General features: G+C 71.5%; 49 protein-coding genes (2 of these 49 cut by a window edge). 19 read left to right on the top strand and 30 right to left on the bottom strand.

Annotation, left to right across the window (positions count from 1 at the left end; all coding sequences use genetic code 11):
* On the top strand, nucleotides 1-729 hold the 3' portion of the coding sequence (locus tag OIU81_RS33145) for an acyltransferase (RefSeq protein ID WP_329153768.1). It extends 597 nt beyond the left edge of the window; only the last 729 of its 1326 coding nucleotides appear in the window; its start codon lies off the left edge, out of view; its stop codon occupies nucleotides 727-729.
* Nucleotides 730-969: 240 nt separating this feature from the next.
* Here the strand turns inward: OIU81_RS33145 and OIU81_RS33140 are convergent, their stop codons facing one another.
* The 3 genes from OIU81_RS33140 to OIU81_RS33130 are packed head-to-tail and all read right to left on the bottom strand — an operon-like array spanning nucleotide 970 to nucleotide 3608.
* Nucleotides 970-1674: a hypothetical protein gene (locus tag OIU81_RS33140; protein ID WP_329153767.1), complete on the bottom strand. Its 705-nt coding sequence runs from the start codon at nucleotides 1672-1674 to the stop codon at nucleotides 970-972.
* Between the two features lie 54 nt (nucleotides 1675-1728).
* Nucleotides 1729-2100: a hypothetical protein gene (locus OIU81_RS33135; protein WP_329153766.1), complete on the bottom strand. Its 372-nt coding sequence runs from the start codon at nucleotides 2098-2100 to the stop codon at nucleotides 1729-1731.
* Between the two features lie 26 nt (nucleotides 2101-2126).
* The gene (locus OIU81_RS33130; protein ID WP_329153764.1) at nucleotides 2127-3608 is read right to left on the bottom strand and encodes a zinc ribbon domain-containing protein; all 1482 of its coding nucleotides are present in this window, start codon (nucleotides 3606-3608) and stop codon (nucleotides 2127-2129) included.
* 425 nt (nucleotides 3609-4033) lie between these two features.
* Between OIU81_RS33130 and OIU81_RS33125 the strand changes: the two genes are divergently transcribed.
* Nucleotides 4034-4828, top strand: a complete 795-nt coding sequence (locus tag OIU81_RS33125) for a carbon-nitrogen hydrolase family protein (protein WP_329153763.1) — start codon at nucleotides 4034-4036, stop codon at nucleotides 4826-4828.
* A gap of 16 nt (nucleotides 4829-4844) precedes the next feature.
* On the opposite strand, the gene OIU81_RS33120 is transcribed toward OIU81_RS33125, so the two are convergent.
* The 6 genes from OIU81_RS33120 to OIU81_RS33095 form a co-directional block, all read right to left on the bottom strand.
* Nucleotides 4845-5471: a GntR family transcriptional regulator gene (locus tag OIU81_RS33120; protein ID WP_329153761.1), complete on the bottom strand. Its 627-nt coding sequence runs from the start codon at nucleotides 5469-5471 to the stop codon at nucleotides 4845-4847.
* An 81-nt stretch (nucleotides 5472-5552) separates the two neighbouring features.
* Nucleotides 5553-5933, bottom strand: coding sequence for an ArsR/SmtB family transcription factor (locus tag OIU81_RS33115; protein WP_329153759.1), 381 nt, complete (start codon nucleotides 5931-5933; stop codon nucleotides 5553-5555).
* Between the two features lie 38 nt (nucleotides 5934-5971).
* On the bottom strand, nucleotides 5972-7156 hold the full coding sequence (locus OIU81_RS33110) for an aromatic ring-hydroxylating oxygenase subunit alpha (RefSeq protein ID WP_329153757.1): 1185 nt from the start codon (nucleotides 7154-7156) through the stop codon (nucleotides 5972-5974).
* Between the two features lie 11 nt (nucleotides 7157-7167).
* Nucleotides 7168-8328 (bottom strand): N-methyl-L-tryptophan oxidase, encoded by a 1161-nt coding sequence (solA, locus tag OIU81_RS33105; RefSeq protein WP_329153755.1) that lies wholly within the window; start codon nucleotides 8326-8328, stop codon nucleotides 7168-7170.
* A gap of 86 nt (nucleotides 8329-8414) precedes the next feature.
* Nucleotides 8415-10925, bottom strand: a complete 2511-nt coding sequence (locus OIU81_RS33100) for a GcvT family protein (protein WP_329153753.1) — start codon at nucleotides 10923-10925, stop codon at nucleotides 8415-8417.
* A gap of 77 nt (nucleotides 10926-11002) precedes the next feature.
* A complete protein-coding gene (locus OIU81_RS33095; RefSeq protein ID WP_329153752.1) occupies nucleotides 11003-12088 on the bottom strand; it encodes an S-(hydroxymethyl)mycothiol dehydrogenase in 1086 nt (361 codons plus the stop codon).
* A gap of 216 nt (nucleotides 12089-12304) precedes the next feature.
* Between OIU81_RS33095 and OIU81_RS33090 the strand changes: the two genes are divergently transcribed.
* Nucleotides 12305-12625, top strand: coding sequence for a bifunctional 3-phenylpropionate/cinnamic acid dioxygenase ferredoxin subunit (locus tag OIU81_RS33090; RefSeq protein ID WP_329153750.1), 321 nt, complete (start codon nucleotides 12305-12307; stop codon nucleotides 12623-12625).
* Nucleotides 12622-13791, top strand: coding sequence for an NAD(P)/FAD-dependent oxidoreductase (locus tag OIU81_RS33085; protein ID WP_329153748.1), 1170 nt, complete (start codon nucleotides 12622-12624; stop codon nucleotides 13789-13791). The genes OIU81_RS33090 and OIU81_RS33085 overlap by 4 nt, the downstream gene beginning before the upstream one ends.
* Before the next feature lie 28 nt (nucleotides 13792-13819).
* On the opposite strand, the gene OIU81_RS33080 is transcribed toward OIU81_RS33085, so the two are convergent.
* Both OIU81_RS33080 and OIU81_RS33075 read right to left on the bottom strand, forming a co-directional pair.
* Complete coding sequence (locus OIU81_RS33080; protein WP_329153746.1) at nucleotides 13820-14638, bottom strand: SDR family NAD(P)-dependent oxidoreductase; 819 nt, start codon at nucleotides 14636-14638, stop codon at nucleotides 13820-13822.
* Between the two features lie 105 nt (nucleotides 14639-14743).
* Nucleotides 14744-15733, bottom strand: a complete 990-nt coding sequence (locus OIU81_RS33075) for a hypothetical protein (protein WP_329153744.1) — start codon at nucleotides 15731-15733, stop codon at nucleotides 14744-14746.
* A gap of 162 nt (nucleotides 15734-15895) precedes the next feature.
* Here OIU81_RS33075 and OIU81_RS33070 point away from each other — a divergent pair, with 162 nt between their 5' ends.
* The 3 genes from OIU81_RS33070 to OIU81_RS33060 all read left to right on the top strand — a co-directional run bounded on the left by OIU81_RS33070 (nucleotide 15896) and on the right by OIU81_RS33060 (nucleotide 17940).
* The gene (locus tag OIU81_RS33070) at nucleotides 15896-16213 is read left to right on the top strand and encodes a hypothetical protein (protein WP_329153742.1); all 318 of its coding nucleotides are present in this window, start codon (nucleotides 15896-15898) and stop codon (nucleotides 16211-16213) included.
* Nucleotides 16214-16366: 153 nt separating this feature from the next.
* Nucleotides 16367-16588, top strand: a complete 222-nt coding sequence (locus OIU81_RS33065; protein ID WP_329153740.1) for a hypothetical protein — start codon at nucleotides 16367-16369, stop codon at nucleotides 16586-16588.
* Between the two features lie 101 nt (nucleotides 16589-16689).
* On the top strand, nucleotides 16690-17940 hold the full coding sequence (locus OIU81_RS33060) for an SPFH domain-containing protein (RefSeq protein ID WP_329153737.1): 1251 nt from the start codon (nucleotides 16690-16692) through the stop codon (nucleotides 17938-17940).
* Nucleotides 17941-18052: 112 nt separating this feature from the next.
* On the opposite strand, the gene OIU81_RS33055 is transcribed toward OIU81_RS33060, so the two are convergent.
* The 7 genes from OIU81_RS33055 to OIU81_RS33025 form a co-directional block, all read right to left on the bottom strand.
* On the bottom strand, nucleotides 18053-19339 hold the full coding sequence (locus OIU81_RS33055; protein WP_329153735.1) for a benzoate/H(+) symporter BenE family transporter: 1287 nt from the start codon (nucleotides 19337-19339) through the stop codon (nucleotides 18053-18055).
* Nucleotides 19336-20538, bottom strand: coding sequence for a trans-sulfuration enzyme family protein (locus OIU81_RS33050; RefSeq protein WP_329153733.1), 1203 nt, complete (start codon nucleotides 20536-20538; stop codon nucleotides 19336-19338). Before OIU81_RS33050 ends, OIU81_RS33055 begins: the two co-directional genes overlap by 4 nt.
* A complete protein-coding gene (locus OIU81_RS33045) occupies nucleotides 20535-22406 on the bottom strand; it encodes an FAD/NAD(P)-binding protein (protein WP_329153731.1) in 1872 nt (623 codons plus the stop codon). The genes OIU81_RS33050 and OIU81_RS33045 overlap by 4 nt, the downstream gene beginning before the upstream one ends.
* Nucleotides 22403-23404: a 2,3-diaminopropionate biosynthesis protein SbnB gene (gene sbnB / locus OIU81_RS33040; protein ID WP_329153730.1), complete on the bottom strand. Its 1002-nt coding sequence runs from the start codon at nucleotides 23402-23404 to the stop codon at nucleotides 22403-22405. Before sbnB ends, OIU81_RS33045 begins: the two co-directional genes overlap by 4 nt.
* A gap of 37 nt (nucleotides 23405-23441) precedes the next feature.
* Entirely contained in the window at nucleotides 23442-24368 is a 927-nt protein-coding gene (sbnA, locus tag OIU81_RS33035) for a 2,3-diaminopropionate biosynthesis protein SbnA (protein ID WP_329153728.1), read from the bottom strand.
* Nucleotides 24369-25090: 722 nt separating this feature from the next.
* Entirely contained in the window at nucleotides 25091-25507 is a 417-nt protein-coding gene (locus OIU81_RS33030; protein WP_329153726.1) for a hypothetical protein, read from the bottom strand.
* Between the two features lie 144 nt (nucleotides 25508-25651).
* A complete protein-coding gene (locus tag OIU81_RS33025) occupies nucleotides 25652-26329 on the bottom strand; it encodes a TetR/AcrR family transcriptional regulator (protein ID WP_329153724.1) in 678 nt (225 codons plus the stop codon).
* A gap of 113 nt (nucleotides 26330-26442) precedes the next feature.
* Here OIU81_RS33025 and OIU81_RS33020 point away from each other — a divergent pair, with 113 nt between their 5' ends.
* The 3 genes from OIU81_RS33020 to OIU81_RS33010 all read left to right on the top strand — a co-directional run bounded on the left by OIU81_RS33020 (nucleotide 26443) and on the right by OIU81_RS33010 (nucleotide 28834).
* Nucleotides 26443-27633, top strand: coding sequence for a cytochrome P450 (locus tag OIU81_RS33020; RefSeq protein ID WP_329153722.1), 1191 nt, complete (start codon nucleotides 26443-26445; stop codon nucleotides 27631-27633).
* A 4-nt stretch (nucleotides 27634-27637) separates the two neighbouring features.
* On the top strand, nucleotides 27638-27853 hold the full coding sequence (locus OIU81_RS33015) for a ferredoxin (RefSeq protein ID WP_329153720.1): 216 nt from the start codon (nucleotides 27638-27640) through the stop codon (nucleotides 27851-27853).
* Nucleotides 27854-28054: 201 nt separating this feature from the next.
* Nucleotides 28055-28834 carry a PE-PGRS family protein gene (locus OIU81_RS33010; protein ID WP_329153718.1) on the top strand — a complete coding sequence of 260 codons (780 nt, stop codon included), beginning with the start codon at nucleotides 28055-28057 and terminating at the stop codon, nucleotides 28832-28834.
* A 218-nt stretch (nucleotides 28835-29052) separates the two neighbouring features.
* On the opposite strand, the gene OIU81_RS33005 is transcribed toward OIU81_RS33010, so the two are convergent.
* Nucleotides 29053-29343 carry a zf-HC2 domain-containing protein gene (locus OIU81_RS33005; protein ID WP_329153716.1) on the bottom strand — a complete coding sequence of 97 codons (291 nt, stop codon included), beginning with the start codon at nucleotides 29341-29343 and terminating at the stop codon, nucleotides 29053-29055.
* A 49-nt stretch (nucleotides 29344-29392) separates the two neighbouring features.
* On the opposite strand from OIU81_RS33005, the gene OIU81_RS33000 reads away from it, so the two are divergent.
* Nucleotides 29393-29986 (top strand): sigma-70 family RNA polymerase sigma factor, encoded by a 594-nt coding sequence (locus OIU81_RS33000; RefSeq protein ID WP_329153714.1) that lies wholly within the window; start codon nucleotides 29393-29395, stop codon nucleotides 29984-29986.
* Between the two features lie 73 nt (nucleotides 29987-30059).
* Here OIU81_RS33000 and OIU81_RS32995 read toward each other — a convergent pair whose 3' ends face one another.
* From OIU81_RS32995 to OIU81_RS32985, 3 genes are read right to left on the bottom strand one after another with little or no spacing between them, the layout of a single operon-like run.
* Entirely contained in the window at nucleotides 30060-30530 is a 471-nt protein-coding gene (locus OIU81_RS32995) for a copper chaperone PCu(A)C (RefSeq protein WP_329153712.1), read from the bottom strand.
* Nucleotides 30527-32917: a heavy metal translocating P-type ATPase gene (locus OIU81_RS32990; RefSeq protein ID WP_329153709.1), complete on the bottom strand. Its 2391-nt coding sequence runs from the start codon at nucleotides 32915-32917 to the stop codon at nucleotides 30527-30529. The genes OIU81_RS32995 and OIU81_RS32990 overlap by 4 nt, the downstream gene beginning before the upstream one ends.
* Nucleotides 32914-33195 carry a hypothetical protein gene (locus OIU81_RS32985; protein WP_329153707.1) on the bottom strand — a complete coding sequence of 94 codons (282 nt, stop codon included), beginning with the start codon at nucleotides 33193-33195 and terminating at the stop codon, nucleotides 32914-32916. The genes OIU81_RS32990 and OIU81_RS32985 overlap by 4 nt, the downstream gene beginning before the upstream one ends.
* A 302-nt stretch (nucleotides 33196-33497) precedes the next feature.
* Between OIU81_RS32985 and OIU81_RS32980 the strand changes: the two genes are divergently transcribed.
* Entirely contained in the window at nucleotides 33498-34763 is a 1266-nt protein-coding gene (locus OIU81_RS32980) for a cytochrome P450 family protein (protein WP_329153705.1), read from the top strand.
* The gene (locus tag OIU81_RS32975) at nucleotides 34757-35704 is read left to right on the top strand and encodes an isocyanide synthase family protein (RefSeq protein ID WP_329153703.1); all 948 of its coding nucleotides are present in this window, start codon (nucleotides 34757-34759) and stop codon (nucleotides 35702-35704) included. The genes OIU81_RS32980 and OIU81_RS32975 overlap by 7 nt, the downstream gene beginning before the upstream one ends.
* Before the next feature lie 18 nt (nucleotides 35705-35722).
* Here OIU81_RS32975 and OIU81_RS32970 read toward each other — a convergent pair whose 3' ends face one another.
* The 3 genes from OIU81_RS32970 to OIU81_RS32960 are packed head-to-tail and all read right to left on the bottom strand — an operon-like array spanning nucleotide 35723 to nucleotide 38654.
* The gene (locus OIU81_RS32970; protein WP_329153701.1) at nucleotides 35723-36511 is read right to left on the bottom strand and encodes an ABC transporter ATP-binding protein; all 789 of its coding nucleotides are present in this window, start codon (nucleotides 36509-36511) and stop codon (nucleotides 35723-35725) included.
* The gene (locus OIU81_RS32965; RefSeq protein WP_443074174.1) at nucleotides 36508-37578 is read right to left on the bottom strand and encodes a FecCD family ABC transporter permease; all 1071 of its coding nucleotides are present in this window, start codon (nucleotides 37576-37578) and stop codon (nucleotides 36508-36510) included. The genes OIU81_RS32970 and OIU81_RS32965 overlap by 4 nt, the downstream gene beginning before the upstream one ends.
* Before the next feature lie 11 nt (nucleotides 37579-37589).
* A complete protein-coding gene (locus tag OIU81_RS32960) occupies nucleotides 37590-38654 on the bottom strand; it encodes an ABC transporter substrate-binding protein (RefSeq protein ID WP_329153699.1) in 1065 nt (354 codons plus the stop codon).
* Between the two features lie 291 nt (nucleotides 38655-38945).
* Here OIU81_RS32960 and OIU81_RS32955 point away from each other — a divergent pair, with 291 nt between their 5' ends.
* Both OIU81_RS32955 and OIU81_RS32950 read left to right on the top strand, forming a co-directional pair.
* Nucleotides 38946-40229 carry a PucR family transcriptional regulator gene (locus OIU81_RS32955; RefSeq protein WP_329153698.1) on the top strand — a complete coding sequence of 428 codons (1284 nt, stop codon included), beginning with the start codon at nucleotides 38946-38948 and terminating at the stop codon, nucleotides 40227-40229.
* Nucleotides 40230-40468: 239 nt separating this feature from the next.
* A complete protein-coding gene (locus OIU81_RS32950) occupies nucleotides 40469-41749 on the top strand; it encodes an ATP-binding protein (RefSeq protein ID WP_329153696.1) in 1281 nt (426 codons plus the stop codon).
* Between the two features lie 105 nt (nucleotides 41750-41854).
* Here OIU81_RS32950 and OIU81_RS32945 read toward each other — a convergent pair whose 3' ends face one another.
* Entirely contained in the window at nucleotides 41855-43723 is a 1869-nt protein-coding gene (locus tag OIU81_RS32945) for an alkyl/aryl-sulfatase (protein WP_329153694.1), read from the bottom strand.
* Nucleotides 43724-44148: 425 nt separating this feature from the next.
* Between OIU81_RS32945 and OIU81_RS32940 the strand changes: the two genes are divergently transcribed.
* Both OIU81_RS32940 and OIU81_RS32935 read left to right on the top strand, forming a co-directional pair.
* Nucleotides 44149-44919 carry a hypothetical protein gene (locus OIU81_RS32940; RefSeq protein WP_329153692.1) on the top strand — a complete coding sequence of 257 codons (771 nt, stop codon included), beginning with the start codon at nucleotides 44149-44151 and terminating at the stop codon, nucleotides 44917-44919.
* Between the two features lie 114 nt (nucleotides 44920-45033).
* Nucleotides 45034-45792: a hypothetical protein gene (locus OIU81_RS32935; RefSeq protein WP_329153691.1), complete on the top strand. Its 759-nt coding sequence runs from the start codon at nucleotides 45034-45036 to the stop codon at nucleotides 45790-45792.
* 2365 nt (nucleotides 45793-48157) lie between these two features.
* On the opposite strand, the gene OIU81_RS32930 is transcribed toward OIU81_RS32935, so the two are convergent.
* Nucleotides 48158-49252: a DUF1152 domain-containing protein gene (locus tag OIU81_RS32930; RefSeq protein ID WP_329153689.1), complete on the bottom strand. Its 1095-nt coding sequence runs from the start codon at nucleotides 49250-49252 to the stop codon at nucleotides 48158-48160.
* An 82-nt stretch (nucleotides 49253-49334) separates the two neighbouring features.
* Here OIU81_RS32930 and OIU81_RS32925 point away from each other — a divergent pair, with 82 nt between their 5' ends.
* Entirely contained in the window at nucleotides 49335-50075 is a 741-nt protein-coding gene (locus OIU81_RS32925; RefSeq protein ID WP_329153688.1) for a GntR family transcriptional regulator, read from the top strand.
* Between the two features lie 285 nt (nucleotides 50076-50360).
* Nucleotides 50361-50804, top strand: coding sequence for an ATP-binding protein (locus OIU81_RS32920; RefSeq protein ID WP_329153686.1), 444 nt, complete (start codon nucleotides 50361-50363; stop codon nucleotides 50802-50804).
* 178 nt (nucleotides 50805-50982) lie between these two features.
* Here the strand turns inward: OIU81_RS32920 and OIU81_RS32915 are convergent, their stop codons facing one another.
* The 3 genes from OIU81_RS32915 to OIU81_RS32905 form a co-directional block, all read right to left on the bottom strand.
* Nucleotides 50983-51441, bottom strand: a complete 459-nt coding sequence (locus tag OIU81_RS32915; protein WP_329153684.1) for a Crp/Fnr family transcriptional regulator — start codon at nucleotides 51439-51441, stop codon at nucleotides 50983-50985.
* A gap of 177 nt (nucleotides 51442-51618) precedes the next feature.
* Nucleotides 51619-54498, bottom strand: coding sequence for an NHLP bacteriocin export ABC transporter permease/ATPase subunit (locus OIU81_RS32910; RefSeq protein WP_329155529.1), 2880 nt, complete (start codon nucleotides 54496-54498; stop codon nucleotides 51619-51621).
* A 10-nt stretch (nucleotides 54499-54508) separates the two neighbouring features.
* Nucleotides 54509-56512: the 3' portion of an NHLP family bacteriocin export ABC transporter peptidase/permease/ATPase subunit gene (locus OIU81_RS32905; protein WP_329153682.1), read on the bottom strand. 285 nt of this gene lie beyond the right edge of the window; the window shows 2004 of its 2289 coding nt (coding positions 286-2289); its start codon lies beyond the right edge, outside the window; it ends in the stop codon at nucleotides 54509-54511.

The raw sequence follows: 56512 nt of genomic DNA, 5'->3' as shown, positions 1-56512 counted from the left end.
ACGGTGGCTTCGCGACGGGAGAAGTACGCACTCCTGAGCCGGATGCTGCTGACCGCGCACAAGCTCCGCACGACGACCTTCCGGTTCGACGCCGCAGAACTCCACGCGATGAAGCAAGCGGCCACCGACCAGCTCCCCCACGGCTGGATCTCCACCAGCGACGCCCTCACCGCCCACCTGTGGCACGCCCTCGGCCGGCTCCGGGCCCGGTCGGCCGGCTGCGTCGAACGTCTCGGCGTCCTCGTCGATTTCAGCCGCTATCTGAGCGACATTCCCGAGAACTACTGGGGAAACACGATCACCTGCGCCGAACTGCGCATGACGGCGCGCGACATACAGGACTGCCCGCTGGGGACGACGGCACGGCTGATCCGGGAGAGCCTGTCGGACCACATCGCCGACCAGGCCCGGGACGACATCGCCTATCTGGTGGAGCAGCGCACGGCCGGCCGGGACCGGAGGGTGATGCCCCGGATGCTGTACCGCGCCTACACCGACATGCTTCAGGTGAACGACCGGGCCAAGCTGCCCTTCTACGCTCTCGACTTCGGCGGCGGGACCCCCTACCGGTGCGAACTGCCGCACGTGCCCATCCCCTGGGCCGCGCAGATCATGCCGACGCCGGAGCGGGACGGGTCCCGCGAGGTGCACCTCAGTCTGCCCGGAGCCGCGGCGGACGCCCTGACCGGGGAGCGGTCCTGGCAGGCACAGCTGCACAAGTACGCGTGACGGTCCCGATGCGGACCCCGGTGTGCACAAGGGCGGTGGCCCGCGGGACATACCCGCGGGCCACCGCCCGAGTCTCTGATCGCCGGACCACCTCTGACCGGGGTCGGGAGGGCCTCGTCACCGGAAGAAGGCTTCCTTGGCCTCGGCCGCGGTGCCGCAACGGCCCAAACACCCGCACGGACACGTGGGATGTGCCCGTTCCGCGGCCCCGGTCTTCCCGCCCGTGTCACGGGATCCGGGTCAGTCCTGGGAGATGTCGGCGCTGACGATCGCGCCGTCGGAGACCGTGTAGGTCCCGTGGTACACCCTGATCGAGCCGTCGCTCTGGGTCGCGTGGAGAACGGCGTCGACCCTCCCGGAGCTGTCGGCGTTCACCGCGGTGAGCGAGATGTACGCGGTCGAGCCGTAGCCCGAGGACCACCGGGAGAAGGAGCTGCCCCCGATGTTCTTGCCGCCCAGGTCCCAGGCCGCCGTGAAATTCCGGTCGTTGATGTCCTGGTAGTACTCCCGCACGGTCGCACTCGCGTCCTCGGCGGACGGCGAACTCTCCGGCTCGGTGGGGGTGTCGCTGACGGTCGGCGACGAGGTGTCCGGCACGGCGGGCGGATAGGCGTCGGTCGGCGGCATGGAGGGCGAGCCCGCATCCGGGGACGGCGTGCTCGACGGGACCGTGTCGACCGCCTGGTAGGACGGTTCGGAGGACGAGCCGGGGAGCAGGTAGGCGGTCACCCCGCCCGCCACGAGCAGCGCCGCCACCAGCCACAGCAGCCACAACGGGAGGGCGGTGGCCCCGACCCGGACGTAGCCGTAGCGGGTGGGGGCCCCTGCGGGCGGTCCCGCCGCGGGTGACACGACGCCGTCATGCGGCATGCCGCAGTTCGGACACGAGGACGCCGCCGGGTCCTCACGGCGCGCGCCGCAGTAGATGCAGGTGGACACGGTCATCTCCCCCGGAGTCCTTCACGTTTTCTTCGGATCCTGGCCTTCGCGTGGCATCCCCTACAGCCCGCGGACCGCCTCTTCGATCGTTACCGCCAGGGACGCCAGCGCCGTGAACCCCGGCACCGCCTCGACGAGCCCCTTGGCGAACAGCTTCAGCTTGCCCCTGCGCGGTGTCTGCGAGGCGGCTTCCTCGCGTGCGTCCTCCGCGGCCTCGATCAGGTCGGCACGGTCGGGGTGCTCGGACCGGCCGAGCTCCTCGATCAGCCGGGAGAGCAGGGCGCCGATGTCCTGGGGCGAGGGCTGCTGCCCGCCGCCGGTCTGGGTCAGCCCGCTGTCCCGCACCTCGGCGCGCGCGTTCCGGCCGCTGGCCACGGCGTTGCCGACGACGTTCGAGCCGCCGGTCGCGATGATTCCGTCGTTCCTCTGCATGCCGATTCCCCATCCCTACTCGGTTCTCAGTCCAGGTTGAGCAGCGGGATCTTGCCCAGCACCGTGGAGACGCGGGACTTCTCGCCGGAGGCGACGGAGCTGGAGTCCACCCGCCCTCCGCCGGCCGCGATGATGCCGTTGTTGATGATCATTTGCTGACGCTGCACCAGCTCGCCCACGTCGATGCCGCGCTCCTCGGCGAACTCGACGAGTGCGTCCAGGACCCGCTTCTCGACCGTCTTCACGACCATGCCGCTGTCGGCCTTCTGGAAGTAGCGGCTGTGCTCCGTGGCCGCCGCCTGCCGGCGCACGCTCTGCCGCGCCCCGAAGTCGAATCTGCGCAGCCTGGTGATCAGCTTGTGCTGCCGGCGCAGACGCCGGGACAACCCGTAATCGGGCGCGAACCCCGTGACCGCCCGCGCGGGTGCGGCCAGCAGCACGAACACGGTGCTGACCAGCGTTTCCGACAGCAGCGTAAAGAGCTCGGACACCGACGGGCGGGGCATGAGGGTGTCGATGACGCGGTAGCGGTCGCGCAGCGGGTACAACACCGTCGGGACCGCCTCCACGAAGAGGTGGGAGTCCGAGCGGACGAAGCGCAGGAAGAGTGAGGTGACCGCCTCGCCGCCCCAGCCGGTGGAGTGCACGGCCAGATAGGGGCGGGCGCCCTCCTCGGGTGTCCGCTTCAGCGAGTCCAGCAGCGCGGACGGAATCCGCGCGACGGGCCGGCCGAGCGGATCGGGCAGGAAACGCGGGTCCGTCAGGATGGACCCGCCGTCGACGAAGACCCGTTCCTCGATCTCCAGGCAGGGCAGCGCCAGGGTGCCGACCCGCTCGGCGATGTGGGCGTAGAGATCCGCCACGTCGAACTCCTGCGGCCGGCCCTCCGGCCGGCTCGAGGTGGTGACGTCGAAGGTCAGGGACCACGAGTCGCGTGTGAAGCCGTATCCGATGAACGGTGAATAGCCGCTGTAGGTGGTGACGTTCCCGCCGGCGTAGGCGCCGATCTGCCGCAGGCGCGTGGCGATGTTGTCGTTGAGCGGTGCGGGCGCGGCCGCGGGATCGAACCGGTCCGGGCGCAGGCTCTGCAGATGACGGCCGTAGCGCGTCGAGAGCTCGAACGAGAACAGGGTGACCCAGGAGAGGAACAGCACCAGCAGGGTGAGGGCGCCGTTGCCGACCCACAAGGTGAAGACGAGGGCCAGCAGGAGCAGGACGGTGAGGACCAGGTCCCGGCCGTGGCGGCGCGTGTTGGCGAGGTAGGCGTGGCGCAGCGCCACGGGGACGTCGCACGCCGGGGCGGGCGCCACCCCCAGCCGGGGTTCGGCGGCGACCTGTTTGATGAGCGACTTGGCGTATTCGCGGTCCAGGTAGGCGGCCGCGCAGATGTACCGGGTCACATCGCGGCCCTCGCCCCACCGCGGCACGGCGGTGCGGTCGCGGGCGGCGACGGTGGTGAGCGGTGCCGTGGACGCGGTCGGCGGCGCCGACACGGGGCCGGCGGGCATCGGAATCGTCGCGGTCCGGTCACCGGATCCCGCCGCTGCACCGCACTTGGCGCACCACGCGGCCCCCGGATCCAGGCCCTGGCCACATCCTGCGCACGCTGTCGAATGCGTCATCGCTCCCCCGTGAAATGAGACGACCCCACGTCCGAAAAGTGCACCACAAAGACAGCTGAGGAAACGTCAGAGTCACTCTTCGAGTCACTACCGTTACAGAGACCGACTTCGCTGCCGCCGTGCCCGCCGCGGGGGCGCCCGGCGAGCGGCACCGGGCGGTCCGGAGGCAGGATGGCCTGGGTGGCCGTCCCGGCACGTGGGTGCGGGTGACACGCCCGGGGTCCGTCCGGTGCGTGGGGCGGGCCGGGTCCGGGGCAGGGTCCGGACCGGTCACCGTGGAAACCGATCGGCACGAAGGAAGAGAGAGCCCGATGCGTATCGCGCTGTGCCAGATGACGGCATCGACCGATCCGAAGCAGAACCTCGCGGCGGTGCAGGACCACGTCCGTCGTGCGGCACGCGAGGGGGCCCGGCTGGTGGCCCTTCCCGAGGCGGCCATGGTGCGGTTCGGGGCTCCGCTCGCGACGGTGGCCGAGCCGCTGGACGGGCCGTGGGCCGAGGGGGTGCGCGCGGTGGCCCGTGAGACCGGGGTGACGGTGGTGGCGGGCATGTTCACCCCGGCCGGCGACGGGCGGGTGGCCAACACGCTGCTGGCCACCGGGCCCGGTGTCGAGGAGTCCTACGACAAGATCCATCTGTATGACGCGTTCGGCTTCCGGGAGTCCGACACGGTCGCGGCGGGCGACCGCGTGGTGACCATCGACGTCGACGGGGTCCGGGTGGGCCTGGCCACGTGTTACGACCTGCGCTTCCCCGAACTGTTCCGGGCGCACGCGGACGCCGGGGCGACGGTGTCCGTCCTGCCCGCCTCCTGGGGCGCGGGGCCGGGCAAGCGGGCGCAGTGGGACCTGCTGGTGCGGGCTCGTGCCCTGGACGCGACGGTCTGGGTCGCGGCCGTCGATCAGTCCGCCCCGGACCCTCACGTCGATCCGGAGGCCCCCGCGAAGATGCCGCACGGGGTCGGGCACAGCGCGCTGATCGGCCCCGACGGGACCGTACGCGCCCAACTGGGCGCCGCGCCGGACCTGCTCGTCGGGGAGGTGGACGCCGAGGAGGCGCTCCGCGTCCGGCGGGCCGTGGCGGTGCTGGACAACCGGCAGCTGTAGGGGCCGGCCGCGGCGGTCACGCGGCCAGGAGGATGCGCCGGGTCGCCTGGAGGTGGCTGTCGATGGCCGCACAGGTGGCCGCGGCGTCTCTGGCCGCCAACCCGTCGAGAATCCGGCGGTGTTCGGCCAGCACCTCGTCCCGGCGGTGGCCCGAGCCGTAGTGGTCGGGCACGCCGGCCCTGGTCTGGCGGCTGCGCAGGGCCTCGTACTGACGGCACATCAGCGTGTTGCCGACGGCGGCGACGAGGCTGGCGTGAAAGCGGTGGCCGGCGGCGAGGAACTCCGTGGCGCCGGCCTCGCCGCGCAGCGCCTCCTGCCGGTCCAGGAGGCCGGCCATCTCGTCGACGGGTGCGGTGCCCCGGTCGGTCGTGCGCTGTGCGGCGAAGCGCTCGATCAGGCCGCGCATCTCCATCAGTTCGCCGATCTCACGGCCGGACAGCGGGGCGATGTGCGCGCCGCGCTTGGGGACCAGCCGCACGAGGTCCTCGGCGGCGAGCAGCAGCAGGGCTTCGCGGATCGGGGTGCGGGAGACGCCGATCCGGTCCGCGATCTCCTGCTCGGACAGGAAGCGGTCCCGCATGGCCGGGTCGGTCAGCACACTCTCCTTGAGATAGGCGTAGGCCCGCTCGCGCCCCGACTCCATCGCCCGCACTCCCCACTCGTGACATCCCGCCAGGAACCCCCCATACGGCCTGTATGCGCAGGCTACACGGTGGGCCTGAGGTCAACGCCCGGCGGCCCGGACCGTCCCTGACGGCGCGTCATGGAGGCCGAGCCGCAGATGCTCGACGTGGAAGAGCGCTTGGTCGAGGAGTTCGGCGACATGGTGGTCGTAGAGCGCGTAGATGATCGAGCGGCCGTGGCGTTCGCCGGTGACCAGGCCGAGGTTGCGCAGCAGGCGGAGTTGGTGGGAGCAGGCGGACTGTTCCATCCCGACGGCGGCGGCGAGATCGCCGACCGCGCAGGGGCTCTCCTGGAGGCGGGCGAGGATGCGCAGCCGAGAGGGGGTCGACAGGGCCTGGAGGGTGGCGGCGACATCCGCGGCCCCCACCGCGTCCAGTCGTTCACGGGTGGCGGTGTGGCGGTCATCCATTCGGTGGCCCATGGGGCCATCTTAACGACGGCATATGAAGACTTCTTCACTTATTCCTGGCAGGAAGCCTCCTCCCCCGACAGACGGTCGGTGACCCACCGGTGGAAGGCGCCGATGTGGTGCTCGCTGGGCACCAGCACCCCGCCGGCGCGATACGCGCGCGAGCTCATGGCCGGCTGGGTGCGCTCGCAGGCCTCGAAGTCCTGGGCGTTGACCCGGTGGAAGAGCTCGACGGACTTGGAGACATCGGCGCCGGAGTCGACGACCTCGGGCAGATACAGCCAGTCGCACTCGACGACGGTGCGGTCCGGCGCCATCGGGAACATCCGGTGGACGATGACATGGTCGGGGACGAGGTTCACGAACACCTGCGGCCGGACGGTGATCGCGTAGTACCGCCGGTCCTGGGTGTCCTCGATGCCGGGCAGCCGGCCGAAGCCCTCGGTGCCGTCCACGGTGAAGCCGGTGGCCTCGTCGGCGAACTCCGCACCGTGGCCGACGTAATACTGGGCGGCGAAGCCGTCGGCGAACTCGGGGAGCACCTCGGTGAGTTCGGGGTGGATGGTGGCGCAGTGGTAGCACTCCATGAAGTTCTCGATGATGAGCTTCCAGTTGGCCTGCACGTCATAGGTGAGGCGCTTGCCGAGTGCGAGGCCCTCGGTGCGGTAGCGGTCGAGGGAGGCGGTGTCCCCCAGCCGCTCGACGGCCGCGCCGATCACGGTGTCCTCGAAGGACGGGGGTTCGTCGGCCAGGCACACCCAGGCGTAGCCGAGCCATTCCCGCAGCGGGACGGTGACCAGTGCGCGCTCGCCGCGGTCCACGTCCGGCATCTTCTGCAGGTTCGGGGCGGCGACCAGGCGGCCGTCGAGGTCGTAGGTCCAGGCGTGGTAGGGGCACTGGAGGTTGCGCCGGACCTCGCCGGACTCCTCGGTGCACAGCTGCGCGCCGCGGTGCCGGCAGATGTTGAGGAAGGCGCGCAGGGATCCGGCGCGGTTGCGGGTGATCAGTACGCTCTCCCGGCCGATCCGGACCGTGCGGAAGGCGCCGGGCTTGTCCAGGTCGGCGCTGCGGACCGCGCAGAACCACAGCCGCTCGAAGATCTTCTCCTGTTCCCGGCGGAAGATCTCCGGGTCGGTGTAGTGGTGGCCGGCGAGGGTGGCGATGAGGCTGGGCGTGGTCGCGGCGGCGGGTTCGGTGACCGCGGCCGGCGCGGACGGGGCGGGTGTGGTCGTCATATCCGGTCTCCTCAGACGGCCGCGGCGGCGGACCGGCGGGGGTCGAACAGCTCGATGGGATGCGCGGTGGCACCGGTCAGCGCGAGGTCGGCGACGATCTCGCCGACCACCGGCACGAACTTGAAGCCGTGGCCGGAGAATCCGCAGGCGACGGTCACGGTCTCCGGGTGCGCGGGATGCCGGGTGATCACGAAGTGTTCGTCGGGGGTGTTGGAGTACATGCAGGTGGCGGCCTTGAGGAAGCGGCCGGGGAGGGCGGGCAGGCGCGGGGCGAGTTGCTCGGCCATGGCGCGCACCTCGTCGTCGTGCACGGTGCGTTCGATGGTTTCGGGGGTGCAGACGGTGCCCTTGCGGAAGAAGGCGACCTTGGCGCCGCCGCCGGGGCCGTCGATCGCGGGGAAGCCGTAGATCTGGACGCCCCGGTCGTCCTCCCAGATGTAGATCGGGTGCCGGTCCGGGACGAAGGGCGCGGTGCCGCCGTCGGGGGCGAACCAGTACATGACCTGCCGTTCGATGGTGAACGGCACCCCGAGGTCGGTGAGCAGATCGGGTGCCCAGGCGCCGGGACAGATCACCAACTGCCCGGCGGTGTAGGTGTTTTCGGGGGTGTGGACCCGGACCCCGGAGCCCCCGGGCAGCTCTTCCCAGCGGATGACCGGCTCCTCGAAGTGCAGCTCGGCGCCGTCCTGGCCGGCGAGCTGCACATGGGCGGCGACGGTGTACTCCGGCCGGACCAGGCCCGCCCGCGCCTCGTACAGGGCGATCTCGTCGTCGGCCGGGGTGAGCGTCGGGAAGCGGCGGCGGATCTCCCCGGCGTCCAGCACCTCGTGCGGGAGGTCCCACTGCACGGCGGACTCCAGGCTGCCGCGCACCGTGCGGCTGTCGGGGCGGCCGACCATCACCCCGCCGCAGAGGGTGGCGATCTCGCGGCCGGTGTCCCGCTCCAGCTTCTCGTACAGCTCGTACGAGCGCAGCAGCAGCGGGACGTAGGCGGGGTCCTCGAAGTAGGACTGCCGGGTGATGCGGGAACCGCCGTGGCTGGAACCGCGGTTGTGCACCGGGCCGAACTTCTCCAGGCCCAGGACCCGGGCGCCACGGGCGGCGAGATGGTGGGCGGCGGCGCTGCCCATGCCGCCCAGGCCGAGGACGATGACGTCGTAGGTGGGAGCCATGCGATTGCTCCTTCTGCGTACGGGGGTGCGGGTGCGGCGTACGGGCAGTGCGGGGCGGGGAGGGCCGGCGCCCGACCGGCCCTCCCCTACCGGCGGATGCGCTCCATCTGCGGGTCGAAGAGCGGCTCCCGGGCGACGGTGGCGGGGATCTTCTCACCGAAGTACTCGATGTGGACGGCGGTGCCGGGGACCGACGCGGCGGCCGGCAGCCAGGCGTAGGCGATTCCGCGGCCGAGGGTGTAGCCGTAGGCGGCGGAGGTGACGTAGCCGGCCGGGGCGCCGTCGACATGGACCGGTTCCTTGCCGAGGACGACGGCCGAGGGGTCGTCGAGGGTGAGGCAGCTGAGTTTGCGCGGCACGGTGTCCTCGCTCATGCCCTCCAGCGCGTCCCGTCCGATGAAGTCGCCCTTGGCGGGGCGGACGGCGAAGCCGACACCGGCCTCGTACGGGTTGTGCTCGGTGGTCATGTCATGGCCCCAGGCGCGGTACCCCTTCTCCAGGCGGAGGCTGTTGAAGGCGCTGCGCCCGGCGGCGATCACCCCGTGCTCCTGCCCGGCCGCCCAGAGCGTGTCCCACAGGCGCAGTCCCAGGTCGGCGGTGGTGTACAGCTCCCAGCCGAGTTCGCCCACGTAGCTGAGCCGCATCGCCGTGACCGGGACATGGCCGAGGTGGGTGTGCTTGGCCCGGAAGTAGCCGAAGGCCTGGTGGGAGAAGTCGTCGCGGGTGAGCGGCTGGACGAGGTCGCGGGCCAGCGGGCCCCAGACGCCGATGCAGCAGGTGCCCGAGGTGATGTCGCGGACCTGGACCCCCTCGTCGGGGGCGTGCCGCAGCAGCCAGTCGAGGTCGGATCCGCTGTTGGCGCCGACCTGGAAGCGGTCCGGGGCGAGCCGGGCGACGGTGAGGTCGGAGCGGATGCCGCCGGCCTCGTCCAGGAGCAGGGTGTAGGTGACCGCGCCCGGCTTCTTCGCGAGGTTGTTGCTGGTCATGCGCTGGAGGAAGGCGAGGGCGCCGGGTCCGGTGACCTCCAGGCGGCGCAGCGGGGTCATGTCGTACAGGGCGACCTTCTCGCGGGTCGCCTTCGCCTCGGCGGCGGCGATCGGCGACCAGTAGCGCGCCGACCAGGCGTCGCGTCCGGGGAGTTCGAGTCCCTCGGCGAGCGGGGCGTTGGCCTCGTACCAGTGCGGGCGTTCCCAGCCGCCGCCCTCCAGGAAGTACGCGCCGAGTTCCTGCTGCCGGGGGTAGAAGGGGCTGGTGCGCAGGGGGCGCGGCTGGTCCATGGGTTGCAGCGGGTGGATGACGTCATAGACCTCGATGAAGCTCTGGGCGCCGCGGTCGGCGATGTACGCGGGCGAGCGCTGGGCGTCCTCGAAGCGGTAGAGGTCGCACTCGTGGATGTCGATGGCGGGCCGGCCGTCCGTCATCCACTCGGCGACGGCCTTGGCGACGCCCGCGGAGTGGGTGACCCAGACCGCCTCGGCGAGCCAGAAACCGCGCAGTTCCCGGGATTCGCCGAGGACCGGCATGCCGTCGGGGGTGAAGGAGAAGACGCCGTTGAAGCCCTCGGCCACCCGGGAGTCCGCCAGCGCGGGCAGCAGGCCGATGCTGTCCTGCCAGCTCGGGGCGAAGTCGTCCGGGGTGAAGGGCAGGGACGAGGGCATGGTGGGGGCGTCGTCGTAGGCGGGGACGGTGAAGGGGTCGACGGGCATCGGGCGGTGGGCGTAGGAGCCGATGCCGAGGCGGCGCCCGGCGGAATCGGTGTGCTCGCGGAAGTAGAGGTCGCGGTCCTGGAAGCGCAGGATCGGCTTGCTCGCCTCGTCGCCGGAGCTGTCGGCCCCACTCGAAGAGGGGGTGCCCCCCTGCGGGCCGTTGACGCCGGCGAGTGCGGGCAGCGGTTCCGTGGTGGCGTATTGGTGGGCCAGCGGGAGGAGCGGGATGTCGACCCCGGCCATCGCGCCGATCACCGGGCCCCAGAAGCCGGCGGCCGAGACGACGTGGTCGGCGGGGAAGGTGCCGCGGTCGGTGACGACGCCGGTGACCCGGCCGTCCGCCTGCTCGATGCCGGTGACGGTGTGCCGCTCCAGGAAACGGGCGCCGCGGCTCTCGGCGCGGGCGATCTGCGCGCGGCAGGCGAGCACCGCGCGGGCCAGCCCGTCGTCGGGGGTGTGGAAGCCGCCATGCAGCCGGGTCTCGTCCAGCATCGGCCACAGCTGCTTGCACTGACGCGGGGTGAGGAGTTCACCGCGTACGCCCCAGGAGGCGGCGAGCCCGGCCTTGCGGTGCAGGTCGGCCCAGCGGGCCTCGGTGGTGGCGACCTCCAGCCCGCCGACGGCGTCGAAGCAGGGCAGCCCGTCGACGTCCAGGGAGCCGAACTTCCGGGCGGTGTAGGTGGCGAACTCGGTCATGGTCTTGGACGGGCCGGTCCGGAAGACCAGGCCGGGCGCGTGCGAGGTGGAGCCGCCGGGGGCCGGCAGCGGGCCCTGTTCGAGGACGGTGACCTCACTCCAGCCGCGGGCGGTCAGCTCGTCGGCGAGGGAGGCGCCGACGATGCCGGCACCGATGACAACCACACGGGAACGGTTTGCGGGCGTGCGGGACATGCCCCTCCTCCTGCTGCTGGTCGGGGTGGTCGGGCGGGTGGGTGCGGGCGTGGCGGCTCAGAGGTTCTGTAACGCCGTCACAGGACCACGACGGAGCGCAGTACGGTGCCGTCGCGCATCTTGTCGAACGCGGACTCCACCTCGTCCAGGGCGATCGTCTCGGTGACGAAGCCGTCGAGGTCGAGCCGTCCGCTGAGGTAGCGGTCGATGAGGACCGGGAAGTCGCGGCTGGGCAGACAGTCGCCGTACCAGGAGGACTTCAGCGCGCCGCCGCGCGAGAAGAGATCGAGGAGCGGCAGCTCGACGCGCATGCCGGGTTCGGGGACGCCGACCTGGACCAGCGTCCCGGCCAGGTCGCGCATGAAGAAGCCCTGGGTGTAGGTCTCGGGGCGGCCCACCGCGTCGATCACCACATCCGCGCCGTGGCCGCCGGTGAGGCCGCGGACCGCCTCGACGGGGTCCGTACCACGGGAGTTGACGGTATGGGTGGCGCCGAAGCGGGTGGCGCCGTCCAGCTTGCGGTCGTCGATGTCGACCGCGATGATCCGGCGCGCGCCGGCGACCGAGGCGCCGGCGATGGCCGCGTTGCCGACCCCGCCGCAGCCGATGACGGCGACGGTGTCCCCGCTGCCCACCGCGCCGGTGTGCACGGCGGCGCCGTAGCCGGCCATCACTCCGCAGCCGATGAGTCCGGCGGCCTCGGGGCGGGCGTGCGGGTCGACCTTGACCGCCTGTCCGGCGGCGACCAGCGTCTTCTCGGCGAAGGCGCCGATGCCGAGCGCGGGGCTGAGCGGGGTGCCCCCGGGCAGGGTCATCGGCTGGGCGGCATTACGGGAGTCGAAGCAGTACCAGGGCCGGCCGCGGCGGCAGGAACGGCAGCTGCCGCAGGGCGCCCGCCAGGCGAGGACGACGAAGTCACCGGGTGCGAGATCGGTGACCCCGGGGCCGACGTCCTCGATCACCCCGGCCGCCTCATGGCCGAGCAGGAAGGGGAATTCGTCGTTGATCGCGCCGTCCCGGTAGTGCAGGTCGGTGTGGCAGACCCCGCAGGCCTGCACGGCGACCAGCACTTCTCCCGGGCCGGGATCCGGCACCAGGATCGTCCGCAGCTCAACCGGTGCGCCGTGTTTCGCCGCGACGACGGCATGGACTTCGTGTGGCATGCCCTACCCCTTCGTGTTGCGCACTGCACGACTCGTTGCGCGATGAGAGACATAGTGGGAACGCCGGATCGGCACCGTCAAGGGGGTGTGGGCGAGCTCTTCACGCCAGGGCCGGCATTTCCCGGGACCGCTTGACGCATAGGCCCAACGATTGGATTCTGTTGCGCATAGCGCTCCATCGTGCGCACCGCGAAACTCGATGATCCAGGGGGTCCTGTGATTCCTGTCTGCCGTCTCGCCGATCTGCCCACCGGCGAATCCGTACGCATCGACACCGCACCTCCGATCGCCGTCTTCCACGCCGAGGGGCAGCTCTACGCGATCGACGACACCTGCACCCACCAGGACGCCTCCCTCGCGGACGGCTGGCTGGAGGGATGTCTGGTCGAATGCCCGCTGCACGCCGCGGCCTTCGACCTGCGCACCGGAGCGGCGACCTGTCTGCCGGCCCGCCGGGCGGTGCGCACCCACCCCGTGACCGTCGAGGACGGCATGATCTACGTCCAGCACGCCGCCGAGGAGGGCACCGCCGCATGAAGTCGGTCGCTGTCATCGGAGCCTCGCTGGCCGGCCTGTACGCCGCCCGGGCCCTGCGCGCCGAGGGGTTCGACGGCCGGCTGGTGATCGTCGGGGACGAGTCCCACCGCCCCTACGACCGCCCGCCGCTGTCCAAGGACCTCCTCACCGGCACCACGAGCCCGGACCGGCTGGCCCTGGCCGACGCCGAGGAGATCGCCGAACTCGACGCCGAATGGCTGCTGGGCACCGAGGCCACCGGGCTCGACACCGGCGGGCGCACGGTGCTCCTCGACGGCGGCCGGACCCTGGCCACCGACGGCGTGGTGATCGCCACCGGCGCCGCCCCGCGCCGCCTGCCCGGCCCTGCGCCCGCCGGCGCGCACACCCTGCGCACCCTCGACGACGCACAGGCCCTGCGCGCGGACCTGACGCGCGGCCCGGTCCGGGTCGTGGTGATCGGCGGCGGCTTCATCGGCGCCGAGGTCGCCTCGTCCTGCGCCACCCTCGGACATCACGTCACCGTGGTCGAGGCCGCCCCGCTCCCCCTCGTACCCCAGCTCGGCGACACGATGGCCACCATCTGCGCCGCCCTCCATGCCGACCACGGCGTCACCCTCCTCACCGGGACCGGGGTCGCCCGTCTGCACAGCGAGGGTGCCGGGAACCGGGTCACCGGGGTCGAACTGGCCGACGGCCGGCTGCTTCCCGCCGAGGTGGTGGTCACCGGCATCGGCGTCCGGCCCCGTACCGCCTGGCTGGAGGGTTCCGGGCTGCCGCTCGACGACGGGGTCCGCTGCGACGCGGGATGCGTCACCCCGCTGCCCCAGGTGGTGGCCGTCGGCGACGTCGCCAGGGTGGACGGCATCCGCGCCGAGCACTGGACCAGCGCCACCGAACAGGCCGCCACGGCCGCACACAACCTCCTGGCCGGGCGCACCGTCACGACCCACCGGAGCCTGCCGTACTTCTGGTCCGACCAGTACGGCGTCCGCATCCAGTTCGCGGGCCGGCGGCTGCCCGGTGACACCCCGCGCATCCTCGAAGGCTCTCCCGACGACCGCAGCTTCCTCGCCTGCTACGAACGTGAGGGGCGCACCACCGCGGTCCTCGCGCTCAACCGCCCGCGCCCCTTCATGGGGCAGCGCCGCGCCCTCGCCCGCGCCGCCCAGCCGGCCACCACCTGACCGCCCGGGCGCCGCCCCGGACGGCGCCTCAACTCTGCGCGCCGTCGCGCGGCTCGATGCGGTAGCGGAACGCGGCACCGCCCGGGTCGCCCGCCGTCGCCCCGCCGTCGACGGTCAGCACCGCGCCGTTGACGAAGGAGGCGGCCGGCGAGAGCAGCCAGCCGATCGCCTCCGCGACCTCCCGCGGCTCCCCGGCGCGGCCCGCCGGCAGCAGCCGGGTGGCCTCCTCGTACGCGGCGTCCACCCCGCCCGCCAGCCCGGCCTCCTCGGCGAAGCGCGCCATCCGCCCGTCGGCCATCTCGGTCCGCACCCAGCTGGGACAGACGATGTTGGCGCGCAGCCCGTCCCGCCCGTAGTCGACGGCGAGGGAGCGGCAGAGCTGGAGCAGGGCCGCCTTGGACGTCGCATAGGCGGCGTTGCCGTGCCCGTTGCGCAGCGCGGCGACCGAGGCCACGGCGACGACCGCGCCACGGGCCGCCAAGAGGTGTGGGAGCGCGGCGCGTTGCAGCAGGAAGGGGCCGGTGACATTGGTGGCCATGACGGCCTGCCAGTCCGCCGGCGACAGCTCACCGACCGCGCCGCCGCGGGCGATACCGGCGTTGAGCACCAGCCCGTCGAGCCGCCCGTACGCGGACACGGCCGCCTCGACGAGGCCCTGCACCGCCTCGGGGTCGGCGGCGTCGGCGGGGTGCGCCAGCGCCCCGGTCTCCTCGGCGAGGCGGTGCAGCGGTTCGGGCCGGCGACCGGAGATCACCACCTGGTGCCCGGCCGCCCGCAGCAGCCGCGCGGTGGCGGCGCCGATGCCCGTACCACCGCCCGTCACGAAGACAACTCGCTCTTGTGTCATGGTCGTTCGCGCCTCCGGTCCTGGTCACCTGTCGCCACCGCGATCATGCCGACGCGCCCCGGACGGGGCGTGACGTCCGGCCCCGCGCCACCGCGGCCCACGCCCTCATACGCCTCCCTGACCGGGTGCGGAGAGGGGCGGAATGGTGGAGGTGGTGGCTTCCCACTGGCTGAGGATGCCGTCCCAGTCGTGCTGGGCGGCCGTGATGGCGTTGGCATCCCAGGTGCCCTGAGAGGGCTGTTGGTAGTGGTGTTGCTGTGGTTGCTGCTCGTATACCCGGTACTCCTGATACTGCTGATGCTCCGGGTAGTTCTGATACGGGTGTTGCTTCCAGGGTTCCTGCTCATAGTGCTCCCGTGCCTGCGGGGGCCGCTGCTCACGCCAGGCCGCATGGGGAGCCTCGGTCTGCGGGGAGGGTGGCGGGACGTTGACGAGGCGGCGGTGCCGGCCGATCCGGTCCGGCGGCGGCGCGGGCCGGCTCTCGGCCGTGAGCTGTTGTGCCCGTGCCACCAGGATCCGTACGTCGAGACCGAGTTCGGTGGCCAGTGCGGTGAGGTCGACGCCGGCCTGCCAGCTGCTCATCAGGACCGCGTCCAGGGCCGGCGCCCAGGCCGGTTCGGTGGGCGGGGACATCCCTGGCGGGGAGGACATGCCCGGCGGGGACATGCCGGGCTGGGACATGCCGGGCTGGGGCGCCGCGACCGGGGCCGGGGCCGGCGCGGCCGCGGACGGTGGACTCGCGGCCGGCGGGCTCACAGTGGGCTGACTCGCGGTTGACGGGCCCGCGGGGGGTGCGGCGGCCGGCTGCGCGGGGGGTTGCTCGCACGTGGGCTGGGACAGCAGACTCTGGGCGACCGCGCGGGCGTCGTCCTTGCCCACCGTGCGCCGGGCCAGACGTACTTCGCGCTCGTCCAGGCCGAGCAGGTCCGCCACCACGGCGTCGCTGCCCACCGTCACGGCGAAGGCGGCCAGGGTCCGTGAACGACGGGCCTCGGCCTCGTCGAGGAGTCCCTGCGTACGGCGGACCTCGTCATCGCTGCTGCAAAACGCCTGTGCGAGTACCGCGTGGCGCTCCCACAACTCCCTCGGTTCCATGACTGCGACAACGTTCCTTCGTCCGTATTGGACCGCTTCCCAGCTATAGATCACTGCATAAGGTGATATTCGAGAGAGATACGTCCCTGCCTCCACGGGGGAATCCGCGGCAGCTGAGAAAGTACGTCGTGACCACATGCCGGAAGAATCGTTTCTACGGCCATGAGCGTCCCCTCTTCCGGCACCGTCGCAGGTCACGGACAGACGTCCCTCCCCCGCCCCGGCTCCGTTCCGCGATGGCTCACCGCGGAGATCGTCCGACAGACACCCGTGTACGCAGGGCTGGCGAAGCTGTGGACGGAGCGTGCGCGCACCGTGCCCGGGGTCGCCGATCCGGAGTGGCAGCGGCTGGTCTCCTACCGTGCGCTGATGGAGGAGACCGAGATCGCCCTCACGGCTCTCCGGCCGCACCGCGCGCCCGATGTGCTGCCCCAGCGGAAGCAGGTGCCGGCGGCCCGTCCCGCCCGTCTGGACGCCTGAAGCGCTCCCGGTCCGGGCAGCCGGCTGTCCTGCACCGGCTGCCGGGCCGGCGCCCTGAACCGGCGCCCTGGCCGGAGTACCGTTGAGTTGTCGAGGATTTCCCGCTGCCCGGCCGGCGCGCCGGCAGCGGCTGTGACCAGCGACGGAACCCGGGTGAGCGCGACGGATGACACGGACTTCAGCCCGATCGGGGTGATCGGGCGGGTGACCGTGTCGATCCCGGCCGACGGACCGGGCGAGGTGCTGCTGCCCGTGCGCGGCGGGACCGAGGCCTTCGCCGCCTGGTCCCCCGTGCCCATCGCCCGGCATACCCAGGTCATCGTGGTCGACCACACCTCCGCGCGGTCGGTGATCGTCGCGCCGCTGCCCGCCTGACCCCGCCGGCCCGGTGAGCACGACCGGCCGTGAACCCGCCCTTTCCCGTCGCCGTGCCCGCCCCCCAGGAGCGGGCGGCCGCATCGGAACAGGAGCCCGCAATGTTGTTCTGGCATGTTCCGGCGCCGAACCAGGCGCTGTTGATCTCCGGCTCGAAGCGCCGGGCCGGGGACGCGCAATTCCGCATCGTCACGGGGCACGGCTGCTGGGTCATGCCCGTCAAGCAGAAGACGAGCCTGCTGTCGCTGTCGCTGCGGGAGTCGGAGATCTCCGAGGACTGCGTCACCCAGCAGGGCATCCGGATCGGGGTCCGGGCGGTCGCCGTGTTCAAGGTCGGCGACGACCCGACGTCGATCGCCAATGCCGCACGCCGGTTCCTGGACGAGCAGGCCACCATGGAGGAGCTGGTGGGCCGGATCTTCGCCGGCCATCTGCGCTCGATCGTGGGCGGGCTGACCGTCGAGCAGATCATCCGGGAGCGGGACCGGGTCGCCCAGGAGGTCAAGGACGGCAGTCACTCCGAGATGGAGAAGCTCGGCATCGTCGTCGACGCCCTGCAGATCCAGGAGATCGCCGACACCTCCGGATACATCACCAATCTCGCCGCCCCGCACGCCGCGGCGGTCGCCAGCGCGGCCCGGATCGCGCAGGCCAAGGCCGACCAGGAGGCCACCGAGCGGGAGCAGCAGGCGGCGGCGCTCAAGGCCGAGTACGAGCGGGACACCGCGATCAAACGGGCCGGGTTCCTCGCCGAGACCGAGCAGTCCAACGCCCGGGCCGCACAGGCCGGACCGCTGTCGCAGGCCAGGGCCTCGCAAGAGGTCATCGAGGAGCAGACCGCGCTGGCCCAGCGGCAGGCCTCGCTGGCCGCCCAGCGGCTGGAGGCCGAGGTGCGCCGCCCGGCGGACGCCGAGGCCTACCGGCTGCGCACCCTGGCGGAGGCGGGCCGTGACCAGGTCCGGTTCGAGGCGGACGCGCACGCCTACTCCGAACGGGCCGTGGCCCAGGCGCGGGCCGACGCGAACACGGCGCTCGCGGCCTCGCTGCGGGACGGCAACCAGGAGCTGATCGCCGCCAACCGCACCGTCGAGAACCTCCCCACGCTCGCCCGGGCGGCCGCCGAGGGCATCTCGGGCTCCCGGCTGACGGTGCTCAACGGCACCGACGGCATGAACGAGATCGTCTCCGGCATCGTCGGCCAGGGGATGGCCATCCTCGACAGCCTCAAGACCGCCACGTCCGGCGCGTCCGCCGCGTCCACCGCCGTTCCCCCGCGCGCCGACGGTGCGGGCTCGCTGCCGCAGAAGGTGACGAAACTGACGCAGGAGGGGGCGGGGTCCGGCTCGTCCTGAGCTCACGGCCGACAGCTGCCCTCGCGGGCCGCGCCGGGCACCCGGAGGTGTCCGGCGGGCCCGCGGGGGCACCCGCACGGCGTGGCGCGCCGCCCGTGCAGGCCGACCCGGATCATGCCGCGGCGGCCGTCGGCGTACGGCGCCAGCGGGTCAGGACCACATGCGCGAGCACGCCGAAGAGCAGCCCCCAGAAGGCGGATCCGATGCCGAAGAGGCTGACGCCGGAGGCGGTGGCGAGGAAGGTGATCAGTGCCGCCTCGCGGTCCTTCTCCTCCTTGACCGCCCCGGTCAGGCCGCCGGCCAGGGCACCGAGCAGCGCCACCCCGGCGACCGCCGCCACGAGTTCCTTGGGAAGTCCGGCGAACAGCACCACCAGCGTGGAGCCGAACGCCCCGATGAGGAGGTAGAACGCGCCGCAGGAGACCCCGGCCACGTACCGGCGCTTCGGATCGCGGTGGGATTCGGGGCCGGTGCAGATGGCCGCGGTGATCGCCGCGAGGTTGATGGCGTGGGAGCCGAACGGCGCCAGCACCGTGGAGACCAGGCCCGTGGAGCCGATCAGCAGACGGTCCTGGGGCCGGTAGCCGGACGCGGTGAGCACGGCCATGCCCGGTGCGTTCTGCGAAGCGAGTGTCGCCAGGATCATCGGCACCGCGATCCCGATGAGCGAGGCGACCGAGAAGTCCGGGGCCGTCAGGACCGGCCTGGCCAGCTCGATCCGGTCCAGATGGATGTCCAGCCGGGAGCCGGCCGCACTGGCCGCGACACCCACCGCCAGGGCCACGAGGACGGCGTAGCGGGGCAGCCAGCGCTTCGCCAGGAGGTAGGCGAGCAGCACCGAACCGGCGAGGAGCGGTGCGGTCTTGAGCGAGGTGAACACTCCGGTGCCGAAGGAGAACAGGATGCCGGCGAGCATCGCGGAGACGACAGCGGTGGGCACCTGCCGCATCAGCCTGCCGAACACCCCGGTCAGACCGACGAGAGTGATCACCACGCCGGTGACGAGGAAGGCCCCGACGGCCTCCGCGTAGGAGTACGCCCCCAGGCTCGTGACCAGCAGGGCCGCGCCCGGTGTCGACCAGGCGGTGATCACCGGCATCTTGGTGCGCAGGCTCAGCGCGATGCAGGTCAGACCGCTGCCGATGGAGATGGCCCACACCCAGGAGCTGGTCTGTGCGGTGTTCAGGTGCCCGGCGGAGGCCGCCGCGAGCACGATGACGAGCGGTCCGGAGTAGGACACGACGACGGCGACGAAGCCGGCCAGCACCGCGGACAGCGAGACATCGTGCAAGAACCCCGGCCGGGGTCCGCCGTCCGGGGACGCGTCCGCCGCGCCCTGCGGACCCGCCCTGTCCGGCGGTGCGGCGTCGGGGTGGGGAGTGGGGGTCTGTGCGCTCAACGGTCTTCCTTCACGGCCTTTTCGAGGGCCTGTTCGAGGTCGGCGACGAGGTCTGCGGGGCTCTCCAGACCTATGGACAGGCGCAGCATGTCCTTCGGTGAAGTGCTGTCCGGCCCTTCGAAGGTATAGCGGTGTTCGATCAGACTCTCCACACCGCCCAACGACGTGGCGCGGATGAAGAGTTCGCAGTGGTTGGCGGTGCGCAGGGACTGCTGCCACGCGCCGTCGACGTGCAGGGAGAGCATGCCGCTGAATCCGCCGGTCATCTGGCGGGCGGCGATCTCGTGTCCCGGGTCGGTGGGAAGTCCCGGGTAGGCGACCCGCCGGATCAGGGGATGCGCGGCGAAGTGCTCGGCCACCGCCATCGCCGTGGCGGAGATCTGGCGCATGCGGGGGAAGAGCGTGCGGATGCCCCGCACCAGGAGGTAGGTCTCCAGCGGGCCGAGGATCGGGCCGGTCAGCCGGCGGTGCAGCCGCAGCCGCTCCCAGACGGCGTCCCGGGCCTCGGTGCTCCGCGGCGCCTTGACGAGCAGTCCGGCGACGACATCGGTGTGGCCGTTGAGGTACTTGGTACCCGAATGCATGACCAGGTCGGCGCCGAGGTCGAACGGCCGGGCGTGCACCGGGGTGGGGACGGTGTTGTCGACGCCGAAGAGCGCACCGGCCCGGTGGGCGATCTCGGCGCAGCCGGCGAGGTCGGTGACCAGCCACGTGGGGTTCGCCGGGGATTCCGCCCACACCAGGGCGGTCGGGGCGGCGTCCACCGCGGCCGCCACCGCGGCCAGGTCGTTCATGGGCGCCTGGACCACCTCCAGGCCGCGCTGCGGGCCGAATTCGCGCAGCCACTTGGTGAGACCGAAGTACATGGTCTGCGGGACCACGACCCGCGCGCCGGCCGGCAGTACCTGGAAGACGGCGGTGGCGGCGGCCATCCCGGAGGAGAAGAGCAGCGCGTCCGAGCCGCCCTCCAGACCCGCCACCACCTGCTCGGCCTGCTCGTATCCGGGTGTGCCCTGGTCGCGCAGGTACGCGAGCCCGGCCGGCGACCGGTAGTCGCTGTCGCGTGCGTAGGTGACGCCCAGGCTGATCGGGGGTGGCACGACGCCGGTGGTCGGGCAGCGCCGGCCGTCGCCCTGTGCGGCGCGGGTCTCGGGACGGTACTCCTGGGTCCAGGGCGTGTAGGTCTCGCTGGTGTTCATCGGGTCCTCGTGATCAGAGACGGCAGGGCGGTGCGCAGGGCGAGTTCGGCGTCCAGCAGTGCGCGCGAGGGCACGCCGGGCGAGGGGACGTAGTGGTTGTAGTAGCTGGATCCCTCGGTGTGCGGCCCGAGGAAGAACAGCCGCGGCCGCGGTGTGCCCGTGCGGTCGACGCCCTGTCCCTGGCGGGTGACGTCCAGCCCGTGCACGGCCGCTCCGCGGTGGGCGAGGGTGCGGACGCGGCCGGCGGCGACGAGCGTGCCGAGCAGGGAGCCGGCCACCCGGTCCGCGCCGGGCTCGCTCACATGCGCCTGTACGACGTGGTCGACCTCCATCCGCAACGGCTGGGCCAGGCAGGTGGATTCCAGCCGCCAGGGGCCCTGGCCGGCCGGTGCGACGAGCTTGGGCCGCGGGCCGGGGCCGAGCCGGACGATCCCGGCGTCGAGCAGCGAGAGCAGCTCCGCCGACCGGTCCAGCTGCGGGCCGATCACCAGCCGGTTCACCGTCGGGGCGAATTCCCCGAAGAACGCGGCCAGCGAGGCGTCGTCGACGCCGGGCGGGTCGATGACCGCGCGCAGGACATCGCGGTGGTCGCGCAGGACTTCCAGGGCTTCCTTCAGCGGGGCGGCGCCGAGGCCTTCCCTGGCCTCGGCCAGGTCGGCGGCGACCTCCGCGGTGAACCAGTCGCGATAGGCGTCGTGGCCCGTCCACTGCCGGTCGGTGAGGTCAGCCGACAGCAGGCCGGTCACCGGGCAGGGGCCGAACTCCGCGCGCAGTTCCCCGAGCAGCGCCGGGTGGCCGTCGCGTGCGCAGCGCCGGTCCAGCTCCTGTCCGGCGCTCAGGGCGTCGCCGTGCGCGCGGGCCAGCAGGGTGCGGTAGTAGGCGAGTTCCATCTCGGCTTCGATCAGCGGCAGCACGTCGCGGGTGAAGCCGAGGCGGCCGTCCGGCGTGCCGGCCCGGATCTCGTCGAGGCGCCGGGTGGTCAGCGCCAGCGGCGCGAAGCGGGTCCGCCCCGGGTGGAGGCGGGGGCGGCTGCGCGAGGGCATCCCGGAGCGGTTGGTGAGGACGATCGAGGGCTCTCGCCCGCTGGGCAGATAGCGCAACCCCTCCGGGCCCGCGAGGTGCTTGCCGCCGCGGCCCAGCGTCAGCGTGGCGAGCACGTCCATGGCGGCCAGCCCCATGCCGAGGACGGCGACCCGCTCGCCCGGCCCGATGCTGTCGAGCGCCGCTGGCAACGGGTAGGGGCGGGTGACCAGTCGGGGATCGGGCGCCGGCGCCACGGGCAGATACAGCGAGTGGTGGCCGACGGTGACGAACACGGCGTCGGCCTCGATGCGGCCGCCGTCGGCGAGGACGACCGTCTCGGTGCGGGGCCCGCCGGGGAGGATGTCGACGGCGGTCGTACGGTGCCGGATCAGGGTCAGGCACTCGGGCGCCGCGTCGGCGATCTCTCCCGCGGCCCAGGCGAGATACTCGCTCAGCAGCCGCCGCGGCAGGAAGTCGCCGGGCTGGATCTCCCGTCCCTCTCCCGCGCGCACGGTGTAGCCGTCGTCCGCCAGCCGCAGATCCCGGCTCCGGCACCACGCGTGGAGCGACGGGCCACGGACCGGAACGGGGCCGTCCACCATCTGCGCGTCGGCGAAGGCGGTGAGCTGTCCGCAGACGGTGTTGAGCAGGAGGTGGTCGGGCTGGACGGGCAGATGGAATCCGGCGCCGAAGGGCTGGGGGTCGATGAGGTGGACGGTGAGCGGAGCCGGCCGATCCAGACAGTGTGCGACCAGCCGCTCGAAGACGCCCAGCCCCCGCGAGCCGGCACCCACGAGGGCGACAGAGGGGGATATGTGGCTGACGGAAGGGGATATGTGGCTCACCACCGGCGCGTCTCCCCGAAGAAGTTGGGCACCTCGATGGTGGTGCCGTCCTCGCGGGCCGCGCCGAGGACGAAGGCGCCCACGGCCAGGTCCAGCACGCCCAGGCCGAACGGCGAGAAGATCACCGGGCGTTCCGGGGAGAGCTTCACCTCGCCGTTCAGCACTCCGGCGAGGGTTCCGGTCACGAAGTCGCGGGAGCCGGAGCGCTGCTCGGCCAGATGCGGTGACGTGTGGGCCTTGAGGCAGTGTTCGACGTCGTCGAGGATGTTGTCCGCCGCCAGGATCACCTCGGGCGCGAGGTCGCGCAGGGAGATGTGGAGGACGAGCTGACCGGGCCTGAACGGCGCGGTGACATAGGGCTCCAGGGCGGTCGTGGCGAAGACGACGGTGTCGGCCGCGAGCGCCGCGCCGAGGTCGGCGGTGAAGGACGCCGGGCGGTCCTGCGTGGTGCGGATATGGCCGGCGAGGGCCTGGCCGGAGGCCTCGTCGAGATCGTGGACGAGGTAGGCGTCCGGGGCGCAGCCGGCGGCGTTCAGGTAGTCGCAGATGTTGCGCGCGATGACGCCCCCGCCCACCACGGCGATCCGGGTCCCCTCGAAGCCGTCCGGGCGCAGCGCGGTCGCCGCGACGGCCGCGGAGGCGGCGGTGCGTGCCGAGCTGATGCTCGCGGCCTCGAGACAGGCGATCGGGTAGCCGGTCTCGTAGTCGTTGAGCACGAGGACGGCCGAGGCACGCGGGGCTCCGATCCGGGTGTTGCCCGGGAAACTCGCGATCCACTTGATGCCGGCGAGCTGGACATCGGCACCCAGGTAGGCGGGCAGCGCGATGATCCGGGAATCCGGCTTTTCCGGGAAGCGGAGAAAACAGCTGTCCGGGTTGACGGAATCCCCGGCGTCATGCGCCCGATAGGCGCTGCCGACAATACCGAGCACTTCGCTGCGTTTTCCGTGCAGGACCTTGCGCACCGTTTCACCGGCGACTATCTCAAAATTGAACACGGTAATTCCCCCTCCCTCGGGCCGGTGCCCGAGAAATCTAGTGGCCGACTACGTCGGGCCAGCGTTCGGCCACCCATGCGTCGTCGTAGATGGTCTCCAGATAGCGGTCCCCAAAGTCCGGCGAAATCGCCACCACCACACTCCCCTCCGGGATTTTCTTGGCGGAGTCCTGCACGGCGCACAGCACCGTTCCGGTCGAGCCGCCCAGGAGCAGCCCCCGCTCCCGGGCGAGCGTCCGGCACATCGCGACGGAATCCGCCTCGGAAATGAGCACGATGTCGTCGATGTTCTTCGTGTCGAGTATTTCCGGGCGCCGGCTCGTGCCCAGTCCGGGAAGGTGGCGGCGGGCCGCCGGCCCGCCGAAGGTCACCGAGCCGACGGCGTCCACCGCGACAATCCGGGTGGCGGGGCTGTGCCGGCGGAGGTACTCCGCGCAGCCCATCAGCGTCCCTGTGGTGCCGACGCCGATGAAGGCGTAGTCGAGGTGGCCGATCCCTTCGACGATGGCGCGGCCCGTACGGTCGCGATGCGCCTGCGGCCCGGCCGGGTTGGCGTACTGGTTCAGCCAGTGCAGGTCGGGCTCGCGGCGCAGCCGTTCGCCGATGTAGTCGATCCTTGACTGCAGAAAGCCGCCGTGGGCGTCCCTGGTGTCGATGACCACGACCTCGGCACCGAGGACGGCCATCAGGCGCCGCGAGCGGACGGTGGCGTTGGGGTCCGTGACGCACGTCAGCGGATAGCCCTTCGCCGCACACACCATCGCCAGGGCGACACCGAGGTTTCCCGACGTCGACTCGATCAGGCGGGTCCGCGGAAAACGGAGCCCGGATTCCTCGGCCGCCGTGATCAGCGCGACAGCCGTCTTGAGCTTTACCGATCCAGCCGGATTGAGACCTTCCAGTTTCAGGAAAACGGATCTACCCGGAACCAGTTGATCCAGCCGAATGAAGAGGTCATCCAACACGAGATCGTACACTTCTTCCGCTATCACCAGAATCCAAACCGTTGAAAGTGGGCAGCGCAAGGCAGCTGTGCTCGCAGAAGCGAGCGCCCACGGGCTTGTTGGCCGCACACACGGGTCAGGTGCGCGCTACGCAGAAGGGACACTTCCCCCGTCCCCCATTGATCGCAAATCCCCCATTCGCGATATGACAGTTTTATCCTGCCACCAACCAAGGCCACTGACAATGATGTGGCCGGAATCGAAACACGTGGAAGGGTGAAATGGCGGGCGCTCCGGGTGCGCGCCGATGCCCCGTCAGCCGGGCAACTCCGCGGGCGACCAGGAGGGATGGGCGGACGCGGCCGCCGGCCGGGTCCGCCCCTGGTGAAGCTCGCGCACCGCGACCCCGGCGGGGTGCGGAGATCGTTCCGGCGCGGCACGGTCCGGGCTCGGCCTACCGCAGCACTCGCCGCCCTGGCAACACCCGGCGGCCGAAAGGGCGTTGGGCGTACGCGCGGGGGACTTGACGGGCCGTCGGGACCACGCCCGCGAGCCGGCCGGACGACCGCGGCGGGCGCGACGCCCCACCCCCTCTCCACCGGATTCCGGGCACGAAGGCGATCAGGCCGCCCTCCGGCCGTCACCCGACCGGCCGTGACCGGCGGCCGGGTGACGGCCGCGGCACGGCACACAGCGGGCCCGGGAGAGGCTCCCGGGCCCGCCGCATGACTGTCCGGCAGAGGTCAGAGGATGCCGAGCAGACCGAGGCCGAGCAGGCCGTTCCGGTCCCGTCCCAGGCCCTCGCGGCCGGCGCCGTCGCGGCCGTAGTCGTCGCGCCCGTAGTCATCGCGGTCGTATCCGCCGTCACGGCCGTAGCCGTAGCCGTCGCGACGGCCGCCGTCACGGCCGAAGCCGTCGTAGCCGTCATGGCCGCCGCGCCCGAAACGGCCGTGGTGGTGGCCGTGGCGGCGGTCGTGGCGGCACTTGCAGTAGCGGTGCCCGAAGTGGTGGTGGTCCCGGTCGCAGCGAAGGCACATCGTGCTCTGCGAGCTGCTGCTGGGGGGCGCGGTTGCGGCGGTGGCGGCACCGGCCGTCGGCACCACCAGGGCAGCCGCGGTCAGGCCGGCCAATGCTAGGCCGCGGGGAATCGAACGGAGCATGTTTCCACCTTCACTCGACTGAGCAGAAAAAGAATATTCTCTGCAAACATGACGATAAAGGGGCATTTGATCACTGACTTGCGACCCGCCGGAGAGTCACTGGAACGCAGCAGGAGGCACGGCGGCACACCGCGCCCCGCCCGCTCACTCCGGATTCCCGCCCCTTTCCCCGCCGTCCGCGACTCCCCCACCCGCTCCGTCTCCCCCGCCTTCCCCGCCACTCCGGCCGTCGTCGTCCTTCGGCAGGCCCTCCAGCAGTCCCCCCAAGGCCCCCACGACGAGCGAGCACACCGTGTCCGGGTCGGCGCTCGCCAGCGGCTCCTTGGCGACCACCACCCGCATCAAGCCAATTCCCAGCAGCCACGACAGCGCCAGATCGCCGCGCAGCCCCCCGGTCTCGGATTCCGAGAGCGTGGCGAGGACCTCCGCGTACTCCTCCCCCAGCCCCCGCAGGGCGTCGGCGATCTCGTCGCTGCCACCTATGGAGCGCAGACACACCTCCAGCGAACGGTCGGCGCCGTCCCCGCCGCCGGCCAGCATGCCGCGCAGGGCGACCTCGAACAGTCGCTCGGCGGGCGTGCTGCGCAGCTGCTCCTGGCCGCCCCGCGCCATGACCTCGCCGAACAGGGCCTTCTTCGAGCCGAAGTACCGGAACAGCAGGGCCTGGTTGGCCCCGGCCCGGGCCGCGATGTCGCGCACCGTCGCACGTTCGTAGCCGCGCTCGGCGAACAGCTCCGACGCGGCGTCCAGCAGCCGCAGCCGGGTGCCCTGCGCGTCCCGGCGGTAGGTGCCCGCCGCGCCGCGCTGCGGGGACTTGGCCATCGCCACGCTTCCTTTCCGTCGGGCCGTCACCAGGACGGCCACAATGCGTCGTTGACCGCCCCGAGGGAGCGGCCTACCGTTTGTAAGCAGGTGCTTACACAAGGGAGGTCGCCATGACCACGATCGATACAGCACCCCTTTCCTACCCGTTCAATATCCCCGAGAGCCTCGCTCTTGCCGAGGAGTACGAGCAGGCCCGCAACCACCCCGGGCTGCTGAAGGTGCAGATGACCTACGGGGAGCCGGCCTGGCTGGTGACCCGGTACGCCGAGGCCCGGTTCGTCCTCGGCGACCAGCGCTTCAGCCGCGCCCTGGGAGCCCTGCACGACGAGCCCCGGCAGTCCGAAGGGCGCCGTGACAGCGGCATCCTGGGGATGGACCCGCCCGACCACACCCGGCTGCGGGCGCTGGTGGCCAAGGCCTTCACCGTGCGCCAGGTCGAGAAACTCCGCCCGCAGGTACGGCAGTTGACCCAGGACCTGCTCGACGAGCTGGAGGCGGCCGGACCGCCCGCCGACCTGGTGGACCGCTATGCGCTGCCCATCCCCGTCGCCGTGATCTGCCGGATGCTGGGTGTGCCGGCCGAGGACCGGCCGCGCTTCCGGGTGTGGAGCGATGCCGCGCTGTCGACAAGCTCCCTGACGGCGGCGGAGTTCGACGCCAATCTCGAAGAACTCCGCGCCTATATGGGGCAGTTGATCGACGAACACCGGCGGTCCCCGCAGGACGATCTGATGACGGCGCTGATCGACGCCCGGGATGTCGGCGACCGGCTGTCCGAGCTCGAACTCGTCGACCTGTGCGTCGGGATCCTGGTCGCCGGGCACGAGACCACCGCCACCCAGATCCCCAACTTCGTCCTGGCGCTGCTGGATCACCCGGGGCAGCTCGCCCGGCTGCGCGAGCAGCCGCAGCTGATCGGCAACGCCGTGGAGGAGCTGCTGCGCTTCGTCCCGCTGGGCAGTGGCGCGGGCCAGCCCCGCTACGCGACGGAGGATGTCGAGGTCGGCGGGACACTGGTGCGGGCCGGCACCCCGGTCCTGATCGCGATGGGCGCGGCCAACCGGGACGCGCTGCGCTTCGAGGCGCCCGGGACGCTGGACATCTCCCGGGCCGCGACCCAGCATCTCGGCTTCGGTCATGGCGTCCATCACTGCCTGGGGGCGCCGCTGGCCCGGCTGGAGCTCCAGGAAGCGCTCGGCGCACTGGTCACCCGGTTCCCGGGGCTGCGGCTGGCCGGCGATGTGGAGTGGAAGAGCGAGATGCTGGTGCGCGGGCCCCGGGTGATGCCGGTGGGGTGGTGAGCCGATGACCTGGAACGTGGAGATCGACCCCCGGCAGTGCATCGCCTCGGGCTCCTGCGCCGCCATCGCCCCGGACCTCTTCGTGCTCGACGGCAGCCATGCCCGTCCGCGGCACGAGCGGATCGAGGAGGACGCGCGCGCCCTGGATGCCGCCGAGGTGTGCCCGGCGCTCGCCATCACCGTGCGCGAGGGCACGGAGGTCATCGGGCCGCGGCCCTAGGGCAGAAGACGGAGAAGGATCCTCATCGGCACACCCTCGCCGCCCGCCCCGAAGCCGTCGGGGCGGGCACCGCTGTTTTCCGGGCCCGGCCCGGCACACCTCGTCGCCACGGCAACTCGCCGTCCTCCCGCGACGGCTGACGCGGCAGGTCGGGGCCCCTGTCGTCCCGTTCCGGAAGCGGGGTGCGACGATGGGCCTGTCATGGATGCGGGGCAGGTTCTCAGGGGGCTACGCGCCGCGGTGTTCGCGGTCGTGTGTGTGCTGCTCGCCGCGCTGGGCCACGTGGTGATGTCGGATGCCACGATTCCCGCGTGGATGCTGTGCGCGGCCGGGGCGGGTACCGCGGCCGGCGCCTGGTGCTGCGCGGGCCGGGAACGCGGCCCGCTCCTGGTGGGTTTGCTGACCGTCGGCACCCAGGCGGCCCTGCACACCGCGTTCTCGTTCGGCCAGGCGGTCGCCGGCCCCGGAGGCGGCGCACCGCGCACGCTGGGCCGATGGGCGGACACCTGGCTGTGCGGCGCACAGGGAACGCCGCTCCCGGACGACGACGCCGCGCGGCTGACGCAGCTGATGCACCGGCAGATGGCGGCCCTGCCCGGGACGGATCACACCGCTGCCATGCCGGGCATGGAGCACATGAGCCGGATGGCCGGGGCGGACGGCATGGCCGGGATGCACGACGGCGCCTCCGGCATGGCCGGGATGCACGGCAGTGCGTCCGGGATGCTCGCGGCCCATCTGCTGGTCGCGCTGCTCAGCGCCGCGTGGCTGTGGGGCGGCGAGCGGGCGGCGTTCCGGCTCGTACGGTGCGTGTCGGCCTGGCTGTACGCGCCGTTGGTGCTGGTCTGGCGGATCGTGCTGCCCGATACCCCGCCTGCCGTGCGCTCCGCCCGGCCGGAGCCGCGGCGTGCGGTGCACCAGCTGCTGCTGGCCCATACGAGGTCGTTGCGGGGTCCGCCGTGTGAACCGGCTGTCGGCTGACAGCACGGTCGAATTCCCGAGCCGGCTCACGGGCGCGGAGGGCTCGCGCCCCTGCCCGGCTCCGACTTCACCGGTCCCCGCCGTGCGCGGTGACCGGATCACGCGAAGGACTCCAGATGACGAATCCTGTCCGGATGCCGGTGGCGCTGCCGCCCGTGTCCGCTTCGGGCGCACCGGCCGGCGCGGGCGGGCGCCCGTACGCCGGCACCCCGGCCGGCTCAATCCGCCCGTTTCCCGCCGCTGTCCGCCCTGCCGGGAAGTACCGGCCCCGGCTGCAGGGTGGCCGTCCGCAACCGGGCGAGCAGCGCGTCGGCGGCCGCCGGGTCGTCCTCGGGCTGCCCCGGTGCGCGGACCGCACCGGTCGCCAGCGCGCGGATCTGCGCCTCCCAGCGCCGGCAGTCCCGGCACTCGGCGAGGTGTGTCTCGAGCCGTTCGACGGTGAGACCGGGGGGCAGTTCCTCGCCGTCGAGGCGGGCGGAGAGTGCCGTACGGATGCGCGTGCAGAGCATGCGCCCATCCTCCCCGACGCGCTGAGCGGCGGCGAGGGGCGGTGCCGGAATGCGCGATGACGAGAGCGTGACCGGCTGGGCGCTGGCCGCCCGCGGCGGTGACGAGCGGGCCGTCGAGCAGTTCGTCCGGGCCACCCAGCTCGATGTGCGGCGCTATGTGACGCATCTCAGCGGTGATCCGCAGGCGACCGACGACCTGGTGCAGGACACCTACGTCCGGGCGCTGCGCAGTCTGCCCCGGTTCGAGGGCCGGTCCTCGGCCCGTACCTGGCTGCTCACCATCGCCCGGCGGGTGGTGGCGGACCGCATACGGTCCCGTGCGGTCCGGCCCCGGCTGGCCGCGACGGATGACTGGCAGACGGCCGCCGAGCGGGTGCAGCCCCGGGGGGTGCCCGGCTTCGACGAGGGCATCGCGCTGGCCGAACTGCTGGCGGCGCTGACGCCGGAGCGGCGGGAGGCGTTCGTGCTCACACAGCTGCTGGGGCTGCCGTACGCGGCAACGGCCGGGGTGATCGGCTGCCCGGTGGGGACCGTGCGGTCCCGGGTGGCACGCGCCCGGGAGGCGCTCGTCGCTCTGCTCACGGAGGCGGAGCGGGCCGAGTCGGCCGACCGGCCGCGGGACCTCGCGGGCGCGGTGGCCTGACGGGCCGTGACCGGCGGGGCGGACGGGGCTCATGGACGGGCGGTGGCCGGTCCATGAGCCCCGTCGCGGTGGTTCACCGGCCGGGCGCCACGGCCAGGGCCCGTACGGTCCGCGGTGGACTGTGGCGGAAGTGCAGCGTGAAGGTGAGCCGGTCGCCGGGCGCGAGCCGGGGCGGCGGGCTGACCATGACGTCCAGGGTGGTCGCGGTCATCGTCAGGGCGCCGCCGGCCGGGACGGTGGCGTCCTTGACCATCGCCATGCTGCGGGCGTTGTCGCCGATGTCGACGGTGCGGCTGAGCATCGTGCGGTGACCGGGGGGTCCGGTGACGCCCGTCAGGACGTCGTCGGCGCCTCCGGTGTTGCGGATCGTGAAGAAGGCGGCGGTGGCGTCGGACCCCGCGGGGATCAGTACCCGGCCCTCGGCGACGCTCAGGCGCGCGGGGGTGCCGGCGTTGCCGGCGGCGGTCCATGCAGTGAGCGTGCCGAGGGTCACCAGGCAGGTGAGCAGCGGGACGGCGACGGCCTGGACGGAGGGCCGCTTCATGAGGTCTCCCCACGGTTTCGGGCCCGCGGGCCGTGCGGGCGGCGGGCGGTGGTGGCGCCGCGCGGGCGCCAGGCGCGCAGCCGGAGGCTGTTGCCCACGACGAGCAGGGAGCTGGCGGACATCGCGGCGGCCGCGAGCATCGGGTTGAGCAGGCCGACGGCGGCCAGCGGCACGGTGACCAGGTTGTAGCCGAAGGCCCATCCGAGGTTGGTGCGGATGGTGCCCAGGGTGCGCCGGGCCAGCCGGACCGCGTCGGCGATGGCCTGGAGGTCCTCGCGTACCAGGGTGACGTCGGCGGCGCCGATCGCGGCGTCGGTGCCGCTGCCCATGGCGATGCCGAGGTCGGCGAGCGCCAGTGCCGCCGCGTCGTTGACCCCGTCCCCGACGACGGCGACGCGGCGGCCCTGCTCCGTCAGGGTGCGGACCAGGGCGGCCTTGTCCTCGGGGCGGGCCTCGGCATGGATCTCGGTGATGGCCAGATGGGCGGCCACCGCCCGGGCGGTGGCGGGGCGGTCGCCGGTCGCCAGTACCGGCCGCAGCCCCAGACGCCGCAGGTGGTCGACGGCGCGGTAGCTGTCGGGGCGCAGCACGTCGCCGACGGCGAGCACCGCCTGCGGGGTGCCGTCGACGGTGACCAGGACGGCGGTGTGGCCGTCGGCCTCCGCGGACCGCACCGCCTCCGGAAGCGGCGCCGGGAGCCCGTCGAGGTCGCCGGGCCGGGTGACCGCCACCCGGTGTCCGTCCGCCGTGCCCTCGACGCCGTGTCCGGGTGTCGCCCTGAAGTCCTGTACGGGCGACTGGAGTTGCTGCGGGTCCGGGTGCCGTTCGCGGGCGTGGGCGGTGATCGCGCGGGCCAGCGGATGCTCGGAGCCCCGCTCGACGAGGGCGGCCAGCCGCAGCACCGCGGTGGCGTCGAGGCCGCCGGAACGGGCGGTGAGGGCGGTGACGCTCATCCGGCCCGTGGTGAGGGTGCCGGTCTTGTCGAGCACGACGGTGTCGATGTGCCGCAGCCGCTCCAGCGCCTCCGGGCCGCGCACCAGGATGCCCAGCTGGGCGCCCCGGCCGGTGGCGGCCAGCAGCGCGGTCGGCGTGGCCAGCCCCAGCGCGCAGGGACAGGCCACGACCAGGACGGCCACCGCGGCGGTCACCGCGGCCTGCGGGTCGGCTCCGGCACCGAGCCAGAATCCCAGGACGCTGACCGAGACGGTCAGGACGGCGGGGACGAAGACCGCCGCCACCGCGTCGGCCAGCCGCTGGACCCTGGTCTTGCCGGTCTGGGCGTCCTCGACGAGGCGGGTGATCCGGGCGAGTTGGGTGTCTGCGCCCACCGCGCCGGCCCGTACCTCCAGCAGCCCGCCGGAGTTGACCGCGCCGCCGACGGCCGCCGCGCCCGGACCGACCTCGACCGGGCGGCTCTCGCCGGTGATCAGGGACAGGTCGAGGGCGGAGCTGCCCTCGACGACGGTGCCGTCGGTGGCGACCCGTTCGCCGGGCCGGACCAGGAAGCGGTCCCCGACCCGCAGCCGGCTCACGGGGATACGCCTCTCACCGTCGGCCGTCGGCACGGCGACGTCCTTGGCGGCGAGTTCGGCCAGGGCCCGCAGCGCGGCGCCGGTGCCGTGCCGGGCCCTGGCCTCCATGCGGCGCCCGGCCAGCACGAACAGCGGGACGCCGACGGCGGCTTCGAGGTAGAGGTGCGCCACGCCGTCGCCGGCCGTGGGCAGCAGGCTGAACGGCATGGTCATCCCGGGCGCGCCGGCCCCGCCGAGGAACAGCGCATAGGTGGACCAGCCGAAGGAAGCGGCGACGCCGAGGGAGACCAGGGTGTCCATGGTCGCGGCGCCGTGCCGCAGTCCGCGCAGCGCACGGGCGTGGAAGGGGGCGGCGCCCCACACGGCGACCGGTGCGGCCAGCACGAAGCACAGCCACTGCCAGTTGCGGAACTGCCATCCGGGCACCATCGACAGCACCAGGACGGGCAGCGAGAGCAGCGCGGTCACCAGCAGCCGGTGGCGTTCGGCGCGGGCGGCGTCCTCCCCGTCGTCCGGACCGCCGTCGTCCGGGCCGCCGGCGGGTGCCCGACTCGCGTCCCCGTCCCCGTCCCCGTCCCCGTCCGCGTCCCGATCCGGGTCCGGTTCGGGGAGGTGGGCGGTGAAGCCGGCGGCCTCGACGGTGGCGATGAGGTCGGTGGCGGACACCGCCGCGGGGTGGCTGACCGTGGCCCGGCCGGTGGCGAGGTTGACCGAGGCGGTGACGCCGTCCAGCCGGCCGAGCTTCTTCTCGACCCGGCCCACACAGGCCGCGCAGGTCATGCCGCCGACCGTGAGGGTGGTGGTCCGGTCGGCGGTCCGCTGCTGTGCGGGGACGGGCCCGGGCTGCGGCGTCATCGCGGCCCTCCCACCGGCAGCGGACGGGGGGCCGCGGCGCCCATGCCGTGCATCCCGCCCATGTCCCCGCCGCCGTCGGGCGCACCGCCTCCCGTACCGCTCCCGCCGGCCGGGCGCAGCCCCGGTGCCACCGGGCCGACCGCGGTGCCGACGGCGTACGACAGGGTGCCGAGCACCACCAGCAGCGCGAGGAAACCGAGGACCGGCCGGGCGGGCAGCAGCCGTGTGACGGCCTGGCGGAGAGGGGGCCGACTGCGGTCGGCGGAAGAGCTGGACATCGCGTCATGGTGGCAGCTGCGGCCGGTGCGGCGAGGGCGATCGGGGGTCCGTCGGCACGTGAGGTTTGTCCCGTTCCGTCGCCGGAACCGAGTGGCTCCCGGGGCCGACTAACTGGGATTGCGGTGCCCGCGCAGCTGGGTGGGTGGCACCCGTTGCACCGCCCGCGGCCACCCCGTCCGGCCGGCTTTCGCCCGCTCACCCGAATTTCCCCCCGCCCCACGGGAACTCGGCGCGCCCCCTGCCCGACCTCTCCAACGCCGTGCCGTCCGGGCGCGGTTCGACGTCACCGCAGGAGGATGCCGTGTCCAGACCGTCCGAACCCGTGGAGCTCCACGGGGCGGAGTACAAGCGTGACCCCTATCCGCTCTACGCCGAGCTGCGCGAGCGCGGTCCCGTCCACCGGGTGCGCTTCCCCAGCGGGGTGTACGCCTGGCTGGTCACCGGCTACGAGGCCGCGCACCGGGCACTGACCGACGCGCGGCTGGGCAAGCACCACTCGCGGGGCAACGCGGCCTGGCGGGCGCGCGCCTCGATCATGCCCGAGCCCCAGCACTCCCAGCTCCAGGTGCATCTGCTGCACCAGGACCCGCCCCGGCACACCGAGCTGCGCCGGCTGCTCGGCGACGCCTTCGCCCCGCAGCGCGTCGAGGCGCTCCGCCCGCGCTTCCAGGCGATGGCCGACGCGCTGCTCGACGGCCTCCCGGAGAGCGGCGAAACCGACCTGGTGGAGACCTTCGCGGCCCGCTTCCCCTTCCAGGTCCTCGCGGAGGTCATCGGGCTGCCCGAGGAGTTCGCGGCCCGCTTCGACCGGGACTGGGGCAAGGTCGTCCAGCCCGTGGGGCCCACCGACCCGGGCCGCCCGGCGTACGAGGCACGGCTGCGCGGGCTCCAGCAGTACATCGCCGACCTGGTCCACCACCGGCGCGCGACGGGCGGCGAGGATCTGCTCTCCCGGCTGGTGGCCGCCCACGACGCCGGCGCGCTCGGCCGGGAGGAGCTGGACTCCATGCTCTTCCAGCTGCTGGTGGCGGGGCAGGAACCGGTCACCAACCAGATCACCACGGCGCTGGTCACCCTGCTGCGGCACCCCGCGCACCTCGCGGCGCTGGCCGGCCGTCCGGAGCTGCTGCCCCGCGCGGTCGAGGAACTCCTGCGGTACGACAGCGCCTTCGAGCTGACGACCTGGCGGTTCCTCGCCGAGGACGCCGAGCTGCACGGCACCCGGATCCCGGCGGGCGACTCGGTCATCGTGTCGCTGTGCGCGGCGAACCGCGACGGCCGGCAGTTCCCCGACGCGGACACCCTCGACTTCGAGCGCTCCCCCAACCCGCACCTCGCCTTCGGCCACGGCATCCACTTCTGCCCCGGCGCCGCGCTCGCCCGTATCGAACTCCAGATCGCCCTGGGCACCCTGCTGCGGCGGCTGCCGGGTCTGCGGCCGGCCGTTCCGGACGGCGAACTGAGCTGGATCCCGGCGGTCCTGGCGCGCGGCGTCGACCGGCTGCCGGTGACCTACGGGGCGGCGAGCGGCTGTCCCGTCATGAACGGGCCGGACGCCGCGTGCTGACCGTACCGGCGCCGCCCGACGCGCACACCGAAGTACGGGCCGTGTGTCTGGCGGTGCTCGCCACCCTGCTGCCCCACCGGCGCACGCTGGACACCGGCCACGACGACTCCCCCGACGCCTTCCCCGCCCAACTGCGGCAGCTGGCCACCCCGGTGGCGGCGGGCGAGCCGATCGTCTTCACCCTGCCGGGCTTCCCGTGCAAGTCCCCCAACCCGGCCAAGGTGCTCGGCCACCTGCCCGACGAGGGCGAACGGCTGGCGCTGCGCTTCCTGGACGGGCTGTGCGCCCGGATCGCCGCGCTCCATCCGCCCGGGGCCCGGATGGCCATCTGCTCGGACGGCCATGTCTTCAGCGATCTCATCCAGGTGCCGGACCGTGACATCGATGCCTATGCCGACGCCCTGCGCACCCTGATCCACGACGAGGGCCTGACCCAGCTGGAGGTCTTCGACCTGCGGGACGTGTACGGGCAGGAGCTGTCGCACGACGCCAAGCGGTCGCTGGTCCACGAGCGCTACGCCCCGCCCCTGGACCTGCTGCGGTCCTTGACCCGCAGCGACGAGCCGACCCGGCGGCTGTACCAGGGCATCACCAAGTTCCTCTTCGAGGACTCCGCCTCGTTCGCGGGCACCCGGTCGGCCCGGCAGCGCAGCTGCCGGCGCCGGGCCTACGGGGTGATGCAGCGCAGCCGCGCCTGGGGCGAGCTGATCGCGGCACACCACCCGGGGGCGTTCCGGCTGTCCATCCATCCGCAGCCGCGGGGCTCGGCCAAGTTCGGCATCCGGCTGCTGGACGCCCCCGATGTGTGGATGACGCCCTGGCACGCGTGCGTGCTGGAACACGCCGACGGACGGCGGGAGTTGCTGCACCGCGCGGACGCCGAAGGACTCGGCCGCCCCGTACTGCGGCAGGGGCGGCCGAGCCACTTCGCGGCCGGGTGAGGCGGCGGGGCGGGCCCGTCAACCGTCGTCGGCGGCCAGCGGCTCACGGTGGTCGAAGGCGATCAGCGGATCGCCGGTGAGCGGATGGGCGGTGACCGCGGCGCGCACCCCGAACACCTCGGCCAACAGCTGCGGCGTGAGCACGTCGCGGGGGGCGCCGGACGCCACCACCCGCCCGGCGTGCAGCACATGCAGCCGGTCGCACAGGGAGGCCGCGGCGTTCAGGTCGTGCAGGGAGATCAGCGTCGTCCGGCGCTGGGCCCGCAGCAGCGCGAGCAGCTCCACCTGATGCCGTACATCGAGGTGGTTGGTGGGCTCGTCCAGCACCAGCACGTCCGGGTCCTGGGCGAACGCGCGGGCCAGCAGCACCCGTTGACGCTCGCCCCCGGACAGGGCGGAGAACCGGCGGACGCCCTGCCCGGCCATCCCGACGGCGGCCAGGGCGCCGGCCACGCTCTCCCGGTCGGCGCGGTCCTCGCCCGCGAAGGCCCGTTTGTAGGGCGTCCGGCCCATCGCCACCACTTCGCGCACGGTCAGCTCGAAGTCGCTGCCGCGCTCCTGCGGCAGCGCGGCGACCTGCCGGGCGGTCTGCCCCGGTGTCAGGGTGCGCAGGTCGCACCCCGCCAGCAGCACCCGTCCTGCGGTGGGCCGCAGATGCCGGTAGACGGTCCGCAGCACGGTGGACTTGCCGCTGCCGTTGGGCCCGACGAGCCCGGCGATCTCGCCGGCCGCCGCCATCAGGCGCACTCCGGCGACGACATCGCGGCCGGCGTAGCCGACGTGCAGATCCTCGATCTCGACGGTCACCGGCCCGCCTCCATCCGCCGGTCCAGGAGGAACAGCAGGACGGGCGCCCCGATCATCGCGGTGACGACGCCCACCGGCAGCTCCTGGGTGTCCATGGCCGTACGGCACACCAGGTCCACGACCACCAGCAGCAGCGCGCCGGTCAGCGCGGACAGCGGCAGCAGCCGGCGGTGGTCGCCGCCGACGACCAGCCGGCACAGATGCGGCACCATCAGGCCCACGAAGCCGATGGCCCCGGAGACCGCGACCAGGACACCGGTCAGCAGTCCGGTCACCACGAACAGCTCCCTGCGCAGCCGGGTGACGTCCACGCCCACGCCGGCCGCGGTCTCGTCGCCCATGATCAGCGCGTTCATGGCACGGGCCCGCGCCTGGAGCGCCAGCAGCCCGGCGGCGACCGCGGCCGCCGGCAGCCACAGGACGCTCCAGGTGGCCCCGCCCAGGCTGCCCATCAGCCAGAACAGCACGCTGCGGGTCTGCTGTTCATCGCCGGCCTGCAACACCAGATAGCTGGTGAAGCCGGAGAGGAACTGCCCGATGCCCACCCCGGCCAGCACCAGCCGCAGCGGCGAGAAGCCACCGCCCCGCCGGGCGATGCACCACACCAGCGCGAACGAGACGAGCGCACCGGCGAACGCGGCCGCCGAGAGCCCCAGCCCCAGGAGTGAGTCGGCCGAGACACCCAGCACGATGGCGGCGACCGCGCCGAGCGAGGCACCGTTGGAGATGCCCAGCAGATAGGGGTCGGCCAGCGGATTGCGCACCATCGCCTGGGTCGCCGTCCCCACCAGCCCGAGGCCGGCACCCGCCACCGCCGCCAACAGCGCCCGCGGCACCCGCAGTTGCCACACGATCAGGTCGTCGGTCCCCGCCCGGGCCGGCGCTCCGCCGAGCCGCCGCAGCACCACCGACCAGACGTGGCCGGGCGCGATGTCGGTGGAGCCCAGAGCGACCGCCGCGGTCAGCGCCGCCACCAGGGCGATCCCGAGCCCGGCGGCGAGCAGTCCGGCGCGCGGGGTGCGGCGCGCGGAGGGCCCGTCGTCCGCCACGCCGGTGCACGGGTCCACGGCCGTTCGCGTCACTGCCGCGCCGCCTTGAACCGGTCGGCATGGACGGTGTGCGCGATCTCCTCGACGGTGTCCGCGTTGCCGACCCCGGCGATCGTCGTGCGCTCCGAGCCGATCCGCAGGAACTTGCCCTTGCGCACCGCCGCGAGGTCCTTGGTGGCGGGGAAGGTCTTCAGGAACCCGGCGGCCTCGTCGAAGGCCCTGGCGTTGGCCGCCGCGCTGCCCCGGTCACGCACCCCGAGCTGGATCCAGTCCGGGTTCTTGGCGACCACGTCCTCCCAGGACACCTGCTTGAAGTCCCCGTCACAGCCGTCGAAGACGTTGCGCGCCCCGGCCTGGCCGATCACGGCGTTGGCGACCTGCTTGCGGCAGACGGCGACCGGCTGCTTGGTGCCCGCGTCGTAGTCGAAGAAGAAGTACGTCGGCCGCTTGCCGGGGGCGAGGCCGCCGACGGCCTTGTGCACCGCGCCGACCTTCGCCCGCATCCCCGCCACCAGCGCGTCGGCCCGTTTGCCGGTGCCGGTCACCGCGCCCAGCCGTCTGATGTCGTTCTCCACACCGGACAGATCCTCCTGCGCCTTGTCGGCCATGGGCGCGCAGGCGGTGGAGGTCAGATGGAGGTGCTTGATGCCGGCCGCCGTGTACTCCTCCTCGGTCGGCGCGTCACCGGCCCCGCCCATGGTGTCCATCGAGGCGAAGGTGTCGACGTACAGATCGGCGCCCGAACCGAGCAGCTTCTCCTTGGGGATCACGGACTTTCCCAGTACCGGCACCTTCTGTGCCGCCCCGTCCAGCGCGCCCGGCAACGTCCCCTTGCCGGGCGGGAATCCGGTCCCGATGACCCGGTCACCCGCGCCCAGCCGCAGCAGCATCTCCAGGGCGGCGGCGTTGCTGGTGACGATCTTGCGCGGTGCGGACGGGAAGGTGACGGAGCCCTTGCAGTCGGCGACCTGCACGGGAAATCCGGCGCCGGAGGCGGCCTTGTCCGACCCCGCTCCTCCCCCGCCGCTGCCGCCGCACGCGGTGGCACCCAGCGCCACGACCACCGCGATACCGCACAATTTCCCAGGACGCATGGCGCTTCTCCCCTACGCTCACCGGCCGGTGCACCGGCCGTCTCACCCACCGCGAGAGCGGCCGGGCGGGCCGCGGACACGACCCGGCACAGATAGTCGGCCCGACGGCGGAGGCGGTTCCGGGGCGGCGGGCGCCTTTTCCGGTTTTCCGGCCTCTGCGGCCATTCCGGCCCCTCCGGCCCCTCCGGCCCCTCCGGCCTTTCCCTGCTGGACGGGCGCCGGAAGCCGTGGTCGCCACCGGCACGGGGGCGGACTAAGGTGACGCCTCACCACGGCACCGGGAGGCGGTCGATGACAGCGGACACGGGCGCGGCACACCGCTTCGCCACGGCGGACCCGCAGGCGCCGGTCCCCGACGTGTCCGAGGCCGCCCGGTCGCTCGCCGCCCGCTGCGTGCCCCGGGTGAACGAACTCGCCCGGCTGATGTCCCGGGACGCCTTCGAGCAGCTGCACGGCTACGCTGAACTCCCCGCCGAGGTCAAGGATGTGGAGATCGCGGCGACCGCCCGGCACGGGCTGCGGCTGTTCCTGGAACGGGTGGTGCACGATCCGCGGACCGGCCCCGACGACACCCGTTTCTTCCGCGAACGCGCCGCCCAGCGGGCCGAGGAGGGCATGCCGCTGCGGTTGCTGCTGGACACCCACTGCGCGGGGGCGCGGGTGCTGTGGCAGGCGCTGCGGGAGGCCGCCCGGCCCGGCGAGGAGGCCGCGCTGGTCGAGCTGGCCGGCTATCTGCTCGGCGCCGAACAGCGGGTGGTGAGCGCGGTCACCGAGACCTACCTCGACGAGCGGGCGGCCCTCGCGGCCGAACGGCGCGAGGAGCGCCGCTCCCTGGTCCGCGGGCTGCTGGCGGGCACCACGGTCCCGGCGGCCGGCAGCCCTCTCGCGGGACCGTCGCTGGTCCTGGCCGTGCAATTGCCGAACAGGCCGCGGGCGCCGGTCGCCGCACGGCGGGTGGTACGGCGACTCCAGACGGCGCTGGACGGGGCGTTCGGCCGCGAGGTGCTCACCCTGTTCGACGGCGCCGGGGGCCGGGCGATCGTGCCCGGCCCGGCACAGCCGCCGCCCGGCCTCGCCCAGCGGCTCGCCGAGGCCGGCGGTCCGGGCGTACGGCTCGCCGCCGTACCCGTGGAGCAGGTCGGGCAGATCCCGGAGGCGGCGCGGACCGCCGCACGGATCGTCCGGGTGGCCCGGGCCTGTGGCCATCCGGCCGGGCTGCACCGGCTCGATGACGTCCTGCTGGAATACCAGCTGTCCCGTCCCAGCGCCGGCAGCGACCGGATCGCCGTGCTGCTCGACCCGGTCGCCGGGCGGCCCGAACTCCTCGAAACCCTCCGCACACATCTGGAACAGGCGCAGGACCGCCGCGCCACCGCCCGGCTGCTGACCCTCCACCCCAACACCGTCGACAACCGGCTGGCCCGGATCTCCGCACTGACCGGACTCGATCTCTCGACGCCCCGGGGTACGGCCCTGGCCCTGGCGGCGCTGCTGCTGCGCGATGCCGGGAACGAGGACCGGTCCTGCGACGCGGGTCCGGACCACAAACCGGGCTTCTTGCGTACGGACTGCTGAGGTCGTGCGCCTGTGTACGGCCGGCGTCAGTCTTTACGGATGAGCCTGAAGACGGTTGCTGATGACGTACATCCGTCCTCGGTGTTCCACGTGGGACGTCCGTGACCACCACATGCCGCTCAGCAACCGGTGGCGCCGGTTCGACGGGTGCGCGGTCGGCGCGGACAATGAAGGAAGCGGGCGCTTGCCCGGCCCTGGCCGGGCGCGGTGAGGCGTCGCCGACCGGCAAGGTGGTGACGATGGCGACGTGGCGATTGCGGGACTACCACGACGATGATCTGGACCGGGCCATCCGGATCTGGGATCACGACCGACGGGAGGACGAGTCGCCTCCCGCGTTCCCCATCTCCGAGGTGATGGCCGTGGCCCGGTCCGGCGGGCCGGCCGTGGTCGCGGTGGTCGGCGAGGAGCTCGTGGGGATGGCGGTGGCACAGGTCCGGGGGGAGCGGGCGTGGATCCTGCTGGTGTCGCTGGCCGGCACATGGCGCAACCGCGGGATCGGCAGTGGCTTGATCGCCGAGCTTGAGCGACGCCTGCGGGCACGGGGCGTGTACCGGATCAGTGCGCTGCTCACTCCTGGGGCCACCGGAACCGCAGCCCTGGAGAACTCCGGCTACCGGGCCCAGGAGGGACTGGTCTTCTACGAGAAGGCCGACCATCTCGGAGCCGCCGACGCGGGTCTGCTTGCGGAACTCGGCGGGCGGGTCCTCCCACAGGGCCTGTGGAGTGCCCTCTCGGGCATGGAGCAGGAGAAGGACGCCATCGAGCGGCGGGTCGTGCTGCCGCTGACCGAGCCCGTTCTGGCCGAGAAGCACGGGGTCAGGCCGCCAAAGGCGGTCATCCTCTTCGGCCCCCCGGGCACCGGCAAGACCAGCTTCGCCAAAGCCGTCGCCTCCCGGCTGGAGTGGCCGTTCGTGGAACTCTTCCCGTCCCGGCTCGCGGCGACCGGAGAGGGGGGCCTGGCCGCCGCGTTGCGGGACACATTCGCCGATCTGGCCGAGCTGGACACGGTTCTGCTGTTCATCGACGAAGTCGAGGAGATCGCCGGCGTCCGGTCCGGCCTGGCCGTCGACCCCAGCCACGGAGTAACCAACGAACTGCTCAAGCTGATTCCCGGCTTCCGCGACCACGACGACCGTCTGCTGATCTGCGCCACCAACTCCGTCCGCTCCATCGATCCCGCATTCCTGCGCCCTGGCCGGTTCGACCACGTCATCCCGGTCGGCCCGCCCGACCAGGCCGCCCGAGCCGCGATCTGGCAGCGCTACCTCGGCCCCGCCGCCAACAGCGTCGACCTCCATCGGCTGGTGGCGGCCAGCGAGATGTTCACTCCCGCCGACATCGAGTTCGCCGCCCGCAAGGGCGCCCACACCGCATTCGAACGCGAGGTCGCCGATCGCCACGGCACACCTGCCCGCACCGATGACTACCTGGCCGCCATCGCCGATACCCGCCCCACGCTCACCGACCAGGCACTCACCGCCTTCCGCGAGGACATCGAGCACCACGCCCGCTTGTGATGGACCGCCGAAGACCGGCAAGGCTTCGGACTCGCCGCCACCCTCTGCTGCTACGCACGCCTTCTCGAACTCACCGAATACGACACGGTCTCCGTCGAAGCTCACCTAGGGAGTGACGATCGGAAAGTTCCAGTCGGGCTTGTCCAGCAGGGAGTGGAAGCTGAGCAGGGCCTCGGCGTCACCGTCGAGGGTGACGGTGCCCGCGGTGATTTCGTCGGGGAACGTGGTGGCGCCGCTGAGGACCGCGTTCAGGGTGGTGCGTGCCAGGCGCAGGGTGGCGTGCGGCCGTTCGCCGCGGGGCGCGTCGCCGGGCATGGGGGTGAGCGCGCCGTTGGACAGCAGCAGCGTCCAGATCTCGGGGGCGGCGGCCGGGTCGCTGCCGTCCGGCGCGGACCCGATTTCCCAGCGCAGGAGGAGGCGCCGGTCGCCGGCCCGGGGACCGTTGAGGCGGACTGCCATGGACTGGAAGATCTGCTCGGCGGTGAGGGCGGCGAGGAGGTCGGGCGCGGGATGTGCGGGGGTGCCGGCGACGGGGCCGCGCAGCTCTGCGGCGCCCATCAGGTAGAAGTTGCGCCAGGGGCCGGACTCGGCGGCCCGGCCCAGCTGTTCGAAGGCGTCGGCCTGGAGGGCGCGGGCCTCGGCGTGGCCCGGTGCGGCGAAGATGACGTGGTTGACCACTTCGGCCACCCAGCGCAGATCACCCGCCTCGTACGCCTGCCGGGCCTTGGCCAGCACGGCGTCGGCGCCGCCCATGAACTCCACATAGCGCCGGGCCGCGGCCACCGGCGGATGCTGCCACAGATGGGCCGGGTTGCGGTCGAACCAGCCCATGTAACGCTGGTACACAGCCTTGGCGTTGTGGCTGAGGGTGCCGTAGTAGCCGCGGGCGTGCCAGGCGCGCTCCAGCGCGGGCGGGAAGCGCAGCTCCTCGGCTATCTCGGCGCCGGTGAGCCCGGCGTTGATCAGCCGTACGGACTGGTCGTGCAGGTAGGCATAGGCGTCGCGCTGCTCCTCCAGGAAGCGGACCGCGCGGTCCGCTCCCCAGGTGGGCCAGTGGTGGGAGGCGAAGACGACCTCGCTGGAATCGGCGAACAGCCGCAGGGACTCGGTGAGATAGCGGGCCCAGGCGCTGGGGTCACGGACCAGCGCACCGCGGAGGGTGAGGACGTTGTGCAGGGTGTGGCAGGCGTTCTCGGCCACGCACAGCGCCCGCAGCTCGGGGAAGTGGAAGTTCATCTCGGCGGGCGCCTCGGTGCCGGGCGTCAGCTGGAAGACCATCCGGATGCCGTCGATCACCTCTTCCTGACCGGTCGCGGTGATGTCCAGGGTGGGGGCGATCAGCCCGACGGAGCCGGTCGAGGTCGTCTGGCCCAGGCCGCAGCCGATCTGACCGGCCGGCCCCTTGGGCAGCGTGGTGCCGTACATGTAGCCGGCCCGGCGCACCATCGCGGGTCCGGTGAAGACGTTCTCGCTGACCGCGTGGGCGAGGAAGCCGGACGGGGCGATCACCGGTATCCGGCCGGCGGCCACGTCCGCGTCGTCGACCACACCGCGCACCCCGCCGAAGTGATCGAGGTGCGAATGGCTGTAGAGGACGGCGGTGACCGGGCGCGGTCCGCGGTGTGCGCGGTACAGCGCCAGCGCCGCGGCCGCCACCTCGGTACTGATCAGCGGGTCGATGACGAGGACGCCGCGGTCGCCCTCGACGAAGGTGATGTGCGAGATGTCCAGGCCGCGTACCTGGTAGATCCCCGGTACGACCTCGTAGAGACCCTGCCGGGCGACGAGCCGGCTCTGGCGCCACAGCGAGGGGTGCGCGGTGGGCGGGCAGTCGTCGTCCAGGAAGGCATAGGCGTCGTTGTCCCAGACGACGCGGCCGTCGGCGTCCCGGATGAGGCAGGGGTCGAGACGGGCGAGGAACCCGCGGTCGGCGTCGGCGAAGTCCTGTTCGTCGTCCCAGGCGAGATGGCTCATGGAGGCGATTGTGGTGCGGCTACCTGCCCGGAATCATGGTGTTGCGACACAGAGCGGGATGCCACGGGTCACAAGCCGGCAGGGTGCGGAGCTGCGACACCCGCTTTAGGAGTTCGATCCGTGGGTGCTCTGACGCACCTCCGCCTAGGACGCCCCGTCCTCGCCTGGCTGTTGGACTCCGGGACTGTTCGCCGACGTTGATGTCAGCGATGGCTGTCAGCAGGCAGGCCCCGCTGGATCAGGGCTGAGACCACAGCTTTGCGCGCGCGTGCGGTTGCCGCTGATGATTACGCGTGCACCTGCCGATCCGCCTGGATTGCCTTGCCTGCAGTCGTAAGCCTGGGGAGCCGATCACTCCGCTCAAGGAAGCCATCTGATCTGCGAAAGCCGCCCGGGGGGCCACTTCACTAGTTAGGCTGCCGGGCGTGTCGACCGTTGACGATGTGCCCGAGGCCCCAGCAGCTGACGCTGCCCCGCTGTCTCGGTGGGAACGCCTGGGAGCGTCCCTGGCCGGCACTGCCTTGGCTGGCGCCGGAGTGGTCGCAGTCTTCATGACCGGCAACCAGGCCGGTTCGGTCGCGCTTCTCTTGGTCGGAGTTATTCTCCTGATCATGGCCATTAATGGGTCACCGCTTACGCGAGCTCGGTACCAGGACTACGAGCTGTTGATGTCACGTCGCAGGCACCAGATCGTTGCCAGTATTGAGCAGGAGGCGCCGCAGGATGCGCGGCAAGCACTACAGGTTTTGAGTGCTGTTGATCCAAGAGCCACTGATGACCCCTTGGTTGCACGGGTCTCTGCTCTCGTCTACGAGCGTGAAGTATTCGACCACCTTGCTAGGTTCTATCCCGATACGCGCCTTGTTGGTGGGGCCGAGGACTTTGGTATCGATGTAGCAGTGCAGACTCCTTCGGCCTTGATCGGGGTGCAGATCAAGGTAGGTCGAACCGTGCTGACTACCTCTGTGCTTCGCAATATCATCCACGCCGCCGCCCGTAGTTCTGGCAGGGTTCCGATCGACGGCCTTCTCGTGGTCACGAACAGGCCTCTGCCTCAAGATGTACCTCGGCGACTTAGGCAAGCGGCGAGTGCAGATCTCCCGACCACTGTCGTTCGGTGGGTGGATGAGCAGGACGACGCGGTCCTCGAAGCCAAAGTGCAAGAACTCATCTCGCGTCTCGGTGCATCCGGGTGACCTCGGCTCTTTTTCTGTTCCAGCCCACACATACCTGGCGACGTAGCGCCTGCTGCTCACCGCCCGCTCGCTCCGCGAGCTTGGTGTGGTGGCCGTTACAGTAACCTGCTCGCCGTGACGGACGATCGCATAGCCAAGGAGAGTGCCGGCAACGCGGCAGAGGTGGTCCTCAGAGCGACCACGAGCGTGGGCGCCGGTGTTGCTGGAGCAACGCTCGGCCTGGAGGCTGGTGCTGCTGCTCTGGCGGCGAAGGAAGTAGTCGACGCCGCTGGGCAGCGCCTGATCGACAAGTACCTGCAGTACCGACGGAACCGAGCGAGTCGAGTGCTATCTGTGGGTGGCGTTGAAGCCGATATGGACCTCAACAGGTTCGTCTCGTCCATTGAGTCTAGCCCCCGTCTACTTGCTCTCATGGCAGAGAGTGTTCAAGCAGCCATGGACACGCCCTTGGATGTCAAAGTGCAGGCTCTAGGACGTTGCCTTGGCCGTGGCGTGCGTGATGAAACGAAAGCCGACGAAGAGAGACTAAGGATTCGAGGACTAGCCCGAATCGATGAGCCTGAAGTTAAGTTGATGGAGTTGCTAGAGCGCCAGCCTCCCCTTATGCCTCCACATGAACTTGGACCTGACAAGAACGTGCGCTGGCCCGGGTGGCGCCGCCCCGAGATCTTGGCCGAGATCCTCGGTTACGCAGATGTGCTCGATGCTTCAATCGCCCGCCTCACTTCTGAGGGCCTGGCTGTGGATGACGGAATCAATCGCCTCGTCGCGGATGACGGATTTCGTGAAATGTGGATTCTTACCGATTTTGGGCGAGACTGCTTGCAACTCCTGCGGTCACCGGGATCAGATGCAGATCTGACACGCAATTGAGGATCTGACGCTCGGTCTAGCGCCCGTTGTCTCTGCATGATGTCGGCACGACCTCTTCGTCCCGAACTACCGGCGGGGCAGTCGCTGAGGTCTGCTCGGCTGCTAGTCAGTGGCCCTGGGACCGGTGCCGGTGGGCTGGGCATCGCGTTAGGAGTTCGACCCGGCGCGCCCGGTGACGGTTCGGCATGAGGGCCGAGCTGCCGCCACCGACCGCAGATGGCCGTCGAAATCTGCTGCTGTTGATGTCAGCCGTCGATGTCAGGAAGTACCGTTCAACTCACCCTTAGCCCAGTCGTGGGCATCACGTCTGGGCATTGTCGGCACTACGCAGATCGCACGGTCTACCGCATCGCTGTGATCACTGCAGCAACCCCGACAAGGAGGGTTCCCACGCCGGTCATGAGCGACGCCAATCTAGCCACGGTGGGCCGAGTCGTTCCGTTAGGCTCGCGCTCGGCAGGGGTGGCGGATGGTTCCATGACACTCCTTCCTTGACGCATCTCTGAGAGATGCGTTCGAAGCCCCGCCCGGGTCTGGCGAGACAATGCGGACGGGGCTATTTACGGCCACGGAACGTACCAGCAACACTCCTCAATGGATGTGCTTAGAAGCCCGTTTCGGCTCTCGCCGGCTTCTCAAGGCGTGGCGGATCAACGGAGTTTTGACCAAAAGCCGCCAAGGCTCTCACCTGCAGGTCTATCTCTTCGGTATATGCCGCCAGGCGGACTGGGCGCGTCATGGACGCAACTGGGTGCGCCTTGGGAGCAACTGGGTGCGTCGACGGCTGGACTCGACCGCCAAAAGAGCGGACCATACTGGTACAGACGGTGCACGACCCAAAGGCTGAATGGCTTGTTTTGTGGGGTACTGGAGCCAGGCGATCTTGAAACTGTCGTGGCGGCAACGTCACCGTGGGTTCAAATCCCACAGCCTCCGCAGCTCAGTGCAGCGGAAAGGCCCCTGGCCAGGAAGATTGCCGGGGGCCTTCGCTTTGTCCCGTACACCGCGACCGCCCGACGCTCCCCACGATTCCCCGGTGGATCGGCACAGGAGGGGCACGGTTACCTTCTCATGCGTAGCTCTATACGCAACAGTCAGCGATGGTCATACGAGCTGCGGGAAGCCTTGGAAGGACACTGCCGGACGGGGGCCATTGCTGATATTGCGGCACTTCGTTGCTGTGCTGCCTGGCGTTCCGGCGGAATCTCATTAAGTTCGTTGGACAGGATCTGCTGAGCCCCTCTCTCTTCATTAGGACCGCCACTCGGTTACTTGCCGTAATGCACAAATGAATGACCCCCGCTGTGGACAGAAGACTCAATCCCCACACGCTGCAACTCGCCGTGGCTCCAGTCCACTCCCTCTCGAAGAGCGCTTTCAAGGAGACGATCTCCCCCATGAGTCCGCCGACAAGGGCCAAAGATGGCCCCGCAAGAAAAGCAATCCAAAATACCCAAGCCCTCTTAGTGCCATTGTCCGTGAATTGAGAAATAGCGTCAGCAACGTTTACGTTGAGGAAATAGCCCAACAGTAGAAGTGGAATTACAGTTGCCACTGCAAGGTAGTACTCTGCCGTTCCGTGCAGGGAGGCGTTCGTTGCGACAGCAAGGTCGCAGTTGACAGTTCCGTACATCCATTGACCTCCGGGCATGAGAACCATGTCGTCACAGACCTGTCCATCATTGCAGCGGCACGGTTCCAATCTCGCTGACCCGCCTGGATATACCACGGATAGCGGAGGAAGTGATGGATCCGCAAATAAGTACTCCGATGGAATCTCCGTTTTTCCCTCCTATCGCCACCTTCACGTCCACCTCAACCCACAACTCACCCCAGCTCCCATCCCGTCTGCCTTCGACCCACACACCGTGGAGCAGGCGTGGTCCCTGGCGTCCAGGTGGAGCTCGCCACTGCACGAACGACCTGGACGCCAGGGACCACGCCTGCTCGGCTTTGCCTGGGTCGAAGGCAGGCGGGATGGGAGCTCCCTGCGGCACGCCACGATGCGCCGGCACTCGCGAACGGTGCCCCGTAGAAGACCTCGTGTCCCTGAGTTGCCGGGGGTGAGGAGCTGTGCGCGCGGGCTCTCCCTCTCGGCGCGTGCCTGGTGGCCGGGCCGTGGGCTGTGTGACTGTCCAGGGCGGGGCGACTTCCGTGCCGGGAGTGGTCGGGGAAGGGGAGGCGAGCAAGCGTGCACGACATCCGGGGGCTTCCGGAGTTCCTCCGGCCTTTCGCTTCGTCTGTGAGGGGAACGCTGAGCCTTCGCCACTTCGCCAAGGGTCCCGGGGAAGAGGGGCAGCAGCCGCGGGCAGCTCCCCCTCCCCGCCCGAAGGGTGGGGCTTGAACTCGTAGAGAAAGTTGTTACTCAAGCTCCGGACGAAATGTGCCAGAGCGGAGCCTCGTACTGCTCCGGGCCGCTGCTTAGCAGGAGTGCCCTCAGGTCCTGGCGCTGGTTGCCGCTGAGTCCGAATGCTTCGGTGAGCCGGCGGAACGTTGTGTGGGTGATTCCGCGGGACCGGGTGTCGGTCTCGAACTCGTCGAGCTGGTGGAGTACGGCTTCCGGGTCGAGCTTTTGGGTGGGCTGGCTGGTGAGCCAACTGGCCTTGTTGCGTTCGTAGTCGATTTCGGAGAAGCCGCAGATCTCCCGGCTGTGCTGCTCGACCTGGTGCAGGTTCTCGGTGGCGAGGATGGCTCGGGCGAGCTGGTTGCGGTTGAGGGTTTCGTCGAGGTCGGCCTCGTACACGGCGGGGCCTTCGTCGGTGAGCGGCACTGGCAGGCCGGCGTCCCGTACTTCGCACAGGCCGCGGGCGCCTCGTGCCGTGGCGGCGAGCATGGCCGTTGCCTCGGAAGGGTGCCACTCCAGTACCGAGCTGACGGGTGTGACGTGCTCGGCCGTAAGCGTCAGGGCAACGGGACCCAAGCGATCACGCAGGGCGTCAGCGGGGAGTTCGCCGTCGAGGCCGGGTCCGGCGACCAGGAGCCTTACGGGGAAGTTGAGTTCGCAGCACGCGGCGAGAGTGAGGGCGTCCGCGAGGGGGCTGCGGAGTGTGGGCTCGTCGCCCTGGGCGAGAATGTCGCCGCCCACGTCCAGGAGGTCGACGGAGTCCGGCTCCAAGTACTGGATGAGCTCTTCGAGTTGGCGGACCATGCCCTCGGCGCCGTGGTGCGGGTCGATGAGGGCAAAGGTCTGCGGGAGCTCTGCGGCCAGTCTGGGAAGCGTCGAGCCCGCGGGAGCAATTGGTGTTGCGTCGGCGGGAACGGCCTGGACACTTCGGGTGAGGGGGCGGAGGCGGGTGAAGTTGGCCGGCCCTCTTGGGCCCGGAATGGGGTCGACCAAGAGACGGTCCCACGCGTAGGTGAGGACCACCGCCGGAGTCTCGCCGCCATAGAGGGCGGCATCGAGCATCGCTGCGGCGACAGCGTCGCCGCCTCCTCCTGCTGCCACGATCAAGCGCGTCACGTGCGTCAGCGTAGGGGCTGCTGTACTAGCCACTCACTCTATAGTGGCTAGAGGTAATAGCCACTTAGGGAAGGGGGAACGGATGCCGAAGATCGAGGAGACCCAGCCCAAGTACCTTCAGATCGCGCACCACATTCGCGATCAGATCCTGCGGGGCGACTTGCGGCCTGGTGACGAAGTGCCGTCGGAACGTCAACTGGCGGCGGACTGGAGCGTGTCGCGACCGACGGCTGCGCGTTCGCTGGAGGCTCTGCGGCACCAGGGGCTGGTCGAGAAGCGGCAGGGCTCGGGCACGTACGTGCGGGGCCTGGCGGTCAACCGCCGTGCTCGTGAGCTGTACGGGCGGGCCAAGCAGACGGGCAAGATCTACACGCCGGGCGAGTATGCAGTGATCACGTCGGCGGGCTGGTTGGAGGCGCCGGACTACGTGGCAGAGTCGCTGAACCTGGCAGCCGGCGCCCGTGCGGTGCACCGTCGGCGGGTCACCAAGAACGACTCCGGTCCCATCACGCTCTCCACTTCCTGGTTCGGTCCCGACATGGGCGAGCGTGCGCCGAAGCTCCGGGACCCCGACCGGATCCAGGAGGGGACGTTGATGTACGTCGAGAACATGACCGGACGTCAGGGCAGCTACGCCGAGGACCGGATGTGCGCTCGCCTCGCGACCGAGGACGAGGCGGCCGACTTGGAACTGGAGTCGGGGTCAGCGGTGCTGATCGTCCATCACGTCGTCTATGACCTGCAGGATCACCCTCTGGAGTTCGCCGAAGCGACGTACCCACCCAGCCGTTGGGCGTTCGAGCAGGGGTACCCGATCGGGTAGAAAGCCTTGATTCTCTGACCGAAACGCTTGCGACCCCAAGTGGCTAATGCCACTATCCAGTAAGTGGCTAAGGCCACTTACTCGGAAGGGGGCACGGGCGTGAGTCAGACACCTGCGGAGTTACGACACCTCGCCGCGGCCGCGTGTCGTGGATGCCGAGGCCGAGGCTGGAAGCGGGTCGGCTCCCGCTCAGCCTTGGCGGCCTCCGCGGCTGACGCTCGCGCCCGTGCTACGTCCAAGCGGCGCTGTCTGGACTGCGACGGCACCGGTAGGGAGTAGGACGGGATGAGCGACGTCATCGGAGGCCCTGAGGGGTCGGGGGTTAAGCCCGTGTACATCGGCGCCATGACCTTGTACCCGGTGCCCGAGTCCGTGGCGCGGGCTCGGCGCTGGTTCAGAAAGTTCACAGATCCGCATGAGCTGGCCTGCTCGGTGGGCGACTGCGTATTGATGATCTCCGAGCTGGTTACCAACGCTGTTCTCTACGGGGAGGCGGAGGAATCCTGGCGGGTGCGCGTGGAGTGGTGGCGTGTCGGTGAAGCGCTGCGGGTGGACGTGCACAACCCCGGTTTTCCCGCGAAGGTTCGCATGCGCGAGGCTGCCGCTGATGAAGCGCACGGACGGGGGTTGCACCTTGTCGACGCGCTGGCGGACTCCTGGAGCGCCGGCCCTAGCCAATTCGGCGGGACAGTCGTCTCATTCACGGTCGATGAGGCTTGGAAGCCTTGATGGCGTGAGGCCATCAGCCACATGGATCGGCTGCTTAAGAGGCGCCCCGGTCGTGAGTGACCGTCGCCGTTGATGTCAGACCTGGACGTCAAAGGAACCTACGGAAATCCGTAGGTGCCCTTTGCGCTCGTGCCCGGCAGAGTGCGAACCTGCGACACCCGCTTCAGGCCGGCACAGCTCACGGGTCGATCCCGCTCCCCTGGGGCCCGTACAAATCCAGCAGCCGGACCCGGGTGCCGTGCAGTCGGTCGGCCACCGTTTCGGCCACATAGCGGTACATCGCCCGGCCTAGGACCGGGTCCGACTCGCACAGGTCCCGGACCGCCGCCGCGTCGAACTCCACCGCGTCCACCGGGCCGACGGTCTGGGCGCCCAGATGCCACAGGTAAGGCGGGAACAGCCAGGACCAGCCGAGGAGTTCGTCGCGGCCGAGGGTTTCGACGACCGCGGCGCGGCGTCCGGGGACGTGCTGGTCGAGGGCGACCTGGCCGCTGCGGATGATCCAGAACCGGTCCGCGCGCCGGCCCTCCTCGAAGAGGCGGGTGGCGCGCGGCAGCGACACCTGGCGGGCGAGGTCCCGCAGCCGCCGGCGCCGGTCGGGTGGCATGGCGTCGAACAGGTCTTTCGCTCTGGCCATCTCATTCTCCGTCCGCTGACTGCTTTGCAAGATAAGCGGTGAGCTGCGGGGATACGGGGAATGGCCGGGCGGGCGGGGCGGCGCCCCCGGCGGGCGGGCGTTCGGGCGCGCGGGCGGGCGGGCGTACCGGCGTACCCTCAGGCCAGACCAGACCAGACCAGACCAGACCAGGCCAGGTCAGGTCAGCTGGCGTCGCACCAGGTCGTGCAGCGCCCCGCCGGTGTCGGCGAGCAGCTCGGCCGGCGGGCCCTGCTCGACGATCCGGCCGTCGGCCATGACGATCACGCGGTCGGCATCCATGACCGTGGTCAGCCGGTGCGCGATCACCAGCCGGCTGGCGCTGAGCTTGCGGGTGCTGTCGCTGACGATGCGCTGGGTCTCGTTGTCCAGGGCGCTGGTGGCCTCGTCGAAGAACAGCATCCGGGGGCGGCGGACCAGCGCCTGAGCGATCATCAGGCGCTGACGCTGGCCGCCGGAGATCGCGGCACCGCCGGAGATCATGGTGTGCAGGCCCATCGGCATCCGCTTGATGTCCTCGGCCAGGCCCGCCATCTCGGCGGCCGCCCAGGCCTCCTCCTGGGTGAAGGCCTCCGCGCCGCAGATGCAGTCCAGGATCGAGCCGGTCAGGGGCTGGGCGTTCTGCAGGACGACGCCGCACTGGCGGCGCACCGCCGCCTGGTCCAGGGCCGACAGGTCCTGGCCGTCGTAGAGCACGCTGCCGGAGGTGGGCTTGTCGAAGCCGATCAGGAGCCGCAGCAGGGTCGACTTGCCGCAGCCGCTCGGGCCGACGACGGCCACGAACTCACCCGGCCGGACCCGCAGCGAGACGTCGTCGAGGACCAGCGGGCCGTCGTCGGTGTAGCGGAAGGAGAGCTTTTTGGCCTCGATGGCGCCGGTGAGGGCACCGGGCTGGGCGCTGGCGCCGCGCACCTCCGGCTTCTCGTCCAGCACCGGCTTGACCTGCTCGAACATCGGCAGCGCGGCGGCGGTCTGGACAAAGGCGCCGGTGATCTGGGTGACCGAGGTCAGCAGCATGGTCACCGAGGTGTTGAAGGTGAGGAACGAGCCGGCCGACATGCTGCCGCGGGCCGGTCCGGCCAGCAGCATGAACATGATGAGCGAGCAGAGCGGCAGATAGACCGCGTTGAGGACGGTGGTCAGATTCTTGATCCGGCCGGCCTTCTGCTGGAGTTCGCGGGTGTGGGCGAACTCCCGGGCCCAGGCCGCGTAGGCGAAGCTCTCGGCCGCGGCGACCCGCAGCTTGGGCAGCCCCCGCAGGGTCTGGAACGCCTGGTTGTTGAGCTTGTTGCCGAGCTTGACCAGCCGTCGCTGCCAGCGCAGTTCCCACAGGCCCATGGCGAGGAACACCGCGCCGATGACGAGCAGCATGCAGATCGCCGCGAGGGCCAGCGGCACGCTGAAGCACAGCAGCATGACGAGGTTCATCGCGCCGATGGTCAGGGACTGCACGGCCACCGGGCCGACCCCGGACAGCACCCGCCGGATGCTGCTGATGCCCATCGCGGCGCTGGCCAGCTCTCCGGTGGAGCGTTCGGTGAAGAACTTCGTCGGCAGCCGCAGCAGCCGGTCCCACACGGCCGGCTGGAGCGCGCTCTCGATCCGGCCCTCCATCCGCAGGACGGTGAGGTTCTGCAGCAGCATGAAGGCGGCCGAGACGACGCTGGTGATGATGACGGCCAGCGCGACCTGGACGATCAGGCTCCGCTGGGCGCTGGGGACGTACACCCCGAGCACCCGGCCGGTCGCGAGCGGGACGAGCGCGCCGAGGGCGACCGTCACCAGCCCGCCGAGGGCCAGGTTGCGGACGTCCATCCGGGTGCCGCGCAGGCTGAAGCGCATCAGCCGCCACATGGTCATGGGCCGTTCCGGCAGCGGGCGGTAGAACATCACCGCACGCGCCTCGAACTCCTCGGCGTTGTCCTTGCCGATCCGCATCCGCATCCCGGAGGCCGGGTTGACCGCCTCGTAGCGGCCGCGCCGCCACAGCAGGGCCACCGGGGCACCGGACTTGGCGCGGTGGCCCACCAGCGGGCCGGTGTTGGTCCGCCACCACCGGCCCTGGAGGCGGATCGCGCGGGTGCGGACCCGTGAGCTGACCGCGATCCGTTCGACCGGGCTGATGCGGTCGTTGACGGCACCGCCCTTCGGCGGTTCGGTGAGGGTGATCCCGGCCGCCTCGGCGACCGTGCGGCAGACCGCGAAGGTGGCGTCGTCGCCGGCCCGGCCGCTGCCGTCGCCGCCCCGCCCGGACCGGTCCGGGCGGCCGATGGAGGCCAGCAAAGCCTGGTCGGCCCGCTCGCGGACGGCCTCGCCGGCCTTGATGCCGGCCGCCGTGCGGTCCTCGTGGGCGCGCTCCAGCTGCTCGATCCACCGGTCGACGGCGGACAGCAGCCGGTATTGCTGATTGACCATCTGCTGCCACAGTCCGGGGTCGACCAGCAGATCGCCGGCCGCCTCCGCGCTGTAGGAGGCGCCGTACTGCACGCTGCCGGGCGGGACCGGCATCCACAGGACGTCGTCGTCGGCCACCGCCTCGTCGCCGGGCCGGCCGTCGAGCGGGGCCTCGAAGAGCACGCCCAGGCTGCGGGCGGTGCCCAGGGCGAAGGCATGCTCCAGCGGGGTGGGGGCCGTCTCGCCGTGGCCGGCGTACGCGTGGCCGTACGGGTCCTGCCCGCCGTAGGGCGCCATCTCCCCGTACTGCCCGGTGTCCCACTCGGGACGGGGCAGTTCGCGCAGCGGCATCCGGCGCAGCAGACAGTCCTGGGACGGCCGGCCGAGCAGGGTGTGCTGCGGGCCCTGGACCGGGCCGAGCAGCAGGGCGCCCGCTTCGAGCCGGCCGAGGAAGTGCCAGTGGCCCTCCTGGGCGGCGTCGACCGCGAAGAGGTCCAGCGCGCCGCCCGTGACGAGCCACAGCACGTGCGGGCCCTCCAGCGGAACGCTGCGCAGCCCGGTGCAGTCGACGGCGGTGCCCAGCATGCCCAGGGCCTGGGTGACCGCGTCGGTGTCACCCGCTCCCACGACGGCGGACGGGGGCATGGATGACACGTCAGTGCTCCTTGACCAGCTCGGCGTACGGGCCTCCGGCGGCGACGAGATCCTCGTGCCGGCCGCGTTCGACGACCACCCCGTGGTCGAGGACCACGATCTCGTCGCTGTCGCGGACGGTGCTCAGCCGGTGGGCGATGATGACGCAGGCGCAGCCGCGGCGCCGCAGGTTGTCCATGATGAGCTGCTCGGTGCGGGCGTCCAGTGCGCTGGTGACCTCGTCGAGGACCAGGACGCTGGGGCGCCGGACCAGGGCGCGGGCGATCTCCAGCCGCTGCCGCTGCCCGCCGGAGAAGTTGCGGCCGTCCTGCTCGACGCGGCTGTGGATGCCGTCGGGGCGGCGGGCGATGACGTCGTCGTAGAGGGCGGCGTCCTTGAGCGCGGCGATGACCGCGTCGTCGGGGATCGAGGGATCCCACAACGCCACGTTGTCGCGGACCGTGCCCTCGAACAGGAAAATGTCCTGGTCAACGAAGGAGACGGAGGCGGCGAGCGCGCTGCGGGAGAGGTCCTCCAGCCGCTGTCCGTCGATGCGGATGGCGCCTTCCCAGGGGCTGTAGAGCCCGGAGATGAGCCGGGAGACGGTGGATTTGCCGCTGCCGGAGCCGCCGACGAGGGCGACCTGCCGGCCGGGGCCGACGGCCAGGGAGAAGCCGGTGAGCAGCGGTTTGTCCAGCGGGCTGTAGCCGAAGGTGAGGTCCTCGAGCGTCACATGGCCCTTGAGCCGCCGGGTGTCGGCGTCCGAGCCGGGGCGGGAGTAGAGGGTGTCGGCGGGGAAGCTCTCGACGTCCTTGAGCCGGGCCACGTCGGCGGCGAAGTCCTGGATGCGGCCGGCCACCCCGTTGAGCCGGGTGATCGGTGCGGTGAAACGGGTCACCAGCGCCTGGAAGGCGACCAGCAGACCGATGGAGATATGGCCCTCGACCGCCCGCAGGCCGCCGATCCACAGGATCAGCGCGCTGTTGAGCGTGGCGAGGGTGGGGGCGACGACGGCCAGCCAGGCGCTCGGCACCCCGAGGCGCTGCTGCTCCTCCAGGGTGGTGGCGTGCTGGCCGGCCCAGCGGCGGAAGTAGCCGTTCTCGCCGCCGGTGGCCTTCATCGTTTCGATGAGCTGGAGGCCGGTGTAGGCAGTGTTGGTCAGCCGGGCGGTGTCGGCGCGGAGTTTTTGGGTGTGGGTGGCCCGCAGCCGGACCACGATGCGCATGGCGACGACGTTGAGCAGCGCGATCCCCACACCGATGACGGTGAGTTGGGGGTCGTAGGTCCACAGCAGGACGGCGTAGAGGACCACGACGACCCCGTCCACCGCGGCGGCGGCGAGGTCGCGCGCCAGGGTCTCGGCCACCGCGTCGTTCGACTGCAGCCGCTGGACCAGGTCGGCGGGGCTGCGCTGGGCGAAGAAGGTGACCGGGAGTCTGAGCAGATGGCGCAGGAAGCGGGCGCTGGTGAGGGTGGAGGAGATGATCCGGCCGCGCAGCAGGTTCGCCTGTTGCAGCCCGGTCAGCACGGCGGTCAGCGCCACCATCGCGGCCATCGACGCGAAGAGCGGCCCCAGCAGCGAGGTCTGGTTGCCGATCAGGAACATGTCGATGTACGTGCGGCTCAGCGCGGGCACCGCGGCGCCGACCGCGACCAGCAGCAGGCTGGCGAGGAGGGCGGCCAGCAGGGTGCCGGTCGTCCCGCGCATCCGGGCGGGTACGGCGCCCAGGACGCCGGGCTTGCGGCCGCCCTTGCGGAAGTCCTCGCCGGGCTCGAAGACCAGGGCGACGCCGGTGAAGCTGGTGTCGAAGTCCTCCGTCGCCACGAAGCGGCGGCCCTTGTCGGGGTCGTTGATGTGGACGCCGCGCCGGCCGAGGCGTCGGCCCGTGCCGTCGTAGACGACGTAGTGGTTGAACTCCCAGAACAGGATGGCCGGCGCCTGCACTTCGGCGAGCGCGGCCGGTTCCATCTGCATGCCCTTGGCCTGCAGGCCGTAGCTCCGGGCGGCCTTGAGCAGATTGCTGGC

It is taken from the genome of Streptomyces sp. NBC_01454 (assembly GCF_036227565.1).
GTDB lineage: Bacteria > Actinomycetota > Actinomycetes > Streptomycetales > Streptomycetaceae > Streptomyces.
Note: the sequence above shows the minus strand (reverse complement) of the source record. Positions and strands in the feature narration are given on the sequence as shown.

Excerpts from the sequence above, each read along its gene's own strand:
- OIU81_RS33025 (WP_329153724.1), bottom strand. The coding sequence starts at position 26,329 with ATGGCCAAGTCCCCGCAGCGCGGCGCGGCGGGCACCTACCGCCGGGAC.
- OIU81_RS33000 (WP_329153714.1), top strand. The coding sequence starts at position 29,393 with ATGCGCGATGACGAGAGCGTGACCGGCTGGGCGCTGGCCGCCCGCGGC.
- OIU81_RS33015 (WP_329153720.1), top strand. The coding sequence starts at position 27,638 with ATGACCTGGAACGTGGAGATCGACCCCCGGCAGTGCATCGCCTCGGGC.
- OIU81_RS32925 (WP_329153688.1), top strand. The coding sequence starts at position 49,335 with ATGCCGAAGATCGAGGAGACCCAGCCCAAGTACCTTCAGATCGCGCAC.
- OIU81_RS33010 (WP_329153718.1), top strand. The coding sequence starts at position 28,055 with ATGGATGCGGGGCAGGTTCTCAGGGGGCTACGCGCCGCGGTGTTCGCG.
- OIU81_RS32990 (WP_329153709.1), bottom strand. The coding sequence starts at position 32,917 with ATGACGCCGCAGCCCGGGCCCGTCCCCGCACAGCAGCGGACCGCCGAC.
- OIU81_RS33120 (WP_329153761.1), bottom strand. The coding sequence starts at position 5,471 with ATGGAGTCGGGGCGCGAGCGGGCCTACGCCTATCTCAAGGAGAGTGTG.
- OIU81_RS33060 (WP_329153737.1), top strand. The coding sequence starts at position 16,690 with ATGTTGTTCTGGCATGTTCCGGCGCCGAACCAGGCGCTGTTGATCTCC.
- OIU81_RS32985 (WP_329153707.1), bottom strand. The coding sequence starts at position 33,195 with ATGTCCAGCTCTTCCGCCGACCGCAGTCGGCCCCCTCTCCGCCAGGCC.
- OIU81_RS33135 (WP_329153766.1), bottom strand. The coding sequence starts at position 2,100 with ATGCAGAGGAACGACGGAATCATCGCGACCGGCGGCTCGAACGTCGTC.
- OIU81_RS33110 (WP_329153757.1), bottom strand. The coding sequence starts at position 7,156 with ATGACGACCACACCCGCCCCGTCCGCGCCGGCCGCGGTCACCGAACCC.
- OIU81_RS32995 (WP_329153712.1), bottom strand. The coding sequence starts at position 30,530 with ATGAAGCGGCCCTCCGTCCAGGCCGTCGCCGTCCCGCTGCTCACCTGC.
- OIU81_RS33100 (WP_329153753.1), bottom strand. The coding sequence starts at position 10,925 with ATGTCCCGCACGCCCGCAAACCGTTCCCGTGTGGTTGTCATCGGTGCC.
- OIU81_RS33075 (WP_329153744.1), bottom strand. The coding sequence starts at position 15,733 with ATGGAACCGAGGGAGTTGTGGGAGCGCCACGCGGTACTCGCACAGGCG.
- OIU81_RS33050 (WP_329153733.1), bottom strand. The coding sequence starts at position 20,538 with ATGAACACCAGCGAGACCTACACGCCCTGGACCCAGGAGTACCGTCCC.
- OIU81_RS32915 (WP_329153684.1), bottom strand. The coding sequence starts at position 51,441 with ATGGCCAGAGCGAAAGACCTGTTCGACGCCATGCCACCCGACCGGCGC.
- OIU81_RS32920 (WP_329153686.1), top strand. The coding sequence starts at position 50,361 with ATGAGCGACGTCATCGGAGGCCCTGAGGGGTCGGGGGTTAAGCCCGTG.
- OIU81_RS33085 (WP_329153748.1), top strand. The coding sequence starts at position 12,622 with ATGAAGTCGGTCGCTGTCATCGGAGCCTCGCTGGCCGGCCTGTACGCC.
- OIU81_RS33115 (WP_329153759.1), bottom strand. The coding sequence starts at position 5,933 with ATGGGCCACCGAATGGATGACCGCCACACCGCCACCCGTGAACGACTG.
- OIU81_RS33125 (WP_329153763.1), top strand. The coding sequence starts at position 4,034 with ATGCGTATCGCGCTGTGCCAGATGACGGCATCGACCGATCCGAAGCAG.
- solA (WP_329153755.1), bottom strand. The coding sequence starts at position 8,328 with ATGGCTCCCACCTACGACGTCATCGTCCTCGGCCTGGGCGGCATGGGC.
- OIU81_RS33070 (WP_329153742.1), top strand. The coding sequence starts at position 15,896 with ATGAGCGTCCCCTCTTCCGGCACCGTCGCAGGTCACGGACAGACGTCC.
- OIU81_RS33095 (WP_329153752.1), bottom strand. The coding sequence starts at position 12,088 with ATGCCACACGAAGTCCATGCCGTCGTCGCGGCGAAACACGGCGCACCG.
- OIU81_RS32960 (WP_329153699.1), bottom strand. The coding sequence starts at position 38,654 with ATGCGTCCTGGGAAATTGTGCGGTATCGCGGTGGTCGTGGCGCTGGGT.
- OIU81_RS32950 (WP_329153696.1), top strand. The coding sequence starts at position 40,469 with ATGGCGACGTGGCGATTGCGGGACTACCACGACGATGATCTGGACCGG.
- OIU81_RS33140 (WP_329153767.1), bottom strand. The coding sequence starts at position 1,674 with ATGACCGTGTCCACCTGCATCTACTGCGGCGCGCGCCGTGAGGACCCG.
- OIU81_RS33020 (WP_329153722.1), top strand. The coding sequence starts at position 26,443 with ATGACCACGATCGATACAGCACCCCTTTCCTACCCGTTCAATATCCCC.
- OIU81_RS32945 (WP_329153694.1), bottom strand. The coding sequence starts at position 43,723 with ATGAGCCATCTCGCCTGGGACGACGAACAGGACTTCGCCGACGCCGAC.
- OIU81_RS32910 (WP_329155529.1), bottom strand. The coding sequence starts at position 54,498 with ATGCCCCCGTCCGCCGTCGTGGGAGCGGGTGACACCGACGCGGTCACC.
- OIU81_RS33030 (WP_329153726.1), bottom strand. The coding sequence starts at position 25,507 with ATGCTCCGTTCGATTCCCCGCGGCCTAGCATTGGCCGGCCTGACCGCG.
- OIU81_RS32955 (WP_329153698.1), top strand. The coding sequence starts at position 38,946 with ATGACAGCGGACACGGGCGCGGCACACCGCTTCGCCACGGCGGACCCG.
- OIU81_RS33130 (WP_329153764.1), bottom strand. The coding sequence starts at position 3,608 with ATGCCCGCCGGCCCCGTGTCGGCGCCGCCGACCGCGTCCACGGCACCG.
- OIU81_RS33005 (WP_329153716.1), bottom strand. The coding sequence starts at position 29,343 with ATGCTCTGCACGCGCATCCGTACGGCACTCTCCGCCCGCCTCGACGGC.
- OIU81_RS33080 (WP_329153746.1), bottom strand. The coding sequence starts at position 14,638 with ATGACACAAGAGCGAGTTGTCTTCGTGACGGGCGGTGGTACGGGCATC.